General features: G+C 46.4%; 51 protein-coding genes (2 of these 51 only partly in view). 29 read left to right on the forward strand and 22 right to left on the reverse strand.

Features of this window, described 5'->3' with window-relative positions:
* The 3 genes from AACS00_RS13820 to AACS00_RS13830 all read left to right on the forward strand — a co-directional run.
* Positions 1-3, forward strand: partial view of a response regulator gene (locus AACS00_RS13820; RefSeq protein ID WP_110167740.1) — the 3' end only. Its footprint begins 684 nt before the window's first position; only the last 3 of its 687 coding nucleotides appear in the window; its start codon lies beyond the left edge, outside the window; its stop codon occupies positions 1-3.
* On the forward strand, positions 3-1,382 hold the full coding sequence (gene cpxA, locus AACS00_RS13825; protein WP_072670506.1) for an envelope stress sensor histidine kinase CpxA: 1,380 nt from the start codon (positions 3-5) through the stop codon (positions 1,380-1,382). Before AACS00_RS13820 ends, cpxA begins: the two co-directional genes overlap by 1 nt.
* 83 nt (positions 1,383-1,465) lie before the next feature.
* Entirely contained in the window at positions 1,466-1,939 is a 474-nt protein-coding gene (locus AACS00_RS13830) for a tRNA (cytidine(34)-2'-O)-methyltransferase (RefSeq protein ID WP_072670507.1), read from the forward strand.
* A gap of 193 nt (positions 1,940-2,132) precedes the next feature.
* Here AACS00_RS13830 and AACS00_RS13835 read toward each other — a convergent pair whose 3' ends face one another.
* Together AACS00_RS13835 and AACS00_RS13840 are read right to left on the reverse strand one after the other, a co-directional pair.
* The gene (locus tag AACS00_RS13835) at positions 2,133-2,345 is read right to left on the reverse strand and encodes a cold-shock protein (RefSeq protein ID WP_072670508.1); all 213 of its coding nucleotides are present in this window, start codon (positions 2,343-2,345) and stop codon (positions 2,133-2,135) included.
* A 264-nt stretch (positions 2,346-2,609) separates the two neighbouring features.
* A complete protein-coding gene (locus AACS00_RS13840) occupies positions 2,610-3,104 on the reverse strand; it encodes an FxsA family protein (RefSeq protein ID WP_072670509.1) in 495 nt (164 codons plus the stop codon).
* Between the two features lie 533 nt (positions 3,105-3,637).
* On the opposite strand from AACS00_RS13840, the gene aspA reads away from it, so the two are divergent.
* The 10 genes from aspA (at position 3,638) to AACS00_RS13890 (ending at position 19,986) form a co-directional block, all read left to right on the forward strand.
* The gene (gene aspA, locus AACS00_RS13845) at positions 3,638-5,086 is read left to right on the forward strand and encodes an aspartate ammonia-lyase (RefSeq protein ID WP_110167741.1); all 1,449 of its coding nucleotides are present in this window, start codon (positions 3,638-3,640) and stop codon (positions 5,084-5,086) included.
* Positions 5,087-5,305: 219 nt separating this feature from the next.
* Positions 5,306-6,619 (forward strand): anaerobic C4-dicarboxylate transporter family protein, encoded by a 1,314-nt coding sequence (locus AACS00_RS13850; protein ID WP_072670556.1) that lies wholly within the window; start codon positions 5,306-5,308, stop codon positions 6,617-6,619.
* A gap of 517 nt (positions 6,620-7,136) precedes the next feature.
* Complete coding sequence (locus tag AACS00_RS13855; protein WP_072670557.1) at positions 7,137-8,582, forward strand: YfcC family protein; 1,446 nt, start codon at positions 7,137-7,139, stop codon at positions 8,580-8,582.
* A 705-nt stretch (positions 8,583-9,287) separates the two neighbouring features.
* Positions 9,288-10,508 carry an arginine deiminase gene (gene arcA / locus AACS00_RS13860; RefSeq protein WP_110167742.1) on the forward strand — a complete coding sequence of 407 codons (1,221 nt, stop codon included), beginning with the start codon at positions 9,288-9,290 and terminating at the stop codon, positions 10,506-10,508.
* Positions 10,509-10,568: 60 nt separating this feature from the next.
* Positions 10,569-11,483 (forward strand): carbamate kinase, encoded by a 915-nt coding sequence (gene arcC, locus AACS00_RS13865; RefSeq protein WP_110167743.1) that lies wholly within the window; start codon positions 10,569-10,571, stop codon positions 11,481-11,483.
* Positions 11,484-11,614: 131 nt separating this feature from the next.
* On the forward strand, positions 11,615-12,625 hold the full coding sequence (locus AACS00_RS13870) for an ornithine carbamoyltransferase (RefSeq protein ID WP_072670560.1): 1,011 nt from the start codon (positions 11,615-11,617) through the stop codon (positions 12,623-12,625).
* Positions 12,626-12,827: 202 nt separating this feature from the next.
* On the forward strand, positions 12,828-13,307 hold the full coding sequence (locus AACS00_RS13875) for an arginine repressor (protein ID WP_110167744.1): 480 nt from the start codon (positions 12,828-12,830) through the stop codon (positions 13,305-13,307).
* A 76-nt stretch (positions 13,308-13,383) separates the two neighbouring features.
* Positions 13,384-15,189 carry a protein-disulfide reductase DsbD gene (locus AACS00_RS13880; protein WP_375152958.1) on the forward strand — a complete coding sequence of 602 codons (1,806 nt, stop codon included), beginning with the start codon at positions 13,384-13,386 and terminating at the stop codon, positions 15,187-15,189.
* A 415-nt stretch (positions 15,190-15,604) separates the two neighbouring features.
* Complete coding sequence (gene pulA, locus AACS00_RS13885; protein WP_181397583.1) at positions 15,605-19,171, forward strand: pullulanase-type alpha-1,6-glucosidase; 3,567 nt, start codon at positions 15,605-15,607, stop codon at positions 19,169-19,171.
* A 185-nt stretch (positions 19,172-19,356) separates the two neighbouring features.
* Positions 19,357-19,986: a response regulator transcription factor gene (locus tag AACS00_RS13890; RefSeq protein WP_110167746.1), complete on the forward strand. Its 630-nt coding sequence runs from the start codon at positions 19,357-19,359 to the stop codon at positions 19,984-19,986.
* A 62-nt stretch (positions 19,987-20,048) separates the two neighbouring features.
* On the opposite strand, the gene AACS00_RS13895 is transcribed toward AACS00_RS13890, so the two are convergent.
* A complete protein-coding gene (locus AACS00_RS13895) occupies positions 20,049-21,788 on the reverse strand; it encodes a potassium/proton antiporter (protein ID WP_072670564.1) in 1,740 nt (579 codons plus the stop codon).
* Between the two features lie 567 nt (positions 21,789-22,355).
* Between AACS00_RS13895 and AACS00_RS13900 the strand changes: the two genes are divergently transcribed.
* The 3 genes from AACS00_RS13900 (at position 22,356) to AACS00_RS13910 (ending at position 25,036) form a co-directional block, all read left to right on the forward strand.
* Positions 22,356-22,616, forward strand: a complete 261-nt coding sequence (locus AACS00_RS13900; protein WP_072670565.1) for a DUF4212 domain-containing protein — start codon at positions 22,356-22,358, stop codon at positions 22,614-22,616.
* A gap of 5 nt (positions 22,617-22,621) precedes the next feature.
* Positions 22,622-24,403: a sodium:solute symporter family protein gene (locus AACS00_RS13905; protein WP_110167747.1), complete on the forward strand. Its 1,782-nt coding sequence runs from the start codon at positions 22,622-22,624 to the stop codon at positions 24,401-24,403.
* A gap of 111 nt (positions 24,404-24,514) precedes the next feature.
* Positions 24,515-25,036 (forward strand): hypothetical protein, encoded by a 522-nt coding sequence (locus tag AACS00_RS13910; RefSeq protein ID WP_110167748.1) that lies wholly within the window; start codon positions 24,515-24,517, stop codon positions 25,034-25,036.
* 126 nt (positions 25,037-25,162) lie between these two features.
* Here AACS00_RS13910 and AACS00_RS13915 read toward each other — a convergent pair whose 3' ends face one another.
* Positions 25,163-25,834, reverse strand: coding sequence for a 7-cyano-7-deazaguanine/7-aminomethyl-7-deazaguanine transporter (locus AACS00_RS13915; RefSeq protein ID WP_072670568.1), 672 nt, complete (start codon positions 25,832-25,834; stop codon positions 25,163-25,165).
* Positions 25,835-26,229: 395 nt separating this feature from the next.
* Between AACS00_RS13915 and gmk the strand changes: the two genes are divergently transcribed.
* The 6 genes from gmk (at position 26,230) to AACS00_RS13945 (ending at position 34,063) form a co-directional block, all read left to right on the forward strand.
* Positions 26,230-26,853 carry a guanylate kinase gene (gene gmk / locus AACS00_RS13920; RefSeq protein ID WP_110167749.1) on the forward strand — a complete coding sequence of 208 codons (624 nt, stop codon included), beginning with the start codon at positions 26,230-26,232 and terminating at the stop codon, positions 26,851-26,853.
* Between the two features lie 157 nt (positions 26,854-27,010).
* On the forward strand, positions 27,011-27,283 hold the full coding sequence (rpoZ, locus tag AACS00_RS13925; protein ID WP_004394406.1) for a DNA-directed RNA polymerase subunit omega: 273 nt from the start codon (positions 27,011-27,013) through the stop codon (positions 27,281-27,283).
* A 38-nt stretch (positions 27,284-27,321) separates the two neighbouring features.
* Positions 27,322-29,442, forward strand: a complete 2,121-nt coding sequence (gene spoT / locus AACS00_RS13930; RefSeq protein WP_110167750.1) for a bifunctional GTP diphosphokinase/guanosine-3',5'-bis pyrophosphate 3'-pyrophosphohydrolase — start codon at positions 27,322-27,324, stop codon at positions 29,440-29,442.
* 100 nt (positions 29,443-29,542) lie between these two features.
* A complete protein-coding gene (trmH, locus tag AACS00_RS13935) occupies positions 29,543-30,229 on the forward strand; it encodes a tRNA (guanosine(18)-2'-O)-methyltransferase TrmH (RefSeq protein ID WP_110167751.1) in 687 nt (228 codons plus the stop codon).
* 69 nt (positions 30,230-30,298) lie between these two features.
* Positions 30,299-32,380 carry an ATP-dependent DNA helicase RecG gene (recG, locus tag AACS00_RS13940; RefSeq protein WP_110167752.1) on the forward strand — a complete coding sequence of 694 codons (2,082 nt, stop codon included), beginning with the start codon at positions 30,299-30,301 and terminating at the stop codon, positions 32,378-32,380.
* 288 nt (positions 32,381-32,668) lie between these two features.
* Positions 32,669-34,063 (forward strand): uracil-xanthine permease family protein, encoded by a 1,395-nt coding sequence (locus AACS00_RS13945; RefSeq protein WP_110167753.1) that lies wholly within the window; start codon positions 32,669-32,671, stop codon positions 34,061-34,063.
* Positions 34,064-34,133: 70 nt separating this feature from the next.
* On the opposite strand, the gene envZ is transcribed toward AACS00_RS13945, so the two are convergent.
* From envZ to AACS00_RS13965, 4 genes are all read right to left on the reverse strand, one after another.
* On the reverse strand, positions 34,134-35,435 hold the full coding sequence (gene envZ, locus AACS00_RS13950) for a two-component system sensor histidine kinase EnvZ (RefSeq protein ID WP_110167754.1): 1,302 nt from the start codon (positions 35,433-35,435) through the stop codon (positions 34,134-34,136).
* An 84-nt stretch (positions 35,436-35,519) separates the two neighbouring features.
* The gene (gene ompR / locus AACS00_RS13955; RefSeq protein WP_110167755.1) at positions 35,520-36,242 is read right to left on the reverse strand and encodes an osmolarity response regulator transcription factor OmpR; all 723 of its coding nucleotides are present in this window, start codon (positions 36,240-36,242) and stop codon (positions 35,520-35,522) included.
* A 264-nt stretch (positions 36,243-36,506) separates the two neighbouring features.
* Positions 36,507-37,112, reverse strand: coding sequence for a bifunctional 4-hydroxy-2-oxoglutarate aldolase/2-dehydro-3-deoxy-phosphogluconate aldolase (locus AACS00_RS13960; protein WP_181397587.1), 606 nt, complete (start codon positions 37,110-37,112; stop codon positions 36,507-36,509).
* A 12-nt stretch (positions 37,113-37,124) separates the two neighbouring features.
* A complete protein-coding gene (locus AACS00_RS13965; protein ID WP_072670577.1) occupies positions 37,125-38,498 on the reverse strand; it encodes a GntP family permease in 1,374 nt (457 codons plus the stop codon).
* 158 nt (positions 38,499-38,656) lie between these two features.
* Between AACS00_RS13965 and AACS00_RS13970 the strand changes: the two genes are divergently transcribed.
* Both AACS00_RS13970 and edd read left to right on the forward strand, forming a co-directional pair.
* Positions 38,657-39,172, forward strand: a complete 516-nt coding sequence (locus tag AACS00_RS13970) for a gluconokinase (protein ID WP_110167757.1) — start codon at positions 38,657-38,659, stop codon at positions 39,170-39,172.
* Positions 39,173-39,174: 2 nt separating this feature from the next.
* Positions 39,175-40,977 carry a phosphogluconate dehydratase gene (gene edd, locus AACS00_RS13975; protein WP_110167758.1) on the forward strand — a complete coding sequence of 601 codons (1,803 nt, stop codon included), beginning with the start codon at positions 39,175-39,177 and terminating at the stop codon, positions 40,975-40,977.
* A 20-nt stretch (positions 40,978-40,997) separates the two neighbouring features.
* Here edd and AACS00_RS13980 read toward each other — a convergent pair whose 3' ends face one another.
* Positions 40,998-41,996: a LacI family DNA-binding transcriptional regulator gene (locus tag AACS00_RS13980; RefSeq protein ID WP_110167759.1), complete on the reverse strand. Its 999-nt coding sequence runs from the start codon at positions 41,994-41,996 to the stop codon at positions 40,998-41,000.
* 32 nt (positions 41,997-42,028) lie between these two features.
* Complete coding sequence (gene greB, locus AACS00_RS13985) at positions 42,029-42,505, reverse strand: transcription elongation factor GreB (protein ID WP_072670581.1); 477 nt, start codon at positions 42,503-42,505, stop codon at positions 42,029-42,031.
* Positions 42,506-42,734: 229 nt separating this feature from the next.
* Here greB and AACS00_RS13990 point away from each other — a divergent pair, with 229 nt between their 5' ends.
* The gene (locus AACS00_RS13990; RefSeq protein ID WP_110167760.1) at positions 42,735-45,062 is read left to right on the forward strand and encodes a Tex family protein; all 2,328 of its coding nucleotides are present in this window, start codon (positions 42,735-42,737) and stop codon (positions 45,060-45,062) included.
* Positions 45,063-45,285: 223 nt separating this feature from the next.
* Here the strand turns inward: AACS00_RS13990 and AACS00_RS13995 are convergent, their stop codons facing one another.
* Positions 45,286-45,756 carry an ATP-dependent Lon protease gene (locus AACS00_RS13995; RefSeq protein WP_072670583.1) on the reverse strand — a complete coding sequence of 157 codons (471 nt, stop codon included), beginning with the start codon at positions 45,754-45,756 and terminating at the stop codon, positions 45,286-45,288.
* A 121-nt stretch (positions 45,757-45,877) separates the two neighbouring features.
* A complete protein-coding gene (bioH, locus tag AACS00_RS14000; protein ID WP_110167761.1) occupies positions 45,878-46,654 on the reverse strand; it encodes a pimeloyl-ACP methyl ester esterase BioH in 777 nt (258 codons plus the stop codon).
* A gap of 93 nt (positions 46,655-46,747) precedes the next feature.
* On the opposite strand from bioH, the gene AACS00_RS14005 reads away from it, so the two are divergent.
* From AACS00_RS14005 to cysQ, 4 genes are all read left to right on the forward strand, one after another.
* Positions 46,748-47,467: a ComF family protein gene (locus tag AACS00_RS14005; RefSeq protein WP_110167762.1), complete on the forward strand. Its 720-nt coding sequence runs from the start codon at positions 46,748-46,750 to the stop codon at positions 47,465-47,467.
* Positions 47,468-47,550: 83 nt separating this feature from the next.
* Positions 47,551-48,141, forward strand: coding sequence for a Fe-S biogenesis protein NfuA (gene nfuA, locus AACS00_RS14010; RefSeq protein ID WP_072670586.1), 591 nt, complete (start codon positions 47,551-47,553; stop codon positions 48,139-48,141).
* A 190-nt stretch (positions 48,142-48,331) separates the two neighbouring features.
* Positions 48,332-48,892 carry an ADP compounds hydrolase NudE gene (gene nudE / locus AACS00_RS14015; protein WP_072670587.1) on the forward strand — a complete coding sequence of 187 codons (561 nt, stop codon included), beginning with the start codon at positions 48,332-48,334 and terminating at the stop codon, positions 48,890-48,892.
* 9 nt (positions 48,893-48,901) lie between these two features.
* A complete protein-coding gene (gene cysQ / locus AACS00_RS14020; RefSeq protein WP_004394385.1) occupies positions 48,902-49,729 on the forward strand; it encodes a 3'(2'),5'-bisphosphate nucleotidase CysQ in 828 nt (275 codons plus the stop codon).
* Between the two features lie 50 nt (positions 49,730-49,779).
* On the opposite strand, the gene AACS00_RS14025 is transcribed toward cysQ, so the two are convergent.
* The 10 genes in view from AACS00_RS14025 to gspE are tightly spaced (at most 52 nt apart) and all read right to left on the reverse strand, a layout consistent with a single transcriptional unit that may run on beyond the window.
* On the reverse strand, positions 49,780-50,538 hold the full coding sequence (locus AACS00_RS14025; RefSeq protein WP_110167763.1) for a type II secretion system protein N: 759 nt from the start codon (positions 50,536-50,538) through the stop codon (positions 49,780-49,782).
* Between the two features lies 1 nt (position 50,539).
* Positions 50,540-51,034: a type II secretion system protein M gene (locus AACS00_RS14030; RefSeq protein WP_110167764.1), complete on the reverse strand. Its 495-nt coding sequence runs from the start codon at positions 51,032-51,034 to the stop codon at positions 50,540-50,542.
* On the reverse strand, positions 51,031-52,260 hold the full coding sequence (gspL, locus tag AACS00_RS14035) for a type II secretion system protein GspL (RefSeq protein WP_181397585.1): 1,230 nt from the start codon (positions 52,258-52,260) through the stop codon (positions 51,031-51,033). Before gspL ends, AACS00_RS14030 begins: the two co-directional genes overlap by 4 nt.
* The gene (gene gspK, locus AACS00_RS14040) at positions 52,229-53,242 is read right to left on the reverse strand and encodes a type II secretion system minor pseudopilin GspK (RefSeq protein ID WP_110167766.1); all 1,014 of its coding nucleotides are present in this window, start codon (positions 53,240-53,242) and stop codon (positions 52,229-52,231) included. Before gspK ends, gspL begins: the two co-directional genes overlap by 32 nt.
* A complete protein-coding gene (gene gspJ / locus AACS00_RS14045; RefSeq protein WP_110167767.1) occupies positions 53,229-53,861 on the reverse strand; it encodes a type II secretion system minor pseudopilin GspJ in 633 nt (210 codons plus the stop codon). The genes gspK and gspJ overlap by 14 nt, the downstream gene beginning before the upstream one ends.
* The gene (gene gspI / locus AACS00_RS14050; RefSeq protein ID WP_072670593.1) at positions 53,848-54,204 is read right to left on the reverse strand and encodes a type II secretion system minor pseudopilin GspI; all 357 of its coding nucleotides are present in this window, start codon (positions 54,202-54,204) and stop codon (positions 53,848-53,850) included. Before gspI ends, gspJ begins: the two co-directional genes overlap by 14 nt.
* Positions 54,197-54,772 carry a type II secretion system minor pseudopilin GspH gene (gene gspH, locus AACS00_RS14055; RefSeq protein WP_072670594.1) on the reverse strand — a complete coding sequence of 192 codons (576 nt, stop codon included), beginning with the start codon at positions 54,770-54,772 and terminating at the stop codon, positions 54,197-54,199. The genes gspI and gspH overlap by 8 nt, the downstream gene beginning before the upstream one ends.
* 52 nt (positions 54,773-54,824) lie before the next feature.
* Positions 54,825-55,268 carry a type II secretion system major pseudopilin GspG gene (gspG, locus tag AACS00_RS14060; protein WP_072670595.1) on the reverse strand — a complete coding sequence of 148 codons (444 nt, stop codon included), beginning with the start codon at positions 55,266-55,268 and terminating at the stop codon, positions 54,825-54,827.
* A gap of 35 nt (positions 55,269-55,303) precedes the next feature.
* On the reverse strand, positions 55,304-56,524 hold the full coding sequence (gene gspF, locus AACS00_RS14065; protein ID WP_072670596.1) for a type II secretion system inner membrane protein GspF: 1,221 nt from the start codon (positions 56,522-56,524) through the stop codon (positions 55,304-55,306).
* Positions 56,525-57,671 carry the 3' portion of a type II secretion system ATPase GspE gene (gene gspE / locus AACS00_RS14070; RefSeq protein ID WP_110167768.1) on the reverse strand. Its footprint extends 365 nt past the window's final position, so only the last 1,147 of its 1,512 coding nucleotides appear in the window; its start codon lies beyond the right edge, outside the window; it ends in the stop codon at positions 56,525-56,527.

Here is a 57,671-nt window from a genome sequence, read left to right on the forward strand (position 1 = left end):
TAATGCGCTTACCCAAACTCAATAGTCTTTATGGCCGTATCTTTGCCATTTTCTGGCTAACCATGTTATTGGTGGTGATCGCGGTGTTATCTTTACCGCATCTTGATCCGCGTAAATCACGAGATATTCCTTCCGAAAGTTTACAACGGATGCGCGAATATCAGCAAATCTTGGAAAAACGCTTTATCCGACAGGATGACCTTTCGCGGATCATTACCGAACTAGAATCAGGCAGTCACCATAGTTCGCGACCGCGCTTTTTTGTTACCGATCAAGACGGTAATATCCTCACCACAAAACGGCATGAAAATTTTCAATTAAAGGCATTAAAAAACTTTACCACCAGTATTGAGTCTGTAGATAAACCGCAACAACGTTTGTATGGTCGCTATATGATCGCTGGCCCAGTCGCTATTCAATTAGCAGAGCAGAATCTATTACTGTATATGGGGATGCGTTGGGATCAACCTCCGCCATTTCTACTAAGACTATTTGATAAACCGCTGCATCTGCTGTTGTCGGTTATGCTCGTCAGTACTCCTCTACTACTTTGGCTCGCTTGGGCATTAAGTCAACCAGCCCAAAGACTCGCACTCGCCGCTCAGCGTGTTGCTCGAGGTGAATTTGTCGTGGACCCCGCTCTGGAAAAAGGCACCACAGAATTTCGTCAAGCCGGGCGCAGTTTCAATCGAATGGTGCAAGCCGTTAACCAAATGATTTCCGGTCAACAGCGCTTGCTATCCGATATCTCCCATGAGTTACGTTCACCGCTAACTCGTCTAAGAATGGCCAATGCTTTAGCCAGTCGTAAACAAGGAAACAGTAAAGAGCTAGAAAGAATCGATACTGAAGCGCAACGTTTAGAACGCATGATCGGTGAACTACTTGAGCTGTCTCGCATGCAGACCAATAGTCATTTAAGTCGCGAGATACAACCGTTGTCTAGCTTATGGGAAGCGTTACTCGATGATGCACAGTTTGAGGCCGAGCAAATGCAAAAACAGCTGCTCCTCGACCCGATTCCTGATCAATACATTTCAGGTAATCCACAATTATTGATGAGTGCATTAGAAAATGTCGTCCGCAATGCGATTAACTACAGTCAAGATCGGATTCAAGTTAGCTTTCGTTGTGTGGCACAACAAATCATCATCACCATTGAAGATAACGGACCAGGCGTCCCAGATAATGAACTGAGTGAAATTTTTCGACCATTTTATCGTGTATCGACCGCAAGAGACAGAGACAGCGGAGGGACAGGGCTAGGGTTAGCGATAACGGAGAGTGCAATCCGTCAACATAGTGGTCAGGTTAACGCAAGCCGAAGCGATCTTGGCGGATTAAAAGTGCAAATCACCCTACCGCTTCACCGTGATCAATAAGCGATAGAGCGAATCGATAAGATCAACATCTGACGTTCGGTACAGTATACTAGCGGGCTCTATTAATAAGGAAAAGCTCAACCATGTTTGACATCGCCCTCTATGAACCTGAAATCGCCCCTAATACGGGAAACATTATTCGCTTATCCGCTAATTGTGGTGCGCACTTACACCTCATAGAACCGTTAGGATTTGATTTTGAAGAAAAGAAGTTACGTCGAGCGGGGTTAGATTATCATGACCTTACTCGAGTCACCCGCCACCAAAATTATCAAGCGTTTCTCGATTACTTAACGGCTCGTGGTGAATTTCGACTGTTCGCCTGTACCACAAAAACCACAGGTCATCACGTTGATGCTCGGTTTCAAGCTGGGGATGTATTGTTGTTTGGCCCAGAAACTCGTGGTTTACCCGCCGAGCTCATTCAAAGCTTACCGATGAGCCAACGCATTCGGATCCCAATGATGCCAGATGCCCGAAGCCTCAACTTATCCAATGCCGTCGCCATCATCGCTTTTGAAGCATGGCGCCAATTGGGCTTTTCTGGCGCTCAATAGGCGGGTCACGGCTAACTTGCGACAAAACGATCATCGTTAACGAATTTCCCTTACGTAGCTTGATACGACTCATTCGGCTCAAGCTTCAATAATACGATAAGAGAAAAACTGAATACGCTTAGAAGACAATAATGACAGACAGCAAAAAGGCCGCCTAGGCGACCTTTGTATAATCTGATTAAGTATCAGTTAATTATAGAGTTACAACTTGAGCAGCTTGTAAACCTTTTTGACCGTTTTCAACGATGAATGATACTTTTTGGCCTTCAGTCAAAGTTTTGAAACCTTCAGAAGCGATTGCGTTGAAATGTACGAATACATCAGCGCCGCCGTTGTCTTGAGATAGGAAACCAAAACCTTTAGTTTCGTTGAACCACTTTACTGTACCAGTTGCTTTGTTAGACATAATTTGTCCCTTATATAGAAATTCATAGGATTGCTGCGCACTTGCGCAAGGTGCTAAAGCATGAATTATTTAATGTAGCTAATCATGTAAGGGAAATATTAGGATAACAACTTTTACGATGGGATTCTAAGAATTTACTTTTACTTTTGATTTTCATTAATAACTCTTAACTATAGAGCCGGATAACTATAAGGCTTTCACTCTTATTAAGCAAACGTTTTATTCAAAAATAACCAAATAAACTCAAATCTCCGAATAGAACAATCAATTGAGTCGATTCGAGTCGTCCCGCCGATGCTCCTTTTGCTCTTCTTTATACTCATACTCACCATCAAACGTCTCACCCTCAGTATTAGGTCGAGATTGTGATGATTGATGAGAGAACGAGTCAGGACCACTCATGGTATTCACAACCAAATACCCCATTAGGTAATGAGCCAAACGCGCCCTTGGAATAGGCAGCAAAACGAGCATGCCGATTCCATCAGTAATGAATCCAGGTGTCAGTAATAAAACACCAGCGACGGCCAACAACATACCTTCGATGATTTGCTGTGCCGGCACTTCACCGCGTTGCAAACGCTGCTGGACCGACAGGAACGTCAATACACCTTGACTACGCACCAGTATCGCCCCAACCAAAGCGGTAAATAGGATTAAACCAAGCGTTGGCCATAACCCTAAAAAACCACCGAGCTGAATCAGCACCGCAATCTCAATAATTGGCAGGGCAATAAATAAACATAATAAAATAAGCAAGCTAGCTTCTCCTTAATTTAGCCTTACCTGACACACCGTCTGGAAACCTAACACCTCCACCATGTGTTGACGAGTCTATGGCAACGACCATCCACCATCCACCATCCACATTTTTCAAATTAACGTGATGCCCACGTAACTGCAACTTTGTTACGTCATCAGTCTGTCATTTATCGTCATCGACCAGACTCTCCCAACCAATCTATTCAGCTCAATCATACGGTTGCAATTACCCTTCAACTCAGAGTGAGATTACGCTGATAAATATTCTATAAAATAATTCTTATTTTCAATATGTTAACTTTCCATTAAACGAATTCGCTCAAACCATGAGATCTTAGCTAAAGATCCCGAATCTCTACGCGGCTATGCACCGGAAAGGTGATCCAGTTCCTATTTTTTATCTACTGGTCAAGTATGATTAGCCAAGAAGTCAGGACAGATTTTCCCAGCCAACCATTCTGGTGAACGGATTCTTAAGACAGAGATGGCTAAGTGTGACTAATCAGAACAATTATCTTAAGGATCCTGTGATGGCTACCCTATCTGAAACCCCTATTACGAACCAAGCAACCCGTATCGAAGAAGACCTACTCGGCGAACGCCATGTTCCTGCCGATGCTTATTATGGTATCCATACCCTGCGGGCGATAGAAAACTTCAATATTTCTAATGTTACGATCTCAGATGTCCCTGAATTTGTTCGTGGCATGGTCATGACCAAAAAAGCGGCCACACTCGCCAATAAAGAACAAGGCGTGATCCCGAAAGATGTCGCTAACTACATCATTCAAGCCTGTGATCTGATTTTGGAAACCGGTAAGTGTATGGATCAATTCCCTTCCGACGTTTTCCAAGGTGGCGCAGGTACTTCAGTGAATATGAATACCAATGAAGTGATTGCCAACGTTGCTCTTGAGCTGATGGGTAAACAAAAAGGCGAGTACCAGTTCATTAACCCTAATGACCATGTCAACAAGAGCCAATCGACCAACTGTGCTTATCCAACCGGATTCCGGATTGCAGTTTATAACAGCATCCTAAAACTGATTGAATCGATTGAATACATCAAAGCTGCTTTTGAGCTTAAAGCCGTTGAGTTTAAACAAATTCTCAAAATGGGTCGTACTCAGCTCCAAGACGCCGTACCTATGACGGTTGGTCAGGAGTTTCATGCTTGGGCTGTGACGCTGAATGAAGAGATCCGCGCTCTACAATATACCTCTAAGTTATTATTAGAAGTTAACCTTGGTGCGACGGCCATTGGTACTGGTTTGAACACTGCACCAGGTTATCAAGCGTTGGCAATCAAATATTTAGGTGAAGTCACTGGCCTAGAAGTAGTGCCCGCGGAAGATTTAATTGAAGCGACGTCCGACTGTGGCGCTTATGTTATGACTCATGGTGCGCTGAAACGTTTAGCGATGAAGCTATCAAAAATCTGTAACGATTTGCGCTTGCTCTCTTCTGGCCCTCGTGCAGGTTTCAATGAACTGAACTTGCCTGAATTACAAGCGGGTTCATCGATCATGCCGGCCAAAGTTAACCCCGTCATTCCTGAAGTGGTTAACCAAGTGTGCTTTAAAGTCTTCGGTAATGACAACACCATTACTTACGCCGCAGAAGCGGGACAATTGCAGCTTAACGTTATGGAACCTGTGATTGCGCAAGCGATGTTCGAGTCTATCTCCTTACTTTCTAACGCTTGTGTTAACTTACGTGATAAGTGTGTCGATGGCATTACGGTAAACAAAGAGATCTGTGAAGGTTATGTATTTAACTCGATCGGTATCGTCACTTACCTTAACCCTTACATCGGCCACCATGAAGGTGACATCGTGGGTAAAATCTGTGCCGAAACGGGCAAAAGTGTCCGTGAGGTCGTGCTGGAGCGTGGCTTGCTCACCGAAGAAGAGTTGGATGATATTTTCTCAGTCGACAACTTGATGTACCCTAAATACAAGGCAAAACGTTACGAGTAATTAAATTTACTCCACAAGAAGGCTCTGATTCAGAGCCTTCTTGGTTTTTGCCAAATGGAAAGTCGCTAAAACTTATTCTAAATCATGGTAATTCATCAAAAGTATTGGCTGCCTTCCATTGCGACTAAAAAATAAGATAAACCTATGAATTCACAGCCTCGCGTTAAGATAACACTGGGCGATAAAGCGGATTTTCCCATAATCTTTTAGGAGTATAAGATGTTCATAATTGAGTTCCTTATCGTATTAGGATGTATCCTAATCGGTGCAAGGATTGGTGGTATCGGACTAGGTGTCATGGGGGGGATTGGTCTTGCCATTCTCAGTTTTGTGTTTGGTATGCGTCCAACCAGTCCCCCGATTGATGTCATGTTGATGATCATGGCAGTGGTAGCGGCCGCTGCCTCGATGCAAGCCGCTGGAGGTTTGGATTACTTAATCAAAATCGCCAGTAACATCTTGCGTAAAAATCCTCGCCATATCACTTTCATCGCCCCATTAGTTACCTACTTTTTTACCATGATGGCTGGAACTGGACACGTAGCCTACTCGGTATTACCCGTGATCGCAGAAGTCAGTCGCCGCAGCGGCATTCGCCCAGAGCGTCCGCTTGGTATGGCAGTTATCGCGTCACAATTTGCGATTGTGGCTAGCCCCATTGCGGCCGCCGTGGTTGCATTAGTTGCTTTCTTGGAACCACAAGGCATTACTTTAGGTAACGTACTGATCGTCACCATCCCAAGTACTTTCCTCGGTCTTGCCTGCGCTTGTATTTTTGTCAATAAAATCGGTAAAGAGCTGAAAGACGACCCGGAATATCAGCGTCGTCTGCAAGACCCAGAATTCCGTGCAGAAATGGAGCAAGAGGTTAAAGTCGACGAGATTCAAATCACGCCGCAAGCAAAAACATCGGTTTCTCTATTCCTATTTGGTGCCATTATTGTGGTCTTTATGGGCGCGATTCCTAGCTTGCGTCCGCACTTTGATGGCTCACCGATGGGCATGGCGCATACGATTGAAATCGTGATGTTATCGATCGCAGCTCTGATCATCCTAATTTGTAAACCAGACGGCAATACTATTACGCAAGGCTCTGTGTTCCACGCTGGGATGCGCGCAATCGTAGCCATTTTCGGTATCGCTTGGCTGGGTGACACTTTCATCGCGGGTCACGGCGATATGGTGAAAGAAGCCGTATCGGGATTAGTAGAAGTTGCGCCATGGACCTTTGCTTTTGCCCTATTTGGACTATCAGTGATGGTCAATAGCCAAGGAGCCACCACAGCAGTATTGGTACCCGTTGCGATTACCTTAGGCTTACCACCAGCAGTGATCATTGCCGTATTCGTCGCGGTTAACGGATATTTCTTTATTCCGAACTACGGCCCGATCATTGCGTCGATTGATTTTGACCGCACGGGGACAACGCGGATCGGTAAGTACATCTTTAACCATAGCTTTATGCTACCTGGTTTATTGAGCATGATCTTCAGTATCGGCTTTGGTTTAGTCTTAGCGAATATTTTCCTCTGATCATCAGATCAACGAGTGTCAAAGGGAGCAATAGCTCCCTTTTTATTTTTGATATAAATCAAACAAGCAGCGATTAATTCAACCTTTCGTGCTGACTATCAAAACTGCATAATATTTCTTTTTATTTTACTAAAAAGTAAATACTGCCCTACCTTGTTATCACCAGCCTACTGTTTAGGTATAACTAACCCAGACGTTCCAAGAGCGACGTTACACGTAAAGCATATTATTTCATTATTAATAAAAAAATACCCTAAAATAAATAGTCACAACTTTCTCAGAATTTACATCTGAGAATATTCTGTGAAGCAAGGCTAAGATAATTAAGCTTACTATCTTTAAAATAAAATCCATTAAGGTCTATGAATAAACCTTCACTCGACATTGTTAATATCATTACATTCATCTTATTGCTGATTAATAAGAGAAATACTCTTGAATTAAAAATTGACCATGAATCCAAATATTAGCCACCAAGCACATTTAGTCCAGATCATCTAAATGTAAGGAGAACGCTATGACAAGCCAAACTTTACCCACCGATCATAAGAAAGGCTTTTTTGCCAACTTAAAGTTTCCCTCTGCCTATACGATTTTATTTTTATTAATTGCCTTTGTAGCCTTATTAACTTGGATAGTCCCCGCGGGTCAGTACGAACGAACCATCAACGAAGAACTCGGTAAAGAAGTCCCCATTGCTGGCACCTATGCTCCTACAGAAGGTAACCCACAAGGTATTCTTGATGTCCTCCTTGCTCCCATTGACGGATTTTATGACCATAATACCTATGAAGCGGCAGCCATTGATGTATCGCTATTTATTTTGATTATTGGCGGCTTTCTTGGTTTGGTGACCAAAACGGGAGCCATAGATGCGGGTATTGAACGAGTCACCTCGCGTTTACAAGGGCGAGAAGAATTAATGATCCCCATCTTGATGGCCCTCTTTGCCGCAGGTGGCACTATTTATGGCATGGCAGAAGAGTCACTCCCCTTCTATACCCTATTGGTGCCAGTGATGATGGCAGCTCGTTTTGACCCCGTCGTCGCAGCGGCTACTGTTCTATTGGGCGCTGGTATAGGAACGTTGGGCTCTACCATTAACCCTTTCGCGACCGTGATTGCTGCCAATGCGGCAGGGATCCCCTTTACCGATGGTATTTTCCTGCGTCTTGCGATTTTATTAGTGGGCTGGATCATCTGTGTCATGTACGTCATGCGTTATGCGAAAATGGTTCGCGCTGATCAAAGTAAGTCGATTGTTTATGATAAGTATGAAGAAAACCAAGCGCATTTTTTAGGTAACCGTAGCGGAGAAAACTTAGTTTTCACCACCACTCGTAAAATTATTTTAGCCATCTTTGCACTCTCATTTGCCGTGATGATTTATGGCGTATCCGTTGCCGGCTGGTGGATGGCTGAGATCTCAGCGATGTTCTTGGGTTCAACGATTCTGATTGGTCTTGTGGCCAGAATGAGCGAAGAAGAATTTACCAGTAGCTTTATTGATGGTGCACGTGATTTACTTGGCGTCGCGTTAATCATCGGTATTGCGCGGGGTATTGTCGTGGTCATGGACCGAGGCATGATCACTGATACGATTCTGAATTCAGCTGAACATATCGTTACTGGATTATCGTCAGTGATGTTTATTAACGTCATGTACTGGCTAGAGATTTTATTATCATTCTTGGTTCCATCGTCTTCTGGTCTGGCTGTATTAACCATGCCGATTATGGCACCACTGGCAGACTTTGCTGGCGTTAGTCGCGATCTGGTGGTCACGGCATACCAATCTGCATCTGGAATAGTCAACCTAGTCACTCCAACGTCAGCGGTAGTCATGGGCGGCTTAGCCATTGCTCGTGTCCCTTATGTCCGCTGGATTAAGTGGGTCGCGCCATTACTGGGTATTTTGTGTGTGTTTATTATGATTATGCTCAGTATTGGTGTGTTACTTTAAAGCTTCATATGAACGCAGCGTAATCAACGCCATCTGAGCCATAACAAAACCATAAAATCACATTACTTGATAATATTCTTATTCTACAAAGCCGCACGCTATCGGGTGCGGCTTTTTGCTTTTCTATTATCCACTATCGTAACGTTGCCAAAAACGATCTGCATTGCGATTAATTAGTTTTATTTATCAAACCATGAATTAAATTCACCTGTTAATTCAAATACCAGTAAATCACCAGCATTTTATAATTGTTCTAGATCAATCTTTCCTCGCTTATTTTGTTAACATTAGAACAAATCAAACCAGAAAAACCGTTATCTAATCTCGAATAATGAATAAATTCGCCACCTTAAGCCTATCTGATACTTTCACTATTTGCATAATATTTCCAAATCAAATGCTATCAGGCTGAAAATCGGCCAATGAGCAATAATCAAAAGCATTTTATTCCATAAAAAACCATTAAAAAACCGCCGATTTAAACCTTATCAAATGAATAATATTTGTTAATAAGTCATTCCAAATAGCAAATTAATATAAAAAGTAAACTGTGAGCCATATCCAAGAAAGAACACAAGTACAGGGTAATATTAAATACAGAACAAAGAGATGAATTTAAATATAAATTTCAATCTCCCTCAAACACCCTACAGAATAATTATACCTTTAGTTAATTAAGGTATACAAAATAAGAGAGATACGATTATGAGTAAGTTATACGTAGGTTCTGAAGTAGGTCAATTACGCCGTGTTTTAATTCATCGTCCACGACGTGCATTAACTCATTTAACCCCCTCTAACTGTCACGACTTATTATTTGATGATGTGTTAGATATTGAACGCGCAGGTAAAGAGCACGATATTTTTGCCCAAACCCTCCGTGATCAAGGAGTGGAGGTTTTGCTGTTAACAAATTTGCTCGCCGAAACCCTCGATGTGAGTGAAGCCAAAGAGTGGTTGTTACATACACAAATCTCAGATAATCGTTTTGGACCAACGTTTGCCAACGATGTTCGCTGCTTCCTTAATGATTTACCACATATTGAATTAGCCAAAATCCTAACCGGTGGCCTGTCTTATGGCCAATTCCCGATGCAATCATCGTCTCTTTTGCAATCGATGCATAAAGCGGATGACTTTATTATCAAACCATTGCCAAACCATCTGTTTACTCGTGATACCTCCTGCTGGGTATACGGTGGCGTCTCCATTAACCCAATGGCTAAAGTGGCTCGTCAACGCGAAACCAACCATCTAAGAGCGATTTATCGCTGGCACCCAACCTTCGCTGGTCAAGACTTCATCAAATACTTCGGTGATGAAGAACGCAATTATGACAAATCGACCATCGAAGGCGGTGATGTTTTAGTCATCGGATGCGGCGCGGTATTAATCGGCATGTCTGAGCGCACCACACCACAAGGGGTAGAACAACTGGCTTCAGCGCTGTTTAAACATGGTCAAGCCAAACAAGTGATTGCCCTTGAGTTACCCAAAGATCGCTCTTGTATGCATCTCGACACAGTAATGACTCACATGCGCGAAGATACCTTCTCTGTCTACCCGAATGTGATTCCAGATGATGTGAATTGTTGGAGCTTAACCGGCGATGCTTCTGGCAAAGTTAAGGCTACACAACAAGCCTCTTATATCCATACTATCGAGCGTGCACTCGGTGTCGACAAGCTACAGATGATCACCACAGGTGGCGATAGCTTTGAAGCAGAACGTGAGCAATGGAACGACGCTAACAACGTACTCACGGTTCGTCCAGGGGTGGTCATTGGCTATGAACGCAATACTTATACCAATGAAAAATACGACAAAGCTGGCATTACCGTACTGCCTATCCCAGGTGATGAACTCGGCCGTGGCCGTGGTGGTGCTCGCTGCATGAGCTGCCCCATTGAACGTGATGATATCTAAATTAGGGCGAGTGAAATGGGAGAACAACACTTCTCCCATTGACCAACGAGAGAAATGACTATGACAAAACAAACTGTTGTCGTCGCCTTAGGAGGCAATGCCTTACTTCGTCGCGGCGAGCCATTAGAAGCGGATGTTCAACGCCACAACATTCAGATTGCCGCACAAGCCATCGCGAAAGTTGCCGAGCATTACAATGTGGTACTGGTACACGGTAATGGTCCACAAGTCGGATTATTAGCACTACAAGGGCTGGAATACAAAAAAGTTAACCCATACCCACTCGATGTATTAGGTAGCGAAACCCAAGGCATGATTGGTTATATGCTGATGCAAGAGTTCAAAAATCTACTTCCTGAGCGCAACGTCACTTGTATGTTGACTCAAATGACCGTTGATGCCAATGACCCTGCGTTTGCTAATCCAACCAAACCGATTGGCCCGGTTTATCAAGCCGAAGAAGCGCGAGCTTTAGCTGAGAAATACCATTGGACAGTAAAACCTGATGGCCAGTATTTCCGTCGCGTAGTACCCAGCCCGCTACCTACTGGCATTGTCGAACATCAAGCCATCAATACCCTAATTGCGGATGGTCATTTAGTGATTTGTACTGGCGGTGGTGGTATTCCGGTGAAATATCAGCATGGCAAGCTGGTTGGTGTGGAAGCCGTGATCGATAAAGACATGTCAGCCGCCTTTCTCGCCAAACAAATTGGCGCCGATGCACTGCTTATTTTAACCGATGCCGATGCAGTTTATCTCGACTGGGGCACGCCCACTCAACACGCTTTGCGTAGTACAACGCCTAGCGAGCTGGCTAACTATCAATTTGATGAAGGCTCAATGGGACCAAAGATTCAAGCATCTTGTGAGTTTATTAAACAAGGGGGCAGCGTGGTCGGTATTGGAGCCTTGGATGATGCTTTAGCCATTTTAGAAGGCAAAGCAGGTACTAACATTACTCGCGACCAATAACGAGACTAACCCTGAGATAATTTTCAACGTGTTTATGCCATCCAGAATTCGCATTGCACGCGTACGTCACATCAGCAGACTATTCGGCGCTAGCCCGAACAATAGCAGCGCTCTTTAACGAGGATAAGATCATGGCTTTTAACTTACGTAACCGTAACTTCCTAAAATTACTCGATTTCACGCCAAGAGAGATCCAGCATTTATTAGATTTATCGATTGAGCTAAAGAAAGCCAAATACAATGGCTATGAACAACCTCGCCTAAAAGGTAAAAATATTGCCTTAATTTTCGAAAAAACCTCCACTCGCACTCGCTGCGCGTTTGAAGTCGCGGCTTTTGATCAAGGGGCTCAAGTTTCTTACCTTGGTCCTTCTGGCTCGCAAATCGGCCACAAAGAGTCAATGAAAGATACCGCTCGCGTTTTAGGGCGGATGTACGATGGGATTGAGTACCGCGGTTTTGGCCAAGAGATTGTCGAAGAACTCGGCCAGTATGCCGGTGTGCCTGTATGGAATGGACTGACCGATGAATTCCACCCAACACAAATTCTCGCTGACTTTATGACCATGCTCGAACACGGCCGAGGTAAAGCACTGCATCAAATCAAGTTTGCTTATTTAGGTGATGCACGCAACAACATGGGCAACTCATTAATGGTCGGCGCAGCAAAAATGGGCATGGACATTCGCCTCGTAGCACCAAAAGCATTCTGGCCAACAGAATCACTGGTTGCCACTTGCCGCGCAATTGCTGAAGAAACGGGAGCAAAAATCACCCTAACTGAAGATGTGCAAGAAGGCGTCATGGGTTGTGATTTCCTTTATACCGATGTTTGGGTTTCGATGGGTGAAGCCAAAGAAGCATGGGCTGAGCGCATCCAATTAATGCTGCCGTATCAAGTGAATATGGATATGATTAAAGCCACGGGCAATCCACATGTGAAATTCATGCACTGCTTGCCCGCATTCCATGGTGAAGATACCACCGTCGGCAAAGAGTTGGCCCAAGCTTACCCAGAACTAAAACAAGGGGTTGAAGTCACTAATGAAGTCATCGAATCTGAACATTCGATCGTATTCGATGAAGCGGAGAACCGCATGCATACCATCAAAGCGGTCATGGTAGCGACACTGGGCGATTGATTGATATTTCTGCTGATTTACTCACGAGTCGGAGTCCGGCTCGTGAGTATCATCACTTACCTCACTCATTAATCTAAATGACTAGCTTATCATCATAATACAGTCTTTTATTTGGTGATCTTCCGCAATAAGCCGTTAATCAATAAGTGATATGCTCAGTTACAGAATGATATTTGCTTAACCATTGAACGAGGGCTCGACCGTGAACCGAACCATACCAGACATTGATGCTGATGAACGCTCATTAACTGCGGCTTGCAAACGACTGTTGCAACAACAAAGTTTCGCCAATCAACATGAATTACGTGAACGCCTCGTTGAGCTCGGTTTTGAAGGCGTTAGCCAATCCACCGTGTCACGCTTACTTTCTCAGCTCGGCGTGGTCAAAGTCCGTAATGCTTGTGGCAAAAAAGTGTATTGCATCACGGTAGAAACCGCGCCAGTACGCGTTGAATCTTCGATTGCTTCGCAAATTGAATTTATTACTCACAACCAATCCGTGGTTGTGGTCAAAACTCATCCGGGTAGCGCTCAGTTAGTGGCTCGTTTGGTTGATATCGATCCGCACAGCGAAATCATTGGTACCGTGGGCGGTAATGATACCGTACTCGTGATTCCGCGCGACGCCAATCGTGTCGAAGCCTGTGAGCGAATTGTCAAAAGTCGGTTAGGGGTGGCCTAACCCCAGCGCTGCACTGTATCTTCCAACCCATTGTCTATATAGTAAAGCCAATCGTGTTTTGGATGTTGTAGTGATGATGCGTCTATTTATTTCTCTTTTACTGCTGCTTAGTACAGCAATCAGTACGCCAGCATTGGCCACATTGACCGTAAATCCTTCGTTTGATTTAAACGGGTCCTCGCGCTTCGCTTCGGTCGAACAAGCCTTTCCGCTGTCTTTTTTCCAACAAGCTGATCAGCTATTTTTAGATTGGCAAGTCAAGCCGGGGTACTACTTATATCAAAGTAGCCTAACGATTGAAGCTCACGACGCCCAATTGGGCGATTACGTGTTACCGCAAGCGCAGCCATATCACGATGAATTTTTTGGCGATGTGATGATTTATGACACCCCACTGTCGATAAACGTATCACTGAAAAATGCCCAATCTGGTGCTACATTGACCGTGCGCTACCAAGGCTGCGCAGCGGCAGGCTTTTGTTATCCACCTGAAACTCGGGTTATTGATCTTGAACCCATAATCGGCCAAACATCCAGCGAACCTATCTCTAGCTCAACCGTTATATCCGCAACGTCGTCAGCGGTGCAGAACAGTGCGGCCGTTAACGAAGCTAACCATCCAGCTTCACAACAAGATTCTTTAGCGAATCGATTAGCGCACAGCGCTTGGACTCCACTGCTGTTTTTATTACTCGGTATTGGCTTGGCGTTCACTCCCTGTGTACTGCCGATGTATCCGATTTTAACCAGCATCGTACTTGGTGGCGGAGCTATCTCACAACGTCGAGCGTTGTTATTGAGCGTGATCTATGTACAAGGGATGGCGCTAACCTACACATTGTTAGGTTTAGTGGTGGCCTCGGCCGGATTGCAATTTCAAGCCGCGTTACAACACCCTTATGTGTTAATCACACTCAGCGTCTTGTTTGTTGCCTTAGCGTTATCAATGTTTGGTTTATATAGCTTACAACTGCCGAGTAGCCTACAAACTTGGTTAAGTGGCCTCAGTCAGCGCCAACAAGGTGGGCGCCTTGGCGGGGTATTTATGATGGGGGCGATTTCAGGCTTAGTCTGCTCACCTTGTACTACCGCGCCACTGTCCGGAGCTTTGCTTTATGTGGCACAAAGTGGCGATTTAGTTACCGGAGGCGTAGCGCTTTATGCATTAGCATTAGGTATGGGAATCCCCTTAATTGTTGTCGCCGTGTTCGGTAATCAGTTACTGCCGAAAGCCGGCGACTGGATGAATCGCATTAAGGTGTTGTTTGGTTTTGTGCTTCTCGCGGCGCCGATTTTCCTACTGGAGAGAATTATCCCTAGCTTATGGAGCACGATATTATGGTCGGCGTTAGGATTAAGCGCATTCGGTTGGCTATACCATGCAAAAAATAGCTTACCTTTTGCGGGTTGGAAGCAAAGCCTAATTGGTATTATTGCCATCCTCGGTCTGTTATTCTCCGCTCAACCACTGCTAAGTTATTGGCTGAATCCCAATCATTACAGTACTCAACAAGCCAGCATTCAGTTTCAACCAATTAAAACTGTCGAGCAGCTTAACCAAGCTTTGCTCGACGCTAAAGCAGCCGGAAAACCGGTAATGCTCGATTTTTACGCTGACTGGTGTGTGGCCTGTAAAGAGTTTGAGCGCTATACCTTTCATCAGCCCGCCGTTGAAGAACAGTTAGAAAACTTTGTGTTACTGCAAGTAGATGTTACCCGTAGTGAGCCAGAAGATTTTGAACTCTTACAACATCTGCAAGTACTTGGTTTGCCGACCATCGATTTCTGGGATGGACAAGGAAACCGACTACCTCAAGCGCGTATCACTGGCTTTATGGCCGAGCATCCGTTTCTTTCTCATTTAGAAAAATTCCAACTCTAATCAGTTTGGCAGATAAATCCCCATCGATTTATCTGCCATCTTTATTTCACTGATTAAATATCTCTCCCTTTTTTGTGATACCACACGCTGTTTACGGTAAATATAAAAATCAATAACATTGACTTATTACCCACAGAATCGCAATAAGTAGGACAATGACGACAAACGTCCGCCACTCATCCCCCCTACTCATCCTGCAAAGTGTGCGCTTTTCGAAAGTCAATCACCCTACCAAGCGTGATAATGGTTCGTAGATTGTAATTTTTATCGCTCTAAAAAATCTTTATCGCGATGGCTCACATTTTGTATAGGTTGCTTATCCCTAGCATGTCCAGTGAACTCATAACCTGACTAATTCTATAACGTTGTTAATTAAATATTTTATAGATTAGATAGAAAACTAGGGACTTAGAACGTGAACAAACCTAATTTTTCGGCATTAAGTAAAGCTATGCTGCCCATTTTAGCAGGCAGTTTACTGGTCGGTTGTAACTCGTCATCGGATGATGATATCGCCGCAGAAACACAAACCGTCACCGTTTTTTATAAAGCTGACTCCACATTACGTAGTCAAACTAGCGATAACGATCTTTATCAGGGGCTCACTCTCCACGTATGGAACGATAACCATTGTCGTTCCTATGCAGGAAGCAATACCGAGTGGAATAATGGTCTCGCTCCAAATGGGATTGATGCCACCTTCGGAGCTTACTGGCACCTACCCTACAGGCAAGATGCTTCGCAGTGCATCAATATGATCCCTCACTTTGGTAACGATAAACCACTGGGTGAACTTGATACGAAAATTGACTTAACCCAACTAGGGAAAAATGCCAGCGTCTATACTCAACAAGGAGTAGCCGCCGTTTACCCTGAGTTAATTGCTAGAAGTGAGTTAAGACAAGATACATTACGTATTTACCTTAATAGCCAAGATGGTGACGAAAGCGATTTTACACTGCATGTTTGGAACGATAAAAATGGTGAATGCAGCAGTTACGATGCCGAAGAAACAAGTTGGCCTGGACTCCGCCCGAGTGGATTGAGTAAAACCTATGGTGCTTATTGGGACTTACCCATAAACAACAATGGTGATTGTATAAACCTTATCGCCAACACTAACGGCAATGGCGATTACCAAACCGACAACTTGAAGTTTGAGTTTGCTCAACAAGGGGTCATTGGAGCGATTGGGATGCTATTTAAAGGCACCAATAAAGTCTTTTATCAACCATTAGCACGCTTGCCACAAGGCCAAGTGGATATCATCGGTGCCAGTGCTATATTTGCTGACGCTAAGACGGTATTAGTCGGCAATAAAGAGGCGACCTCAGTGACACTCTATCACTCAGCGCAAGGTGAGCTTCGTTTTGATTCCGCCAGCAAATCGGTGACTGGTTTTGATAGCCAGTTCACCTCTAAGCTTAAAGCCGCCAATGATTGGACATCAGAAAAACCCCATCTCAAAGATGACTTTGTTGGTTTTAGTTTTGACTATAGCGAAGAACAATTGAAACAATTACTCAAAGGTCAGCTCTGGTTAGTCGCCAGTGATCATCAGGGGGTAATTCAAGCGACAGAAGTGCAACCCGCCAGTGCCTTGGATGCTCTCTATGCCGATGAAGCTGTCAAGTTGCCATACGGCGCACTAACGAATGGTAATACAACCACTTTCCGTCTCTGGGCGCCAACCGCTCAATCCGTCAAGCTGATCCCTTATGGTGCTGATAAAAAAGCCCAAGCTCCTATAGCAATGGAATTTGATGCTAAATCAGGCAGTTGGTCAGTAGAAGAGACGGAGCTAAAACATGGCGATTTTTATCGCTATCAAGTAACGGTTTATCATCCAGCCACGGATAGAGTGGAACGCTATGAAGTTACGGACCCGTATTCACTTAGCTTGGCGATGAACTCAGAATATAGCCAAGTGGTGGATCTCAACCATCCTGATCTTACACCTGCCGGTTGGGAGGACTTAAAAGCGCCTCATTCGCAAACCAACCCTGCTCAGTTTGTGCTTTATGAAGCTCATGTGCGCGATTTCTCCGCTTTAGATGACAGCACACCTAAAGCCCACCGTGGTAAATTTACTGCTTTTGCTCAATCAGATACCGTACCCGTTAAACATCTGCAAAAATTGGCAGAATCAGGAGTCACCCACCTACATCTACTGCCGGTGTTTGATATTGCTACCATTAATGAAGATCCAACCAAAGTAGCCGATATTGATCAGCCATTCAGTAAACTGTGTCAATTACAGCCCGCGGTGCAAAACGATCCCGCTTTTGGTACTTACTGTGCGACTGAGATAACCATTTCGGCCGTATTCCATCAGCTAAAAGGCGATGACCATAAACAAAACCCTGTGGTGCAACGCCTAAATGGCTTTGTGCGCGATGTCGATAGCTTTAACTGGGGGTATGATCCTTTCCACTTTACCGTTCCCGAAGGCTCTTACTCAACCAACCCTGATGGTACAACGCGCATTAAAGAGTTCCGTCAGATGGTGATGGCGGTAAAACAAGAGATTGGTATGAACATGGTTATGGATGTTGCCTATAACCACACCAATGAAGCTGGCGTCTCAGATAAATCGGTACTCGATAAAATTGTCCCTTGGTATTACCAACGCTTGAACGAGTTTTCTGGTCAAGTAGAAACCTCTACCTGCTGCTCGAATACCGCACCAGAAAATCGGATGTTTGCGAAATTGATTGATGATTCGATTTATACCTGGACCAAAGCATACAAAATTGATGCCTTCCGTTGGGATTTAATGGGCCATCACCCACTTGAGCAAATTCTAGGCACTTTCAAAGTAGCGCAACAGGCCAATCCTGAGGTCTACTTCTATGGTGAAGGTTGGAACTTTGGTGAAGTGGCCAATGATCGTCAATTCAAGCAAGCGACACAGCTCAACTTAGCCGGTACGGGGATCGGTTCATTCTCCGATCGCCTACGGGATGCTGTACGTGGCGGCGGCCCCTTTGATAGCCAAGAATTCCTACGTAGTAACCAAGGCTTTGGTAATGGTATCCATGTTCTGCCTAATGATCTAGCTACAGACAATAACCGTGCCACCGCGCTACATTTGGCGGATATTGTGCGAGTTGGTATGGCTGGTAACTTAAAAGATTTTACATTTACCGATAGCGAAGACCAACTAATCAAGGGTTTTGACCTCAAATACAACGGCCAGCCCACAGGCTATGCGCAAGATGCTTGGGAAATACAGAACTACGTTTCCAAACATGATAATCAAACTTTATGGGACAATAACCAATTCAAGATTGCCTATGGTGTTACCACCGATGAGCGCGTGCGCATGCAAGCAGTGAGCTTATCCACAGCGATATTAGGTCAAGGGGTACCGTTTATTCATATGGGTAGCGAGATCTTACGCTCTAAATCGATGCAGCGTGACTCTTACGACTCTGGAGATTGGTATAACCGCGTCGACTTCACCATGGACACTCACAACTGGAATATCGGTTTACCTCGTGAAGATAAAGATGGCGAAAACTGGAAGATAATTGAAGATGTGATAACCGGAGCAGGTACTAACGCTCAACCAGATAAAACCGATATGGAAACCATGCAAGGTTATTTCCATGAGCTTGTTCAATTACGCGCTTCATCCGGCCTGTTCACTCTGGGTAAAGGGGAAACCATTATCGAAAGAGTCAAATTCCACAACACGGGTAGTGAGCAGATTGCAGGTGTGATTGTCATGAGCATTGATAATAGCGGTGAGCGTTTTGATGGTGCGATTGATGCCGAGCGCCAAGGTCTGCTGGTAGTGATTAACGCCTCACCAGAACCTTTAGCACACTTTGCCAACTTTGACGCTACTGGCTATCAGCAGCACAGCATTCAGCAAGCAGCAGGCGCGAACTCGATTGGCGCAGGAGCCAGTGTCAATAACGGTAAGTTATCGGTTCCGGCTTGGTCAGTCGCGGTGTTTGAGAAACCGGCCAGCTAATAAGTTAAAAAGTAGCTCGTAAACGAAGCCTATCATTCAGCGTCAAGTGCTTACCCATTTGACGCTTTTTTCATTGAGCACAATAAAAAGGCGATACAGTTCAGACTTTTAGTTCATCGCCATTGTGACTATCAACAAACAAGACAATAATTTCTGTAACTAAATGTTCAAAAGTAATTAACGTCATGGACTCGACCTACACCATTATTATCGCTGATGATCATCCACTGTTTCGTAATGCGCTATTTCAATCGGTGCATATGGCGATCAGCGGCGCTCATTTGCTTGAAGCAGACTCATTAGACGCCCTATTGAACCTATTAAGCCAGCAAGCGGATGTTGATCTACTGCTGCTCGACCTGAAAATGCCCGGAGCCAATGGCATGTCGGGCTTGATTCAATTGCGCACTCTTTACCCTGAGCTGCCCATCGTGGTTATTTCTGCCAGTGAAGAATCAGCGATAGTCTCTCAAGTCAAACATCATGGTGCGTTTGGCTTTATTCCTAAATCCAGCGATATGCGCAGCTTGATCAGCGCACTTAATCAGGTGCTCAATGGCGAACCTTATTTCCCGGCAGGATTGGTCGACATCCCCAATCAAGGTAATGACTTAGCCGAGAAAATCGCCACGCTCACTCCCCAACAATATAAAGTGTTAGGGATGCTCTCCGACGGTTTATTGAATAAACAAATCGCCTATGAACTCAACGTCTCCGAGGCAACGATTAAGGCCCATATGACGGCAATTTTCCGTAAGTTAAACGTCACCAACCGAACTCAAGCAGTCATTTTGCTCAAACAAATCGAATGGTAGTTGACCCGCAGTGCGCGTCGCTATCAGCGCCCACTGCCGGCTCTCGATATTAGCTATAGGCCTTATTCCGTGGACTCTTCTTCTTCGGCAGGTAAGCGTAAACCGACCTTAGTCACTTGCCAATCGACCACATCCGCGACTACCCACTGCAAACCGTACCATTCAAAATAGTCCCCCAACACAGGGCTGTTACCTAACTGCTCAGCAACCAGCTCTTTCAACGTCAGACTTGCCGATTGCTCACCTAAATCTAAACCATATAACAGCGCAACATCGACCAACTTAGTATTAATGTCCAAGAAAAAATCACCGAAGAAGCGAGCCAACGAGGCTTTTTCTGGCGCTTCGCTGAACAGTTGACTTAAGGCTGGAAGATCATTCTCTTGACCTAAAACACAGAGAATATCCGCCTCTTGCAACTGAGTGCTACCGGATGGGTAAAGCAATTGTTGATCGCGAAACACTGCGACAATTCGAGTCCCTTCCGGCATAAACAAGTTGCGTAGTGGTTCACCGATACACCATTTATCTTCTTTAAGGCGATAGACAAACAACTCCCACTGGCTAGCGGGAAAGGCCTCTACACCAGTACGATAAATTGGCTCAGGTTTGGGCGGCAACTCAACTTTAGCCAAGCTCATCGCTTGAGTTAATGAGCCGCCCTGCACGATCAGCGACACCATAACCACGAAAAAGGCGAGGTTAAAATACAACTGAGCGTCTGGTAATCCGGCCATCATCGGAAACACGGCCAAAATAATCGGCACCGCGCCGCGCAACCCTACCCACGAGACAAACCATTTTTCACGAGCGGTAAAACTTTTAAACGGCAGCAAACTGATCCACACCGACAGAGGCCGCGCAAAGACAATCATCCCAAAAGCCAAGGCCAGTCCTGGCAAAACGATATCCAGCAAATTAGAAGGAGTGACTAATAGCCCGAGCACCAAGAACATACCGATTTGTGCCAACCAAGTCATACCATCCAATACGTTTAAAATTGACTGGCGGCCACGAGTTGGGCGGTTACCGAGCAGTAAACCGACTAAGTAAATCGACAAGATGCCACTACCACCAAGCGCATTGGACAAAGCGAAGATGATTAAGCCGCCACTGACGGTTAGGATTGAGTAAAGTCCTTCAGGAAGCTGAGTATGATTGATCAACTTCCACAGTAGCCAGCCACCACTCAATCCCATCAATGCACCAACACCAAATTGCTGGACAAAACTCAGTGCTAAAAATCCAGCACTTAAATCCAAACCTTGATTACCCAAAACAGCAATCAGAGTCACAGTAAGAAATATCGCCATCGGATCGTTGGTACCCGATTCAATTTCGAGTGTTGCTCCCACCCGCTCATTTAGACTACGGCCTTTCAGTAATGAGAATACCGCCGCCGCATCCGTCGAGCCAACAATCGCGCCGACCAAAATACCTTGCAATAACGTCAGATCAAATAGCCACATGGCCATCAATCCTGTCAGCGTAGTAGTAATCGCCACCCCAAAAGTGGCGAGAGAAATCGAAGGCCACAAAGCAACGCGGAAACTCGCTACCCGAGTGCGCATCCCACCATCAAGCAAAATAATCGCCAACGCCAAATTACCAATTAAATACGCTAAAGGATAATTATCAAAGACAATCCCCCCTAAGCCATCTTCCCCAGCCAACATTCCGACCGCGAGAAAAACCAATAAAATTGGAATGCCTAATTTTGATGATACGGGGCTGAGCAAAACGCTTAATGCAATCAGTAATGCTCCAATCAGAAAAAAACTATTAATGGTAACTGCGTCCACGTATCCTCCTATCATCGATTAATGATATCGCCCTAACCCATTGTCTCTTGGCCTATATTGTGCACTACTTTATGACACAGTAACGAAAAGTTTATGTAAACAAATGACTGTTTGGACAAAAAAATTCAATTTAATCGCCTCTTCATGCAGTGATGATCATTATACCTTTGGCTAATTCCTTCCCTTTATTCAACAATAAAATCTAAGAATAAAAAAATAACACAATAAAAATCAACACATTAAATCCACTCCCATCACGACTAAAGTTGCACAGATCACCCACATAAAGCCTGCTAACCTTCAAAGTAACAATATTTTAACAATGCAAGAAGGAAGATCGCGATGGCGTTCGATGCAAACAAGCGCGCACAAGCTCACTGGAAAGAAAATTGTCAGAATATGACATCTCAATTTACGGTGCCCTGCAACTCAGGGAGTTTATCCTCACTTTGGTTGCTTGCAGCAATTCCGTCATCTTTGACCTTCGACTGAGGTCAGTTGACACCTTGCCTAACTACTACTCACTTAAAGTTACTCGATAATAAATACATGGAAGGGGACATAACTATGGACGATCATAACACGAACGCCGCCGCTTACTGGAGCGCTAACCTACGCTACATCACAATCAGCCTGATCATCTGGGCCTTAGTCTCTTATGGATTTGCCATCTTGCTGCGGCCAATGCTCGCTGGCATTCATATTGGTGGAACCGATCTGGGTTTTTGGTTTGCGCAGCAAGGTTCGATTATTACCTTTATCGCGATCATCTTTATCTACGCTTGGAAGATGAACCAGTTAGATAAAAAATTTGGCGTAGAGGAGTAATTTTCATGAGTCAATTTGCCATTAACTTACTGTTTGTTGGTGCCTCCTTTGCTCTCTACATCGGTATCGCCATTTGGGCTCGCGCAGGGTCAACCAAAGAGTTTTACGTCGCTGGCGGTGGTGTTAACCCGATTACTAATGGCATGGCCACCGCCGCCGACTGGATGTCAGCCGCTTCATTTATCTCGATGGCTGGCTTACTGGCGGCCGGTGGTTATGCCAACTCTTCTTTCCTAATGGGCTGGACAGGTGGCTATGTACTGTTAGCCATGTTGCTAGCTCCCTATTTACGTAAATTCGGTAAATTTACCGTGCCTGATTTTATTGGTGATCGCTTTTACAGCAAAGGCGCTCGTATCACGGCAGTAGTGTGTTTAATTATCATGTCCGTGACCTATGTTATCGGTCAGATGACCGGTGCAGGCGTCGCTTTTTCCCGCTTCCTAGAAGTCAGCTCTTCTACGGGGATCTGGATCGCTGCTGCTGTCGTGTTTATTTACGCCGTATTCGGTGGCATGAAAGGCATCACTTATACTCAGGTTGCTCAATATGTGGTGCTAATCATTGCCTATACCATTCCAGCGGTCTTTATTTCATTACAACTAACTAATAACCCGATTCCGATGTTTGGTATGTTCAGTACCCATACTGAATCAGGCGTACCACTGCTGGTAAAATTAAATGAAATCGTGCGTGAACTTGGTTTCCAAGATTACACCGCTGATGTCAGCAATAAACTCAATATGGTGCTGTTTACCTTATCATTAATGATAGGTACGGCCGGCTTACCACACGTTATTATCCGTTTCTTTACCGTACCGAAAGTTGCGGATGCACGCTGGTCAGCAGGCTGGACCTTAGTGTTTATCGCCTTACTGTATTTAACTGCCCCAGCGGTTGCCTCTATGGCACGTTTAAACCTGTTAACCACCCTTTATCCTGATGGTCCTAGTGCTCCTGCGCTTAATTACGCAGAGCGTCCTGATTGGATTAAAACGTGGGAACAAACGGGTTTAATTCGCTGGGATGATAAAAATAATGATGGCCGGATCCAAATGTACAACGACAGCCCTGCTTTTGCTGAAAAAGCCACCGAGCGTGGTTGGGCGGGTAATGAACTTACCGTTAACAATGATATTCTGGTCTTAGCCAACCCTGAGATTGCCAATTTACCCAGTTGGGTTATCGGCCTAATCGCTGCTGGTGGTATTGCTGCTGCCTTGTCAACCGCTGCTGGCTTGTTACTGGCGATTTCATCCGCCATCAGCCATGACTTAATCAAAAATATTATTAACCCAAGGATCAGTGAAAAAGGGGAAATGTTAGCCGCTAGGCTATCCATGGCCGGCGCTATCTTACTGGCAACCTATCTGGGGTTAAATCCACCCGGCTTTGCCGCGCAAGTGGTGGCGCTTGCCTTCGGTATCGCAGCAGCAACGCTATTCCCAGCATTAATGATGGGCATTTTCTCTAAGCGTATTAATAGCGCAGGAGCCATTGCTGGCATGCTCACCGGTTTAATTGTGACTCTAGTCTACATCTTTACTTATTTGGGTTGGTTCTTTATCCCAGGTACTAATATGCTGCCTAATACGCCGGATAGCTGGCTATTTGGCTCACTGGGTTATGGTATTTCGCCGCTGTCGTTCGGTGCTGTGGGTGCCATGATTAACTTTGCTGTTGCCTTTGCCGTATCCGCGGTGACTGCACCACCGCCAAAAGAAATCCAAGACTTGGTAGAAAGTGTTCGTTATCCGAAAGGCGCTGGTGTTGCAATTGACCACTAATCAATCACAACCAAGGTGACAAGATTAACATTGACTCACTACTGTACACTCGGGCTTTCAACGGAAAGCCCGAATTTTTAGCAAGCCATTAGGTTTAGGTAGGATGACCGTATGTTTTGGGAATTAATTGCCACGTTTTCCGCCGGTTTAGGCGCTGCTGGTATCGCTTTGTTACTGAGAGCGATAACGCTAAAAAAACTGCCCAAGTGGATTATTCCAGTCTTTGCCGGAGCTGGCATGTTGGGTTTTCAAATTTATTCGGAGTACAACTGGTTTAGCCATCAGCGTAGTTTGTTACCCGCTGGCGTTGAAGTGATACGTACGGCTCAAGAAAGTTCAGGCTGGCGACCTTGGAGTTATCTTTACCCGCAAACGCTGCGCTTTGTTGCTGCTGATGTGAACAATGCCAGCGTCAATCAACGCTACCCCGCATTAGTTTTGGTTGACTTGTATTTTTTTGAAAGACGTATGAGTGCGAGGCGCGTACCTCAGGTAGTGGATTGTGAGGCTGGTGCTCGCGCTGATTTTAGCGACGATTTACTGATACCAGCGACAGCAGAAAACATAACTTCAGGTTGGCACAAGCTAGCAACCGATGATCGATTATTGCTTTTATTGTGCCAGCGACACTAAACAAATATTAAAGATAAGATCGGTGAAGGTCAGCGTTTTCCCCCTTGAGAAAAGCATGACCAGTAACGTTAACCTACTCCGTCACTTTACGTAGATTTAGCCCAGTATTCTACTGGGCTAAATGGTTTATATCTTGACGGGTTTACCTGATGTTTCGGGTTTAACCAAGGTCAATTTATGGATTAAATAATTCAGCAGCACCCCATACATCGGAACAAATAAACCTAAGCTGATCAAGAGTTTTAAACCATAATCGACCAAAGCAATCTCAGTCCAATGTTCAGCCATGAACGGATCTGGACTTTGGTAAAAAGCAATCGCAAAAAAGGCCACTGTATCCAGTGCATTACCGAATAGGGTTGACGCGGTTGGCGCTACCCACCACTGCTTCATCTGTCTGAGACGATTAAAGACATGCACATCTAAGATTTGTCCTAGTAGATAAGCCATAAAACTCGCTACCGCAATACGCGCAACAAACAAGTTAAATTCACTGAGTGGCGTAAAACCTTGGAACTGGCCTTCAAAGAAAATTACCGATAACAAATAGGAAACCGCAAGCGCAGGAAGCATCACCCAGAAAATAATTCTACGCGCTAAGCCAGCCCCAAAGATACGTACTGTTAAATCGGTAGCAAGGAAAATAAAAGGAAAAGTGAACGCGCCCCACGTGGTATGAAAACCGAAGAGTGTGAACGGTAGTTGAACAAGGTAATTACTTGACGCGATAATCACCAAATGAAATAACACTAAATACACCAGCGCTTTACGCAACTGGTCAGGAGTAAACCGACTCATATTGAACCTTTTTAGTTTGGTTTGGGGGCGAGGGAACCCAAATGTAAGCCGCAGCTTCAGTTAATAATGTTACTTAATCGAACAACAATTGCTAGATTAAGGGCGGCGATTATACGCAAACAGGATAAGCTCGCAAGGGTTACTTATTAAGCAATCGTTCTCTTCAATAGGAAATTTTTCTGTACACAGATTCGCCTATCGAGATAGCCACAGCTTTTACTTGAGCCGATCCGCTGGATCATGCTACTCTTCGCGTCCATTTTTCTGACCGAAATTGCCACGATCTAAACGGCATTACACTCAGTCAGTGCTAGTCTTAAGATAAAACTAGCGTTAATTTAGCATGATAAAATAGCGTTTCTCTCATCTTCCAACTCAAACGTGGAACCGAATAAATGGGCAAAGGTACTCTGTATATCGTCTCTGCACCTAGTGGCGCAGGAAAATCTAGCCTAATTGCAGGACTATTGGAACGAAACCCAACCTATGCGATGAAGGTTTCCATCTCGCATACCACGCGCGGAATGCGGCCTGGAGAGCAAGATGGCGTGCATTATCACTTTGTGCAAAAAGAACAATTTGAAGCGCTGATTGAGCAAGATGAATTCCTTGAATACGCCGAAGTGTTCGGGAATTACTACGGCACATCACGAGTTTGGATAGAAGATACGTTAGAAAAAGGCATTGATGTTTTCTTAGACATTGATTGGCAAGGCGCGCAGCAAATTCGCCAGCAAATGCCTCACGCCAAAAGCGTGTTTATTCTACCGCCATCCAAGGAAGAGTTGGAGCGTCGATTGAATACACGTGGACAAGATAGCGCAGCGGTGATTGCCAAACGCATGAGCGAGGCTCGTTCTGAGATTTCTCATTATTGTGAATACGACTATGTGATCGTCAACGACGACTTCGATGTAGCCCTAATGGACTTTAAAGCCATCTTACGCGCAGAAAGATTAAAGCAAGATAAACAAGCCGCCAAATATCAATCGATGATCGCGGCTTTATTGGCGGAATAACCTCCGCCTTGTCCACCAACGAAAGTTGCCATCACTAACAGTGCTGACTTACGTTGGATGACGATGTAATTTGGGCATCGCCTGTCGCTAGTATCTGCTAGCGTTAGGTTGTATACTTTACAATCAACCCTATTTTAGTTAACTATTTGGAGTTCTCATGGCACGCGTAACTGTTCAAGACGCTGTTGAAAAAGTTGGCAACCGTTTCGACTTAGTTCTGATTGCGGCTCGCCGCGCTCGTCAAATTCAAACTGGCGGTAAAGACGCTCTAGTGCCGGAAGAGAACGATAAGACCACGGTTATCGCTCTACGCGAAATCGAAGAAGGTCTGATCACGAAAGATGTACTTGATAATCGTGAGCGTCAAGAGCAACAAGAGCAAGAAGCAGCAGAGTTAGCCGCGGTAAGTAGCATCGTTCATAACCGCTAATTCTGTATCAGCAAGGATTCAACCGACAGGCCTGAAATTTGTATCTATTCGATAGCCTCAAAAGTGTTGTCCAAGAATATCTCACAGAGCCTCAAATAGAGGCTCTGCGCCAATCTTACCTAGTGGCAAGAGATGCTCATGAAGGGCAAACCCGCTCGAGCGGGGAACCGTATATTATCCACCCTGTTGCTGTGGCTCGAATCCTAGCGGAAATGCGCTTGGATTTAGAAACGCTGCAAGCGGCCTTGCTGCACGACGTTATTGAAGATACCTCCGCCACTAAAGCTGAGCTAGAAGCCCAGTTTGGGAGCGCTGTCGCCGAACTGGTTGATGGTGTGTCTAAACTGGATAAACTCAAGTTTCGCGATCGTAAAGAAGCCCAAGCGGAAAATTTTCGCAAAATGGTGCTAGCGATGGTGCAAGATATTCGAGTTATCTTGATCAAACTCTCTGACCGCACTCACAATATGCGTACGCTCGGCGCGTTGCGTCCCGATAAAAAGCGTCGTATTGCCCGTGAAACGTTAGAGATCTACGCCCCTCTCGCTCACCGCTTAGGTATCCATAATATTAAAACTGAGCTGGAAGAGCTGGGTTTTGAAGCCTTATATCCGAATCGCTTTCGGGTCCTCAAAGAAGTGGTCAAAGCGGCTCGTGGTAATCGTAAAGAGATGATTCAACGCATCCATAGTGAAATTGAAGATCGCTTACGAGAAGTCAACCTCTCAGCGCGAGTGGTTGGCCGAGAGAAAAATCTTTATTCCATCTATAACAAGATGAAGACTAAAGAACAGCGTTTTCACACCATTATGGATATCTATGCTTTTCGAGTGATTGTCGATTCGGCTGATACCTGTTATCGCGTATTGGGCCAAGTCCATAGCCTTTATAAGCCTCGTCCGGGGCGAGTGAAAGATTACATCGCGGTCCCTAAAGCCAACGGCTATCAATCTTTACATACCTCGATGGTCGGCCCACATGGCGTCCCTGTTGAAGTGCAAATTCGCACCGAAGATATGGATCAAATGGCCGATAAAGGGGTTGCTGCTCATTGGTCTTATAAAGCCAATGGCGAACGAGGAGGCACCACCGCGCAAGTCAAAGCCCAGCGTTGGATGCAAAGTTTACTTGAGTTACAACAAAGTGCGGGTAACTCGTTTGAATTTATTGAAAACGTAAAATCGGATCTCTTCCCCGATGAAATCTACGTCTTTACTCCCAAAGGGCGCATCGTAGAACTACCGATGGGCGCTACCGCGGTCGATTTTGCTTACGCGGTTCATACCGATGTGGGTAATACTTGCGTTGGCTCACGAGTCGATCGCAACCCTTACCCACTGAGTAAACCGCTTAAAAATGGTCAAACCGTCGAGATCATCAGTGCGCCCGGCGCAAGACCAAACGCCGCTTGGCTCAACTATGTGGTGACCTCTCGTGCGCGGACTAAAATTCGTCAGGTACTGAAAACCATGCGCCGCGAAGAGTCCATCACCTTAGGTCGCCGACTGCTCAATCACGCTCTCGGTGAGCGCTCACTGACCGATATTAGTCCAGAAAATCTGAACCATGTCCTAAGCGAACTCAAAATCGCTAATGAGCAAGATTTACTCGCCGCGATTGGTTTGGGTGAACTAATGAGTATCGTCATCGCACGCCGCTTACTGGGTAATGCCGATGAACTCAACGAAACAGAAAACCCTGACGGTTCGGCGAAGAAAAAATTGCCTATCCGTGGCGCAGAAGGCATTTTATTAACCTTCGCTAATTGCTGCCATCCGATCCCCGATGATTCGATCATTGCTCATGTTTCTCCGGGACGAGGCTTGGTTGTACACCGTGAAACCTGTCCAAATGTACGCGGCTATCAACGAGAGCCGGATAAATACATGGCGGTGGAATGGACCAAAGATTACGATCAAGACTTTATCGCTGAACTGACGGTGGATATGCATAATCGCCAAGGTGCACTGGCCGATTTAACCAATGTTATTTCCAATACTGGCTCTAATATCCACGGTCTTTCTACCGAAGAACGTGATGGCCGTTTGTATACAGTAACGGTTCTGTTAAGCACCAAAGACCGAGTCCACTTAGCAGGGATCATGCGAAAAATTCGTGTGATGCCAAACGCCTTAAAAGTGCGGCGCAGAAAGTACTAACCCATCAACGCACAGAAAGCCCTGAATCAGGGCTTTTTTATTAGCAATAAACTGACGAAGAAAAGGTGTGCCGCATTAGCGTGAGCACATAAATAGATTTATGAATTTAGAACGTTATCAACGCATTCAAAATGTGCTTAAAGCCCGTCAAACCGACTTAACCGTCTGTTTGGAAGAAGTCCATAAACCGAATAATGTCTCTGCAGTGATCCGCACCGCCGATGCGGTTGGGTTACACCAGATTCATGCTGTATGGCCAAACGAACAAATGCGTACCTTAAGCCATACATCGGCAGGAGCACGTAACTGGGTTGAAGTCCAGACTCACAACAGCACGCTAGAGGCCGTCAGCCACTTAAAAGAGACTGGCATGCAAATATTGGTGACCAATTTGTCCGAGCACGCTATTGATTTTCGAGCGATTGATTACACCCAACCCACGGCCATCATTTTCGGCAGTGAAAAATCAGGCATCTCGCCACAGGCCTTGCAATTGGCCGATCATGATATTGTTATTCCTATGGTGGGTATGGTTCAATCCTTGAATGTTTCGGTGGCTAGTGCGCTGATCTTATATGAAGCGCAGCGCCAGCGTCAGCAAGCTGGGATGTATGACCGCGAACAAAGCGCCCTATCCCAAGCAACGATTCAGCGTATTTTGTTTGAGCGCGGTCATCCGGTTCTGGCTAAAGTCGCCAAACGTAAAGGACTGGCATACCCATTATTGGACGATCAAGGGCAGATCATCGCTGATGAAAAATGGTGGGACGCGATGCAGCGCGCATAATTTAACTGTACAAATACACAGCCCAATGATTGAATAACACGTACCATTTCTGATTAACTGGTTGATATTATGTCGCAGCTTCTGTCCGCAATACCATTAACATCCCTATCGGGTGTCGGCGCTAAAGTCGCTGAAAAGCTCGCTAAAGTTGGCTTAAGCAATGTACAGGATCTGCTATTTCATCTTCCACTGCGTTATGAAGACCGCTCACGTATCTATCCGATGGTCAAGCTACACCCAGGCTTGTGGGCAGCAGTCCAAGGTAAAATCACCGCCACAGATACCCATTTCGGCCGACGGAAAATGCTCACCGTAAAGATCAGTGATGGTAATGGCTCTCTCACGCTGCGTTTTTTCAATTTTACTGCAGCGATGAAAAATAGCTTCGCGATTGGTAAGGTGATTTATGCGTTTGGCGAGATCAAACCCGGAAATCACGGACTGGAGATCATCCATCCCGATTATCAGCTTTATACTCAGCCACAAGATGCACAACCCGAAGAAGCAACGCTGACCCCCGTTTATCCAACCACGGAAGGCCTAAGGCAAAGTACACTGCGCAGTTTAACCGAACAAGCTCTTGCGCTACTCGACAAAGCCGCGGTACAAGAACTGATGCCTGATGGATTGTACGATAAACAGATCAGCCTTGCTCAAGCGCTGCATATTTTGCATCACCCGCCTACTGATATCGATCTGAGCCAATTTGATGAAGGGCGTCATCCCGCTCAAGTTCGCCTGATCATCGAGGAGTTATTAGCGCAAAACCTCTCTATGCTCGCGGTACGTAGCAAAGGTCAACAAGACGCGGCGCTGCCTCTCATCACTCAAGGTCAACTCAAAAAACAATTTCTTGCCCAGCTGCCTTTTCAACCGACTCAAGCGCAAACGCGAGTCGTAGAAGAGATTGAAACCGATCTCAGCCAAGCCCATCCAATGATGCGCCTAGTGCAAGGGGATGTCGGTTCCGGAAAAACGTTGGTCGCCGCTTTAGCCGCACTCAGAGCCATTGAACACGGTTATCAAGTGGCGCTGATGGCGCCAACCGAATTGCTGGCCGAACAACATGCGGCGAACTTCGCCAACTGGTTTGCTCCGTTAGGTATTCAAGTTGCTTGGCTTGCTGGCAAACTAAAAGGCAAAGCTCGACAAACTGAATTAACGCAGATTGCCATTGGCACCGCAAAAATGATCGTCGGTACCCATGCACTTTTTCAAGAGCAGGTTGAGTTTGATCACCTTGCGTTAGTCATTATCGATGAGCAGCACCGTTTCGGGGTCCATCAACGCTTAGAGCTGCGTGAAAAAGGCGCAAAACAAGGCGCTTATCCACACCAGTTAATTATGACTGCGACCCCGATCCCACGGACTCTTGCCATGACCGCCTATGCGGATTTAGAAACTTCAATTATTGATGAACTGCCTCCCGGACGCACGCCAATCCAAACCGTGGCGATCCCGGATACCAAGCGCAGTGATATCATCGAACGGGTTCGTCATGCTTGCCTGCATGAGCATAAACAAGCTTATTGGGTCTGTACTTTAATTGATGAATCTGAAGTGCTGGAGGCGCAAGCTGCGGCCGATACCGCTGAAGAACTACAGCGCCAGTTGACTGAACTTAAGATTGGCTTGGTCCATGGACGCATGAAACCCGCAGAAAAACAGCAGGTGATGCAAGCCTTTAAAGACAATCAATTGCACCTGTTAGTGGCAACTACCGTCATTGAAGTCGGCGTCGATGTACCGAACGCTAGCTTGATGATCATTGAAAATCCAGAGCGATTAGGTTTAGCACAATTGCATCAATTGCGTGGCCGAGTAGGTCGCGGTTCTGTCGCCAGTCACTGTGTGCTGCTGTACCGTTCACCCTTATCGAAAACCGCGCAAAAACGTTTGGCCGTATTAAGGGAAAGCAACGATGGTTTTGTGATTGCTCAGCGCGATTTAGAAATTCGTGGTCCGGGTGAATTATTGGGCACGAAACAAACCGGATTAGCTGATTTCAAAATTGCCGATCTGGTTCGTGATCAACGCTTAATTCCAGAAGTACAAAGAATAGCGCGGCACATTCATGATCACTACCCCACTCATGCTGATGCGATTATTGAACGCTGGCTCGGTGAGCGCGAAGTCTACGCCAAAGCCTAATATTCACCACATTCTCGTTTTCGTGTTACTTGAACGTACAATGATGTCTGTTACCTCTTATTGATACATTGAAAAGCAAACGTTTGCTTTTTCTGATTAAGGATCTATAATCCCCGCCCAAAATCACCAAGATAACGATGTCTCTACTAGCACTCGACTATAGCAAGCAGAGAATCCGGCTTGGTCAACTCAGAGTTGAGCCTGATTAACAGCAATCACAGGTGATAAAAACTCAACGGTGACGGCCCATTCAGCGCACATCATCGACTGTCATTTTAGGATACCATCATGAGTCACCAACACGATACGCGTCCCTCTGAATTGATCTATCAATTAAATGAGCGCCCGCCTTTGCCCCAAACTTTATTCGCCGCAATCCAGCATTTACTGGCGATGTTCGTTGCCGTCATCACACCGTCGCTGATCATTTGCCAAGCGTTAGGGGTTCCGGCCGATCAAACCAATACCATTATTAGTATGTCGCTGTTTGCCTCTGGTCTTTCATCTTTTATTCAGATCCGAACCTTCGGGCCGATTGGCTCAGGACTGCTCTCGATTCAAGGCACCAGCTTTAACTTTCTTGGGCCAATCATTGGCGCGGGCCTCGCGCTGAAAGCGGGCGGAGCGGATATCGCCACTATGATGGCGGCGATTTTTGGTACCATTTTAGTCGCCTCTTTTGCTGAAATTTTACTATCACGTGTGCTGCAATTTGCCCAGCGGATCATTACCCCTTTAGTTTCTGGTATCGTGGTCACGTTAATCGGTTTGACCTTAGTCCAAGTGGGTTTAGTCTCTATCGGAGGCGGCTACAGCACACTGAGTGATGGTAGCTTTGGTAGCCTTGATAAACTCGCCTTAGCGGGCACCGTATTAGCGCTTATCGTGATCCTTAACCGAGCTCGCAATCCGTATATTCGCGTTGCCTCTATCGTCATCGCCATGCTGGTCGGTTATATCATGGCTTACTTACTCGGCATGGTCGATACTACACAGCGTCCTCAAAGTAGCCTCATCGCCCTGCCTATCCCAATGCAATATGGACTAAGCTTTGATTGGTCTTTATTCATTCCATTAGTGTTGATTTTTTTGATCACGGCGTTAGAAGCGATTGGCGATATCACTGCGACCTCGGAAGTCTCAGGAGAACCGGTCAAAGGCCCCGTCTATATGAAGCGTATCAAAGGAGGCGTACTGGCTGATGGGATTAACTCCGCTCTTGCCGCACTGCTGAACAGTTTCCCTAACTCAACCTTTAGCCAAAATAATGGGGTGATATTATTAACTGGCGTTGCTAGCCGTTATGTCGGTTATTTCATCGCGGCGATGCTGATGTTACTTGGGCTATTTCCCGGTGTAGCAAGCTTTGTCCAGTTAATTCCAGAGCCGGTACTGGGTGGCGCAACGATTGTCATGTTTGGCACGATTGCCGCCGCTGGGGTACGAATCATTTCGCGAGTTGAGCTTGATCGCCGAGCGATTTTAATCATGGCACTGTCTTTCTCGATGGGATTAGGCATTGCGCAAAAACCTGAAATTCTGCAATTTATGCCAGAAATCATCAAAAGTATTTTCTCTTCTGGTGTTGCCGCAGGTGGCATTACCGCGATTCTACTCAATCTCTTATTGCCGGAGCACTCGACTCGCCAAGAGTCAGAAACCACAGTCACAGAGCAAGCATAAGCGAGTTCAAATAATTAAGCCGGTTGGCGATGCGCTAACCGGCTTAATCTCTGACTGACGACTACCTCGCTTACTTGGTTGGAAAACTGAGCTGAATTTTCAAACCACCTTCGCTACGATTATTTAAAACAACCGCGCCATGATGCTGCCCAACGATACGTTTTACGATCGCCAATCCAAGGCCAGTGCCTTCACTGCCTCGCGCAGTATCCCCTCGAATAAAAGGCTCAAAGACTTTTTGTACTTGGCTTGGGTCAATCCCTGGGCCGTTATCTTCGACACAGACCCAAGCCATGCGTTTATCCGCGGTTACCCCAGTACTGATTTTCACCCAACCATTGCCATAACGTAACGCGTTCACCACTAAGTTGCTCACCGCACGTTTAATGGCAATAGGATTGCCAAATACTGGCTCAATCGCGGCTTGAAAAGCTGTTTCAATGTGCAGCTCATAACCACCTTCGGAACTGGCAATGTCTCCAGCAATCTCATTGAGGTCGACCGCTTGAAAAGTTTGTTTATCAACCGGCTTTAAATAGTCCATAAACTGGCTGATGATCTCGTTACACTCCTCGGTATCGCTAATGATCCCTTCAGCGAGATAGCTGTCTTGAGGGGACATCATTTCGGTTGCTAAGCGGATTCGCGTCAATGGCGTTCGCAAATCATGACTGATTCCCGCCATCAATAAGGCTCGGTCTTCTTCCAGCGCTTGAATGCCTTGTGACATTTGATTAAATGCGCGAGTTACCGCGCGAATTTCACTGGCCCCACTCTCGACAATTGGCGGCGGGATCTCCCCTCGTCCGACCGCCAACGCGGCTCTTTCTAACGCAATCAAAGGACGATTTTGCAAACGAATGAATAACCATCCTCCGACCAAGATCAGTACGGCGACAAAAATACTGTTACGAAACAGGGGAGCAAAATCATCTTCCCGTAATTCAGTCAGCGGAATACGTAAGATTTGCTCAGGTAACTGTTCGATTTTCATCCATAGAATATAGCTTTCGGCTCCCACGCCCATGCGAACTTCTGTCGGAGAGCCCAGCTCTTCGCTCATTTTATCACTCATCAAATCGATACTGATCGCGCGTTGAAACTCATCCGCCGCCGGACCATCATCACTAAAGATCTCAACCCCAAGCTTTTCCAACACCCGCAAACGTAGCGATCGATCTAAATTAGGCTCCGCATCGGTAAAGCTATCATCCAACATCAAACTGATTTCATGGCTGAGAATTTTATTGAACTGCTGCAAGCTTGGGATCAGCGCATAATTAATCAGCGCAAAATAGGAGTACGCTTGGCTGGCAACCAAGAGGGTAAAAAACAGCAGAATCGTTTGGGTAAATGAACTACGGATTCGCATAGTGCACCTAAGGTGTGAGAATAATGGAGGGATAAAACGATAACAGCCAGTGGACATCTTGAACACTGGCTGCAGACAATAATCTTAACTGGCGGATTTACCATCTGGCACAAAGACATAACCTAAGCCCCACACCGTTTGAATATAACGCGGTTTGCTTGGGTCAACTTCCAACATACGGCGCAAACGAGAAATTTGCACATCGATAGAACGTTCCATCGCTGAGTATTCTCGACCACGGGCCATATTCATTAATTTGTCACGAGATAAAGGTTCACGAGCATTGGTCACTAAAGCTTTTAATACCGCAAACTCACCAGAAGTCAGTGGCATCGCTTCATCACCACGAAACATTTCTCGCGTGCCCAGATTTAAACGAAACTCACCAAATTCGACAATCGTATCTTCAGCACTCGGCGCGCCGGGTGCTTCGATTACTTGGCGACGTAATACGGCTTTAATCCGCGCCAGTAGTTCGCGGGGATTAAAAGGTTTTGGCAAATAATCATCGGCCCCCACTTCTAAACCCACGATGCGATCAATCTCATCGCCTTTTGCTGTTAGCATTAAAATTGGAATAAGATTATTGGCATTTCTTAAACGGCGACAAATCGATAAGCCATCTTCGCCCGGTAGCATCAGATCGAGCACCATCAAATGGAAAGTTTCACGGGTTAACAGCCGATCCATTTGCTCGCTATTGGCTACGCTACGGACTTGGAAACCTTGTTCAGATAAGTAACGCTCGAGCAATGCACGCAAACGCGCATCATCATCAACCACTAAAATTTTATAGTTTTCTTGCATGTCCACTGATCCCACTAAAAAGAGATGACACCCGCACAGATGAGGGCAAACAAAATGTAACACTGTTGCACGGTGAGCAATTTAAAGAATTGTTAGCATTTATTACCTATTTTCAGCCTACAACTCATCATAACGGATAATCGCGACCAAAAAAGCCTCTTATTTCAATCTTTAACGTTTATATGCATAAAAGAAGATATCGATTGATCAAAAAAGCCAACCATCACGGTTGGCTTAGACATCTCTTCAATAAAGAGAGAAAAGTTACAGCTCACGAACCAATTTGGCTATCGCTGGCCAATCACCTTTATCCATCAGGTCTGTAGGCACCATCCAAGTGCCACCACAAGCCACTACCGATGGTAAATTCAAATAGTGCTGTACATTAGCAGCGCTGATACCGCCCGTGGGCATAAATTTAACCGGATAGACCGCACTGAGCGCTTTGAGCATAGCAACGCCACCAGAGGGTTCGGCAGGGAAGAATTTTAAGGTGCGTAACCCCAGTTCCATCGCTTGCTCGACTAAGCTGGGGTTATTAACCCCAGGAACAATGGCGATACCACGTTGCTGACAATATTTCACTGTGGTGGGATTAAGTCCTGGGCTCACAATGAAATCCGCTCCCGCCTGCTGAGCTTGATCGACTTGCGCTGTGGTCAGTACCGTCCCAGCGCCAATCAACATCTCAGGATACGCTTCGCGCATTAGACGAATAGCCTCTTGCGCCGCCTCAGTTCGAAAAGTAATTTCCGCACACGGAAGTCCATTGTCCATCAATACCTTGGCCAGCGGCAGCGCCTGCTGAGCATGGTTAATCGCAATCACAGGGACAATTTTTATCTGCGCCAAGCGCTGTTCAAGAGTCATCATACCTAAACCTTATAGAAGATAGCTAAGAGTGGCGACAATAATAAACGCAATACTACCCAGTAGCGTTTCCATTACCGTCCACGTTTTGAGCGTGGTTTTTTCATCCATTTCCAGCAAGCGAGAGACGAGCCAAAAACCAGAATCATTAAAGTGAGACAGCACCGTCGCTCCACCAGCAATAGCAATCACGATAAAGCATAAGTCTAACTCTGACAAACCTGTGGTTTGCGCGACAATCGGTGCCATTAACGCGGCGGTAGTGGTCAAGGCCACCGTGGCAGAACCTTGCGCAACCCGCAAACAGGTTGAAATCACAAAAGCAGCAACAATCACTGGCATGCCAGTATGAGCCAAGACATCCGCCAGCGCCTGACCGATACCACTAGAGCGTAATACGCCACCAAACATACCGCCAGCACCCGTCACAAGAATCACGGCACAGATCGGAGCTAACGCATCAGTACACAGTTTTTCTAGCTTGCTCATGCCATATTTACCAGCAAAGGTCGCCAAACACACTAATAAGGTGATCAGTAACGCAATCGGTGTTTTCCCTAGCATGCGTAAAAACTCAACCCAAGGTTGCTGACCATCCAGCATCCCAGCCACGGCTAACGTATTTAATCCAGTATCCAAAAAGATCAACAAGACCGGTAACACTAAGATAAACAGTACGGTAGAAAATTTCGGTAAATCCGCTTTGTCTTTAAACATCACTTCAGCATTTAAAAAGGCTTTAGAGAGCGGCAAGTTAAATTTTTCACCACAATAGAGACCAAACAGATACGAGCCAAGATACCAAGTCGGGATCGCCACCAGCAAACCCACTACTAACAGCAGACCAATATCAGCACCCAGTAGCTCAGCAGCGGCCACCGGACCAGGATGCGGAGGAACAAACGCATGCATCACCGCAAACGCACCGGCCGCAGGCAAAGCGTATTTGAGTGTTGAACCGCCAAAGCGTTTCGCGACACTGAACAAAATCGGCATCATCACAATTAAGCCCGCATCAAAAAAGATCGGAAAGCCAAACAGTAATGAAGCAACACCGAGGGCTAAGGGCGCCCGCTGTTCACCAAAGCGGCCAATCAAGGTATCCGCGAGCACTTTCGCCCCGCCCGTCACTTCTAAAATTTTACCGATCATGGCTCCTAAACCAACCAGTAAAGCAACGGAAGCGAGCGTGCCGCCGAATCCCGACATCATGCTCGGCACCACTTGACCTGCTGGAATACCAGCCGCCAGTGCGGTGCCGAAACTGACTAACGTTAATGAAGCAAAAGCGTGAACTTTTAACTTCATGATCAAAAACAGTAAAGCAACGATCGCCGCAAGGGCGAGCAACAACAGATAGGTAGGGCTATGTGCTATTTGGTCCATTTTGTTCACCTTTATCAAGAATGGGATGTTTGTGTTTCGGTTCACAAATCTATAAGTTACGGGTAACATGTTACCGATAACACGATTAAGATAAAGCCAATTCGTTAGGCAAAGTTCAAAATTGAGATCTCGCTCAGATCTCGGATTAAGGAGTCGATATGACCGGTAAAAGCATTATTGTGATGGGTGTCAGTGGCTGTGGAAAAAGCACCATAGGAGCACGCATAGCTGAACGTCTGCAGGCAAAATTTATCGATGGTGATGATTTACATCCTCGCGCCAATATTGAAAAGATGCGCCAAGGCCAACCGCTTGATGACCACGATCGCGCTCCTTGGTTAGAGCGAATTCGTGACGCTGCTTTTAGCTTAGAAAACAAAAATGAACAAGGCATCATTGTCTGTTCGGCTCTGAAAAAAAGCTATCGTGATCAAATCCGAGATGGTAATCAGCACGTCACCTTTTTGTTTCTTGATGGCGATAAAGCTCTGATCTTAAAACGCATGCAAGCCCGGCAGGGGCACTTTATGAAAACCGGTATGCTCGATAGCCAATTCGCGACGTTAGAGCGCCCCACCGCCGCGGAGCAGGATGTCCTCAGCATCAGTATTGACGGTGACATTGATGAGGTGGTCAATCAAGCGATCCTCGCTCTACAAGCTCGGGAGCAGTAACCATGATTCAGCCACTCATCTTGCAAGTCACCGAACGAATTGCACAGCGTAGCCGTGAACTTCGTCACGCATTCTTAACCAGAACCGCTCAGCAGCTCGCCGCAGGAAAAGGCAAAGCCAGTCTCTCTTGTGGTAATTTGGCCCATGCCATTGCCGCCTCCTGCCAAAGCGAGAAATCGCACATTCTTGACTTAACCAAATCTAACCTTGCGATCATCACCGCTTACAATGACATGCTCAGTGCCCATCAAGTGTATCTTGATTACCCAGCGCGCATTAAAGCCGCATTACAGTCCAGTGGACACACAGCGCAAGTGGCGGGTGGCGTGCCGGCGATGTGCGATGGGGTTACTCAAGGGCAGCCAGGAATGGATATGTCGCTGTTCTCCCGAGACATGATAGCCCAAGCCACCGCGATGTCGCTGAGCCACAATATGTTTGATGGCACTTTACTGCTTGGTATCTGCGATAAAATTGCTCCGGGACAATTGATGGGCGCGCTCAGTTATGCTCACCTACCGACCGCTTTTATTCCCGCCGGCCCAATGGCCACCGGGATCAGCAATGAACAAAAAGTCGAGATTCGCCAGCAATACAGCGCGGGGCAAGTCGGGCGCGAGGCACTGCTCGATATGGAGTGCAATTCTTATCACTCCCCCGGCACATGCACCTTTTACGGCACCGCCAATACCAATCAATTGGTGTTTGAAGCCATGGGGTTGATGTTACCTGGATCCGCTTTTGTGGCACCGAATAGCCCATTACGCCATGCCTTAACCGACTATGCGGCCAACGCCATTGCCGCGATGGCACCCGGTACGCCGAGTTATCGGCCACTGAGTAGCGTCATTAACGAGAAAAGTTTAGTCAATGGTATTGTTGCGTTATTGGCTTCTGGCGGCAGTACCAATCACACCATTCACATGATCGCGGTGGCACGAGCCGCTGGGCTGCTCTTAACTTGGCAGGACATCAGCGACTTGTCGCAAATCGTGCCGTTATTAACCAATATTTATCCCAATGGCAGTGCAGATATCAATGCATTCGAGGCGGCGGGCGGAGTGCCTATGCTGCTTAGCCGACTCCATGAACGCCACCTGCTGCATAGCGACGTAACCCCGGCTTTCGGTCAGTTTGCCGATCAATTAACTCGCCCGATACTGAAACAAGGGCAACTGAGTTGGCAAGATTGTCATGACACGCTCGATGCCAGCGTGATCGCCGCGCGGCATCAGCAATTTCAACCAACCGGCGGAATCAAAGTACTCAAGGGTAATCTTGGTCAAGCGGTGATCAAAATTTCAGCGGTTAAAGCCGCTCATCATGTGATTGAAGCTCCTGCGAAGGTCTTTAATTCACAACACGATGTAGAAAAAGCTTATCAAGATGGTCAGCTCAACCAAGATTGCATTGTGGTGGTTCGTTACAGCGGCCCGGCAGCCAATGGTATGCCTGAACTGCATAAATTGATGCCAATACTCGGTAACGTACAAAAGGCTGGCTTTAAAATCGCATTGGTGACCGATGGTCGCTTATCTGGCGCTTCAGGCAAAATCCCCGCCGCGATCCACGTCTCTCCTGAAGCACTGCGCGGTGGCGCGATAGGCTTACTGCGCGATGGTGATTTACTGAGATTGGATGCCACCAAAGGTGAGCTAACCTGTTTAGCCGATTTAACCCAACGCGTAGCGCAACCAACGCCAAGCGAGCAAGATCAACAAAGCTGGGGACGAGAGCTGTTCACCCTCGCCCGCCAACACGTGACTTCGGCCGATCAGGGTGCGAGCTTTTTATTCACCAGCTAAACATCATTCACGCCAGTGGATTACCAGCTTTCGCCATGAGTTAATCGATAGCCCAAATCATAAACTTTAGGCTCAACAACTTGACCAGAAAGTGCCGCTAGTAATAACTCGGCACTTTTTTTACCAATCGCCAAACGAGGCGTTTCCACGCTGGTTAGACGGGGGATAATCGCCTGCCCAATATCTAACGCATTATACCCCACCACGGCAATCTGCTGTGGCACCGCAATATTGTGGTGATGACAATAGATCATCGCCCCGACTGCTAAATCATCATTGGTACAGAAAATACCATCGAGTTGCGGATACTGTTGTAATGCCTGTTGTAGCAAGATACCGCCCAAGGTAAAACTAGAATGCTCACCGGTGGAGACTTGTATCGGCGCTAAGCCCGCTTCGTGCATGGCTCGCTCATAACCTTGCCGACGCAATTGAGTTCGTGTGTCGAGTCGCGCGCCAAGATAAACAATCTGCTGCCGGCCACGGGCAATCATCTGCTGCACCACTTGATACGAGATCTGTTCGTGATCTAACCCAACAGCCATATCAATCGGTTGGGTGGGGATTTCCATCGTTTCAACCACCGGAATTCCAGCAGACTTAAGCATTTGCCGACTGCGCTCGCTATGGTTAGTTTCGGTTAAAATTAGGCCATCAACTCGATAAGAAAGAAACGCGGCGATTTTATCTTCTTCAACTTGAGGGTTATAACCGGTATGAGCAATTAACGTGTCATAGCCAGCCGCTTGAGTCACTTCTTCGATGCCTTGAACCAAGTTAGCAAATACTTGGTTAGAGAGCGAAGGCAAAATGATGCCAATGGCCCGACTAGACGATTTAGACATGATCGCTGGCACACGGTTATGAATATAACCAAGCTGCTCAACCACCGCGGCGATTTTTTGTTGGGTAACTTGCGCCACAGAATTAGGATCACGCATATAGCGAGAAACGGTCATTTTAGTAATGCCGACTTGATCAGCAATATCTTGCAGAGTCGGTCTGGTTTTTTTTTGCATATGGTTCTAGCTCAACTGAGCCTGTGAAGGCACTATTTTTGGTAACGAATGGCATTAATAAACCAGAGTTTATCACCGGTTGGCGTTTTTACTGTCACTTCTTCATCCACTTGCTTTTTCAGCAAGGCGCGCGCCATCGGAGAGTCAATGGAAATGTAGTCTTTGGCATCACCATAAATCTCTTCTGGACCGACAATACGTAAGGTTTTCGTCTCGCCCGCTTCATTTTCAATTTCGACCCAAGCGCCAAAAAACACTTTGCCCTCTTGCTGTGGCGAGTAGTCGACGATTTTCAACTCAGGCAACAACTTGCGTAAGTAGCGCACGCGACGATCGATTTGGCGCAACAAGCGTTTGTTAAAGGTGTAATCGGCGTTTTCAGAGCGGTCACCTAAGCTGGCAGCCCAAGTGACAATCTTGGTAATTTCCGGGCGTTTTTCATGCCATAGATGATCATGCTCTTGCTTAAGCTTGTCATACCCTGCCCGTGTAATCAGTTTGGTTTTCACCTACTACCTCAATCATCATTACAGAACCTATTGGTTATCTTACCTAATCCACCACACTGGGCATAGCGCTCATCTTCTTCTCTCCACATTCGCTACGCTGAGCGCGTCAGTTTTCAGTGTGAGGAAAGTCAAAAATCATGGTGAATCATGCGACGTCAACACAAAGCCATTGCAGCTCACTCTGGACTACGTACAATCGCTGCATGATTGTTTAAGAGAGAGACCACGGATGAGCCACGCTATCTGCCTACAGATTGCCAATGAATTGAATGTCAACCCGAATCAAGTCAACGCTGCAGTCACCCTGATTGATGAAGGTAACACTGTCCCCTTTATTGCACGCTACCGCAAAGAGGTGACCGGAGGATTAGATGACTCGCAACTGCGTCATTTAGATACCCGCCTGAGCTACTTACGAGAGATGGAGGATCGCCGCCAGACGATTCTTAAATCGATTCAAGAACAAGGTAAACTTACCCCAGAACTGGAACAAGCGATTCTCGCTGCCGATAGCAAAACTCGCTTAGAAGATCTCTATCTCCCCTATAAACCGAAACGGCGCACCAAAGGGCAAATTGCGATTGAAGCTGGACTTGAACCGTTAGCCGATCGTTTATGGCAACACGCTGACCTCGATCCAGAGCAAGCGGCCCTCGCCTACATCGACGCCGATAAAGGCATTGCCGATAGTAAAGCGGCGCTCGATGGCGCTCGAGCGATTATCATGGAGCGGATTGCAGAAGATGCCGACCTACTGGCTAAGCTGCGCGACTATTTGACTCGCCACGCTGAAATTGTCTCTCAAGTGATTGCCGGTAAAGAACAGGCGGGAGAAAAGTTCAAAGACTATTTTGATCATCGCGAACTGATTGCTAAAACCCCTTCCCACCGCGCTCTCGCCATGCTACGTGGCCGTAACGAAGGTTTTTTAACCCTAAGCTTAAATGCCGACCCTCAGCAAGAAGAAACCCTACGCCATTCGTATTGTGAAACCTTAATCGCACAACATTATCAATTGCACCTCAGTCAAGCCCCCGCGGATCAATGGCGTCAGCAAGTGATCAGTTGGGCATGGCGCATCAAAGTGTCCATGCATATGGAAACTGAACTGATGTCGGCAATGAAAGAGCGCGCGGAAATTGAAGCGATTGACGTCTTCGCGAGTAACTTAAAAGACTTGCTCATGGCGGCACCGGCCGGACCACGGGCGACATTAGGCCTCGACCCTGGGCTAAGAACCGGCTGTAAAGTCGCGGTGGTTGATGCCACCGGCAAGGTACTGGCGACCGATACCATTTATCCTCATGTACCACAAAACCAATATGAACGAGCCATGCAAACCGTCGCGGCACTGGTCAGTAAACATAATGTCGATCTGATTGCCATCGGCAACGGTACCGCCTCACGTGAAACGGACAATTTTGTCGCCGAGTTAATTAAGCGTGGCAATCTTAAGGTACAAAAAATTATTGTCAGTGAAGCGGGCGCATCGGTTTATTCCGCATCTGAGTTAGCAGCCAAAGAGTTCCCGAACATGGACGTATCACTGCGTGGCGCGGTGTCCATTGCTCGCCGCTTGCAAGACCCCTTAGCAGAGCTGGTAAAAATTGATCCTAAATCGATTGGTGTGGGTCAATACCAACACGATGTTAGCCAAACCTTACTCGCCAAACGTCTTGATGCGGTGGTCGAAGACTGCGTAAACGCCGTCGGAGTGGATGTTAACACCGCCTCGGCGGCGCTGTTAACTCGCGTTGCTGGCTTATCGGCCGCCTTGGCACAAAATATTGTTCAGTATCGTGATGAGCATGGCCGCTTTACCGGTCGCGCAACATTGAAAAAAGTACCACGCCTTGGTCCTAAAGCTTTTGAGCAGTGCGCTGGTTTCTTACGGATCATGGATGGCAAGAACCCTCTCGATGCGTCTGCAGTTCACCCTGAAGCCTATCCAGTGGTAAAAGCCATTGCTGAGAAAAACCAACAAGATATTAAATCATTGATTGGTAATAGTGAGTTTCTGCGTTCGCTGCGCGCGGTTGACTATACCGATGAAAATTTTGGCCTCCCCACCATTACCGACATCATTAAAGAGCTGGATAAACCGGGGCGCGATCCTCGCCCTGAGTTCAAAACCGCGACCTTTGCTGATGGCGTGAATGACATCAAAGATCTCGAACTTGGGATGATTTTAGAGGGTGTGGTGTCTAACGTGGCGAATTTTGGCGCTTTTGTCGATATTGGTGTTCATCAAGATGGTTTAGTGCATATCTCGGCGCTCACTGACCGTTTCATTGCTGACCCAAGAGACGTGGTAAAAGCGGGTGATATTGTTAAAGTGAAAGTGATGGAAGTGGACGCACAGCGCAAACGCATTGCCCTTTCGATGCGTTTAAACGACGAGCCAGGACAAGAGAATCGCGGACAAAAGCCAGCCTCTCACAGCCAAGGACGCCAACACAATCCACCACATGCTCGTCGCCACGAGCGGGAAGAAGCCCCCTCTAATGGTGCGATGGGCGGAGCGTTTGCCGCTGCGTTTGCGAAAGCGAAAAAATAACGCCAGGCATCCCCAACCCACTTGGCTTGGCAGCGAGGCGACCAATGAGTAAGTCCCCATAAGCATAGACAAACGATGCGATTGGGGGCTCGAAGGTACTTCAAGTAAGGAAAGAGGGATGAGCACATCGTGATGCTCTACTTGATAAAAAACAAATCCCCGCAGCCTCGGCTGTGGGGATTTTTTTATTCACCTTATCATTGCAGCTTATGCTCAATGATAACTACAGGATCGCTATCACTTCTGATGGCGTATTCGGCGCAATCGCATGGCCATAGTGAAATTGAATCACTGTCCGTCGTTTCGCCATTTTGCCTTCAGTTATTGCCGCATCAATGATCCGCTTTGGCAACCGAAAACGCATTGTATAGCCTTTACCTTGCTCCTCACTGTAAGAAGACAGTGCTAATAAATCAAACAACCTGTCCAGCTCACTGCGTAGTGCGGCACGCTGTCGTTGTTTAGACTCTTGATCACTCTCTTGCTCATAGTTAGGGTGCTCGGCAGGATCCCAAGCGGATTGTTTACGCCGCTTATCCTCTGCTTTGGTTTTACGCTCAGCTTGGCTTTTGGTGAGCTCTACCGGTGCCGTAACAGGCGCACGTATCCGATTATCTCGTGACGCTTGCTCTGTTTGCACGTTCACTGACGGGGCGATAAGTGGCACGCTAACATTAGTCGGTGACACGATCATAACCGAGTCCTCCTCAGTGTCGCACCCCCTTCGATTAAGCTACCGTTAGGGATAACTTATGTATCGACCAATCGTGGCGGTTTTTTAGCGCTTATTCACTAATCGGCAACAAAATTTACCGTTATTTTGCAAAGTTGAGCAATTGCTGACAAAAGGCATCTTGCTCAGTCATAAATGGGGCATGCGAAGAGGCTTGAAAAATAGACGTCTGGCTATTGGTTTGCAGTTGACGCACAGCCTCAGCTACACGCAGTGGGACTAATCCATCCAATCGACCATACATTCGCAGTACTGGCATGGTTAACTGAGTCAGTTGCTGACGCATATCGGTTTTTGAAAGCAGGTTTAACCCGGTTAATAATGCTTGGTGAGTGGGCATTGGTCGTGCTAATACCGCTTGCTTGAGTGCTTTAATTTCTTGGCGGGCACTTGGGCTCCCCATCGCTTGTAAGGCGATAAACCGCTCAATCATCAAAGGCAAATCCGTTAATAATTGGTCGGTAAAGGTATCCAATACCTGTGGTTTGATTCCTCGCCATACTGGCGTCTCTTGCTCACTGGCGGTAAATTTAGGTGACGAAGCAACCGTGACTAACTGGCTAACTCGTTGCGGGTAATGCAGCGCGATATGGGTAGCAATTACCCCCCCTAAAGACCAGCCGACCCACACCGCCTGCGACGGTGCTTGGTTCAATATGACTTGAGCAATCTCAGCTAAACTCGCTGCTGACGATTGACCGCTATAACCATAACCGGGCAGATCAAGAATATGAATACGAAACTGCGTTTGTAATCGTTGACAGGTTTGCTGCCATACTGCGCCATTCATTCCCCATCCGTGAATCAGTACCAGATCAGGCCCATCGCCGATGACTTGCCAGTACAGTTTTTCGGTCATATTCACATTTTCTCCTACTAAAATCCGCCTCTTCAGACGAATATCCTCGCCATACTTTACCTCAATTCACACCAAAATCATCCGAGGTTTATTATGTCAATGTGGCGTGAGCAGGTATCGGCTGTCACCCATGCTTGGCTTACGCCAAGCTGCACCTTATGTCACCTACCTTTAGAGCAGCAAGCACAACATGGTACTTGTCATGCCTGCCAAGCTTGGTATGCGCCAATACCTCGCTGCCAACGCTGTGGTTTACCTTGTCTCACTATTACCCCACAATGTGGACAATGCTTACGTAGCCCTCCCCCTTGGCAACGACTATTTTGTATTGGTGACTATCACTTTCCATTGAGTCACGCCATTCATCAACTTAAATATCAACGCCAATTTTGGCAAGCACGCCACTTAGCCGCTCGACTAGCAGAATGCATTGCTGAGCCAGCCCCGCTGATCACTTGTGTTCCATTACACTGGCGCAGACAGTGGCAACGAGGGTTTAATCAAAGCGAATGCATTGCTCGTCCCCTTGCTAAGCATCTGGGTCGTCAATTTGATCCGCATCTGTTTACTCGCAAAAGATCCACTCCAGCTCAGCAGCAATTAACCAAATCACAACGTGAGAAAAACTTAGTCGGGGCCTTTCAACGGCAATCTATTCCTCTAGTCAATCATGTGGCTATCGTCGACGATGTCGTAACAACCGGTAGCACTATTCGACAATTATGTGATTTACTGCTTGAAGTTGGCATCGAAAGGATTGATATTTATTGCTTATGCCGTACTCCTGAGCCGAGTGATGCATGTCCGACATAATCAGAGCAAAAAGGGCTGGATCATCGGCGTGACTGGAGTAGAATGGTCAGCAAATAACCTACAAAATTACTCAGGTATTCGTCGTGTCAACTACTACTATTGTTATTACTGAATCCGCTCAGTCTCATTTTGCCAAACTCTTGGCTCAGCAACCAGAAGGAACGAACATTCGGGTGTTTGTGGTTAATCCAGGAACACAAAATGCCGAGTGTGGCGTCTCTTATTGTCCACCAGAAGCCGTAGAGAGCACCGATACCGTGATCCCTTTCACTGGCTTCTCTGCTTATATCGATGAACTCAGCTTGCCATTTCTCGAGAGCGCAGAAATTGATTTTGTGACCGATAAAATGGGCTCGCAACTTACCCTTAAAGCACCAAACGCAAAAATGCGCAAAGTCGACGATGATGCACCATTAATGGCACGCGTCGAGTATGCGATTCAAACCCAAGTCAACCCTCAACTTGCTGGCCATGGCGGCCATGTCAGTTTAGTTAACATTACTGATGAGGGCGTCGCTTTATTGCAATTCGGTGGTGGCTGTAATGGCTGCTCGATGGTCGACGTCACCCTAAAAGAAGGCATTGAAAAAGAGTTATTGGCCCAGTTTGCAGGCGAGCTAACCGCGGTACGTGATGCCACCGAACATGATCGAGGCGATCACTCTTACTACTAAACCAAAAACAAACAGCGCAGGCGTGACTTACGCTGTTTGTTGTATTCCCATTCTGCAGTTAAAACATTCAGCGGTGATGGATGGTGTGAGGTTAGCCTATGCGCTGAGTAGTGAAGTCCAAAGGGAGATATTTCCCCACCTCTCATTTTCTTATATAGTAAGAATAGTTTTCCTGCCAAGGAGTTAGCGGATGCCCTCGAAAACAGCACCAGAAATTTTAGCGCAACGCGCCGTCGCCCAATCAAAACTGTTTACGATTGAAGCTCTCGACCTCCGTTTCTCGAATGGCGAACAGCGTACTTATGAGCGAATGAAACCGAGTGGACGCAATGCGGTCATGATGGTGCCGATCACCTCGCAAGGGGATTTATTGCTGGTTCGGGAATACGCGGCAGGCACTGAACGCTATGAACTCGGCTTTCCCAAAGGTTTGATCGATGCTGGAGAATCAGCAGAGCAAGCTGCCGTTCGCGAATTAAAAGAAGAGATTGGTATGGGGGCTGATCGTTTAATAGCACTTAAAGAAGTCGTACTTGCCCCCTCTTACTTTTCCAGTCGAATGACACTTTTTATCGCACAAGATCTATACTCAGATCAGTTAATCGGAGATGAACCGGAGCCACTCGAAGTCATACGCTGGCCTTTAGCACAAGCCGAAGAGTTATTAACCCATCTTGATTTTAGTGAAGCTCGCAGTATTACCGCTTTATTGCTCGCTCTTCGTCACTTGTCTATTGCCGCAAACGAATAGGAAGTATTCATGCCTACAGCCAAAGATCTCTCTCATCTTTTACCTGATGTGATCAGCATTGCCCGCTCTGCAGGCCAACTGATTCTTGATATTTATGAGAATAAATCTTACGAATCGTTTGTGAAAAGTGACGAAACCCCGGTCACCAGCGCTGACCTTGCCGCCCACAAATTAGTCACTGAACGGTTAATGGAACTCACCCCAGACATTCCCGTTCTTTCCGAAGAAGCGGCGAATATTGGTTTAGAAACTCGCGAAACGTGGCAACGCTACTGGCTGGTTGACCCTCTCGATGGTACCCAAGAGTTTATTGCGCGCAGCGGAGACTTCGCGACGGTGATTGCCTTGGTTGAACATAACCGACCAGTAATGGGCGTAGTGTATGGACCGGTTTCTGGCGTCACCTATTATGCCTATCAAGGTAAAGGGGCTTGGAAAATTCCCGATATGTCAGAAAGTCTACGTATTTATAGCCATAAACATGAGTTAGCTGGTCAATCCATAGCTATTGCTATCAGTCGCCGACAGGATATTAATCGCATCACTCAGCGTTTAAGCCATCAATGGAATTACGATTTAATCCCACTGGGTTCCGCGGCGCTCAAAGCATGTTTAGTCGCCGAAGGGGCGGTTGATTGCTATCTACGTTTAGGGCCAACCGGAGAGTGGGATACCGCCGCGACACAATGCATTGTCGAAGAAGCGGGAGGTCGGATCTTAAATACTCAACTCGACCCCTTGTCTTATAATGAGCGAGATACTTTAGAGAATCCCAATTTCATCGTATTAGGCGATGCCGATTTGCCTTGGGATGAAATATTAAAGATAAAAGATTAGCAACGTGCAGGGCATCCCCTGCACGCCCATCTTACCCCTTTATAACCACTTTACAGACGTCCCTGTTGATTAAATGAGTAACGACCTTGGCTATCTGGACTGGGTAAATAATCTAACTGCTGAGCCAGTGATGCTGGAAATTGTGCGCCCGGCTTAAACCAAGCTTGAGCAGCAAAGCTTCGATCTGCCTGAAGTCGTAACGAAAACTCACTGCTTACTTGCTCCGTCTGTTGCCCACCGGTTATTTCAAACACACTCTGCTGACAAGTAAAATCCGCAACCACCGATCCTAACGCTAGCTCACCAAGTGGCGAGCCAACTTGACCTTGATCCCAAGTTACCGCACCTTGCGCTGTATCACACCAAGGAGCACGGTAGCGATAATCACGTAAAGTCAGCTCCACTTGTCCTTCAAGGGTCAGAGGAATAGGTAAAGTTAAATAAGGCTGGAGCTGCTTAGCTGGTAAGGAGATCACCAGACGCTCGGCAAATGGACCGGACCAACCATAACCGACCACGCCGCGTCCTTGCCACTGTACATCACTACCCCGTCCAAAACGCACCGCTAGCCGTGCTCGAGCTTTTAACAGCGCCGACCATTGCCACTGCCATTGAATCGCCCCCGCATTCTGTTGTTGCCAACGAACTTGACTCGCACTACCGTTCCAAATCGTTCCTTGAATACCTTGCAATACTAACCCTGAGGGTAATGGAAGGTGCTTGATAACGAAATGAGCGGGAAGGTGAAGTAACGTACTCACAAAAGCAACCGAGAGAAATAGACTCAAATACCCAATAATACGCTTCATGTTATCCGACTCGCTTAAACTGTAGACGTCTGACTTCTACCATGCCTGAGACTTTACCGCGTTCGAGATCCATAAACTCAACTTCAATCCCTTGTCGCTCTTTTAAGTGCGCTAGCCAAGCAACCAGCTGAGTGAATGGCACAGGTTGAATCCATACTTGCATGCGATCAGCACGCGGCTGCACTCGAACCAACTCAATATTAAATTGACCGGTCGATGCCGCAATCACTTGGTTTAGCGGCTGAGATGAACGAACCACACCGCCTTGCTGACGTAGAGCGCTAATTTGATCGGCTGTATTTTCAACCCATTGTAATAATTGGCGTTCACTTTGAATGCGAGTTTTGGCATCCTGACTGCGTTGATTGAGCGGTGCAATTCCTCCCCAATAGACTAACCCAAGCACCAAACAAAGCACTGCGACCGATAATAAGCGTTGCTCACGCTGACTAATGCTTTGCCACCAAAGATAAAGCGGCGTTAATTTGTCTTTCATTGCCCACCCCCTTCCTTAGGTCTCAAAACAAACGATCCCGATACCCGTTGCTCATTACGGCTGAGTTGACCTTGCTCAACAGAAAAGTACTCCGCTAACTTCACTCTCGCTTGTTCAAACGATTGGAAATCGCTGCTAGTAACATCAAGACGCACTTCACTGCGATTACCGTCAAAACGCAAACTTTGCACTTGCATATCAGTCACGCTGCCAATCGTCTCTGGTAATCGACTGAACCAAGTTAGGACATCTTCACCTTGCGCTGAACCAGAAAGCGCATTTAATTCATCCGTCATCTGTCGTCTCAAATAGCTGACGGTCGGAATACGCTGCTTATCAGGAAAAATGATTCTAAAAATACGTTCACTTTCATCACGATAGCTTTGTGCAAGCTGTGTATCTTTATGAACTTGTAAACCATAACTGGTCATCAAGACCACCAGCAAAAACAAACTGGCGATAACGGCCTTACGCCAAATCAACCAATATTTATTCCAAGAGGATTTGGGTTTAAAAGGTCCAGTCAGTAGATTTATTTTATGAGTAAGTACTTGCTCAGTAAGCAGTACTAATAACGATGGACAAGCCATCGACTGCCAGGATTGCTGCTCATCCAAAGGGAGATCGGGTAACGGAGTATAAGCTGTGAGAGGTAAATACTCGGTCTGATTTTTAACCCAGTCGGTAGTACAAAACCAAGTTAACCAATCCTTATCAATCGATAATCCGCTGTATTCGCCTTTACGTACCAGCCATTGATCACCCATTTGACCGGCGCTTAATCCCTCATCATGCACTGGCAAAGCTAACACATCGGGGACCACGCGCTTAACATCGAGTCCTAGCGTATGTAACTGCTCCAGCATGGCTTGTAACCAAGTACGATCAACGCCAGCGACAAAGGCTTGATCACCTTGTTTGCCTAATACACTAAAATGCAGTTCATCAACATCTTGTGCGATCTCCTCTTCCAAGAGATACGGAAGCATGGCGTTAAACTGCCGACTGCCACCTGCTGGAATCGTTACTTGAGTTAACAGTAAGTCACTGGTTGATAACAAAACAACCGTTGAACGCTGAACTGCGTGCGGAGCCAGTTGTTCAAGTTGTTGCCAATCACTTAACTCCCCACAGGCAAGCACTTGTTGCTGAGTCGATGACCAGACTAACCAAGGGATAACTGTATTTTGTTGACTACTCAGCCGAACGATCAAGCTTTCGCTCACTGACTCCTCCATAGCGCCGGCTCACCACCGTCGCATCCTTTTTATTACTGCTATAAAACAGACTACGAACACGCACTCTAGACGTATCTACCATCACCTGTGCATCCAATTCAAAATAGTGACTATCGACACTTAAATACGCTCTTGCTTCTTCACGACGTGCATTATCGACAGCGGCAATCGCTGGCTCGGCGAGAAAACTCGCCACGCTATCCCAGCCATCAAAAGGGCGGGATTCTAGCACAGACTTGGCATTGGCCTCATTTAAATACGGGCTAAACATAGCCACCAATAAAGGGGCTTTCTCTGGCGGTAACGTATTGATATTTAAACGCCAATCTTGTGTTGGTAGCGCGCAAACATAAGGTGATAGCTGATGCATTGCTTCGCCACTCACTTGATAAACCGCTCGTAATTCACTGGCATCGGCCAATAAACCATTTGGCGGTAAATACGCTGGTGTCATCGATTCATACAAACTATCTTCTGCACCATTGGAACGATTAACCCGATCATCGGCATCAATAAAATCCCATGTCGCATCGGCAATCGTCTCAGCTTGAAAATTATCAATCTCTACTTCATCTAACAACGCCCGCCATACTCGATAGAGATAAGGTGGCGTTGGCTCATTGCTCGGCAGCAAACCGGCAAATGCATTGAGATTAAAACAAGCTTGGGCGTCGACTAGACTGCCCGTTACCACGCCATAATCTAGCGGGTAAGTTTGATGTTGTTGAGACCAAGGCTGATTCAAACTGATCACATCACTGTCTTGATAACTCTGTTCAATCGCTGCTTTGGCTAACGCTTCGACGCCAAGTGTATACCAATACGCTTGCTGATAACCCAGTTGATGGTTAGCACGTTGAAACTGACTAAACATTCGCTGCGACATCGTCGCAGCAATCGAAACCATCACTGCCAGCAGCAGCAGCACAACGATTAACGCGACACCGCGCTGGGCATTAGGACGCACCATCGGCTTCTCCTAATGAAGCACCGGTTAAGACGTAGACTCGCTCAATTTCACCGTAATCTTTCAGTGTTAAACGTACGCTCACCGCTTCAGGCAACCGACGTTCCGACTCCCATTGCTCTGACCATTCTCCACGTTGATAAAAGCGCATCGACCAGCTTTCAACCTCGCTCAGCACAGGCGCAATGACTGGCTCTTGTGCAACGGGGGTATCAGGATAACGCCACCACACTCTTTCTAAGACATGATCTTTTAAACGATAACCGACTTTAAGCACCTCACCACGTGGAAACTGTTGCTGAGGGTTGTGCCAACCTAAGCGGGTAAATAACACACCTTTTTCATCTGAATCGAGCAAATAATCTCGCCACTGAATAAGTTGTCCGGTCGGTGCCTCTCCATTGGTACGAAAGGCACGTGCCGCCATTTGTCGAAAATCGGCGTCCATCATCACCATTGCGCGCTGTAGCTCACTCAATCGAGCTTCACGTTGCGCAGAGACTTGATTACTCAGTTGTACCTGATAAAGCACCTGATAAGCAGCAATACTTAAACTGGCAAAAATCGCTATCGCTACCAAGACTTCGATTAAAGTAAATCCACGCGCTTTATTTGCTAACATAGCTTCTTACCGTGACCAAAGGTTGGCCTTTTTCGGCACTAGCAACGCTGACATCAAAGGCAGATAGCACTGGTGCAGTGGTTGCAATCGGTGCAATACGCCAGTACCAAGTGCGGCCGGCAAGCTCATCTTTGCCCTCTTTGGCAGCCAACGACGTCGGGTTTAGCATGACTTTAGCCATCTGGTTATCGGCTACCATTGCCGCAAACATTTTATCTTCCAGATAACCAATGGTATTAACGTGCTGAGTCACCGTTCGAATCACACTGATTGCCGCGGTAGCAAAAATCGCTAACGCGACCAAGACTTCCAGTAGTGTGAAACCACGCTTCACTTTACTCATCGCTCTCTCCTGGGGCGAATAGACGAATATGTCCATTATCTTCGACCACGACTTGCCATGCTTGTTCGGCACTTTGCTGATCGGGGTAAAGTAATAAACGGAACGGGGTGATTTCACCACTGGAGAGAATAAACACTTGTGGTGCAGGTTCGGTTTGCTGCTCTTTATACTCAGCAAATCTCTCTTCATCAAACAAAGAGCCTGGAGTGAAGAGTCGATTTTTATCCTGCCAAACACCGCTACCGAGAGTAAAATCGAGATTGAGTGAATCCGCTAAGCTAAGTTGAGCAGCAAAACCGATTTTATCGATCTTCTGCCAGCCTTTCTCGGTCAGTTGTACAAAAGTAAAACGTTTATTGGGTTCATCAATCCGTAAGCCAAAATCAAAACCACTGAGCAGTGCCTCTTCATTGAGTAACTGTAAACGCTGAAACAAGCTCTGCGCGGCCACATTAGCTTGATCATTTTGTCGAGCTGGTAATGTCGCGATCACTGCAACGGCACTGACCGAAATCAACACCAGCACCAGCATGATCTCAAGTAGCGTAAAGCCTCGGGTAAATTTCATTACTGATGACTGCTCAATGGGTTATCGGTAAGCAACAGGAATGTCTCGGGATTTATTGAAAATCCTGCAAATTCCAGTTACCAATCACGGCGTTCGAACCTTCGCCACCTTCTTGACCATCCGCCCCTAAAGTAAAAACATCAATCCGACCATGATCGCCTGGGCTTAAGTATTGATAATCATTGCCCCAAGGATCTTTCGGTAGACGACGAATGTATCCACCTTCACGATAATTACGCGGCTCCGGATTCGATGGCTTGGTCACCAATGCCTCTAAGCCTTGATCTGTGGTTGGGTAAACATTGTTATCTAAACGATACATATCCAAGGCATTTTCTAAGGCAACAATATCGGTAATGGCTTTTTGTTGATCGGCCTTTTCTTTGTTACCCAATAAATTAGGCACTACGAAACTGGCCAAAATGCCTAAAATCACCACCACCACCATCACTTCCAGTAAGGTAAAACCTGACTGTTTACTTGCTCTTCTATTCATAGTTACTCCATTTCGATCCAAGCATCGTACACCGATTAACGGCTCATTAAGTTATTCATTTCTAAAATCGGCATCAAGGTTGCCATAACAATAAACAGCACCAATCCAGCCATTAACGCGATTAACGCAGGGGTAAAAATCCCTAGTGCAATATTCACCGTCGATTCGAAGTTAGCATCCTGATTATCGGCAGCACGAGTCAGCATACTCTCTAACTCGCCACTTTGTTCACCACTGGCAATCATATGTAACATCATTGGCGGGAATAACTTGGTTTGAGACAACGCTTTACGCAAACTCGAACCTTCACGCACGTTATCAGCGGCCAGTAAAACCTGCTGCTTAACGTATTGATTGGTCATCACATCCACTGCTACACGCATGCCATCGAGGATCGGAATGGCACTGGAAGTACAAATGGATAACGTGCGGGCAAAACGTGACGTATTCAGTCCTTTGGCAATTTTGCCAACCATCGGCATAAACAGCAGCTTTTTATGCCAGTACAGACGAACGTTAGGTTTACGTAGTAGCCATTTGATAAAGTAAATACCCACTAACACACTGGCTAATAAGCTTAATCCCCACTGCTGAACAAAATCACTTGAAGAGAGTAAAAATTGGGTTGATGCAGGGAGCGCCTGCCCCATCTGTACAAATTGACCGACAATTTTTGGTACCACCGCAGCAAGTAGAAAAGCCACGATTCCCACAGCAAACACCACTAAGACAATCGGATACAACAAAGCTTGCATCAACTTAGATCGCATCTTTTGCCGATTTTCAGCGTAATCCGCTAATCGCTCTAAAATCGCATCCAAATGCCCGGATTTTTCACCTGCGGCGACCATTGAACGAAACAGATCATCAAAGATATGTGGGTAGTCGGCCAAGCTATCGGCTAACGTATAACCTTCGGTGACTTTAGCTCGCACTGCGGCGAGCATATTCCGAATCCGAGGTTTTTCCGATTGCTCTGATACCGCACGTAAACACTCTTCTAACGGCATCCCTGACTGAACCAACGTCGACAGCTGACGAGTCAATAAAGCCAGATCTGGTGTACTAATTCCACGCGGTTTAACCCAACTGCTTTGCTGAGCTTTAGCCGCTTTGGCTTGTGTCTCAACCACTTCAATTGGCAGTAAGCCTTGTTCTTTTAAGCGTTGACGGACTTGACGAGCATTATCACCTTCGATAATGCCTTTTTTTTGTCGACCTTTGGCATCTAATGCTCGATATTCAAACGCAGCCATTTATGACTCCTTGGTCACGCGCAACACCTCTTCAAGTGAAGTGATCCCTTGGCGGACTTTATCCAAACCATCATCACGAATACTTGGTGTTTGTTCACGAATCGCTTGTTCTATCGCTTGCTCCCCCGCTTCGCGATGAATAAGTGCTTGAACTTTATCATCCACTAACATCAGTTCATGAATCCCCGTTCGTCCACGGTACCCCTTAAAATTGCATTTCTCACAACCTGCAGCGCGATAGAGGGTTAATGGCTCTTTTTTACTGACCGAAAACAGCTTACGCTGCTCTTTATCCGCCTCGTATGGCTGCTTACAATCTGGGCATAAAGTACGTACCAAACGCTGTGCCAGCACGCCCAACAACGAAGAGGAAATTAAAAAAGGTTCGATCCCCATGTCACGTAAACGAGTAATCGCACCAATCGCGGTATTGGTATGCAACGTTGACATCACTAAGTGACCAGTCAAAGAAGCTTGCACCGCTATTTGCGCCGTTTCCAAATCACGAATTTCTCCGACCATCACCACATCCGGATCTTGACGTAAAATCGCCCTTAGACCACGAGCAAAAGTCATATCCACTTTCGGGTTAACTTGCGTCTGGCCAATACCGTCAATATCAAATTCAATTGGGTCTTCTACCGTGAGGATATTCCGTTCACTGCTATTCAGTTCTTGTAATCCGGCATATAAGGTGGTCGATTTCCCCGACCCCGTCGGTCCAGTGACCAATAAAATACCGTGTGGCCGAGCAATTAAATTACGGAAATTATCGTGATTCGCTTTGGTCATGCCTAAGCTGTATAAATCTAACCGAGTGGCATTTTTATCCAACAAACGCATGACCACCCGCTCACCATGAGAAGAAGGCATAGTAGAAACACGCACGTCGACTGCCCGCCCGCCGATACGCAGAGAAATACGCCCATCTTGAGGAACGCGTTTCTCGGCAATATCGAGTTTAGCCATCACCTTTACCCGTGAAATAAGCAGGGGCGATAATTTACGGCTCGGTGATAGCACCTCACGCAGGACACCATCGACACGAAAACGGATCGATAACACTTTCTCAAACGTTTCAATATGAATATCCGATGCGCCTTCTTTGATCGCCTCACCTAGCATGGCATTGATCAATTTAATGATC

Source organism: Vibrio sp. 11986-1-5, assembly GCF_963878025.1.
Taxonomy (GTDB): Bacteria; Pseudomonadota; Gammaproteobacteria; order Enterobacterales; family Vibrionaceae; genus Vibrio; species Vibrio injensis.

Bases quoted from the DNA above. Each gene is read 5' to 3' on its own strand.
- gmk (WP_110167749.1), top strand. From the start codon at position 26,230: ATGGGCAAAGGTACTCTGTATATCGTCTCTGCACCTAGTGGCGCAGGA.
- AACS00_RS13905 (WP_110167747.1), top strand. From the start codon at position 22,622: ATGAGTCAATTTGCCATTAACTTACTGTTTGTTGGTGCCTCCTTTGCT.
- bioH (WP_110167761.1), bottom strand. From the start codon at position 46,654: ATGACCGAAAAACTGTACTGGCAAGTCATCGGCGATGGGCCTGATCTG.
- AACS00_RS13915 (WP_072670568.1), bottom strand. From the start codon at position 25,834: ATGAGTCGGTTTACTCCTGACCAGTTGCGTAAAGCGCTGGTGTATTTA.
- gspI (WP_072670593.1), bottom strand. From the start codon at position 54,204: ATGAGTAAAGTGAAGCGTGGTTTCACACTACTGGAAGTCTTGGTCGCG.
- AACS00_RS13990 (WP_110167760.1), top strand. From the start codon at position 42,735: ATGAGCCACGCTATCTGCCTACAGATTGCCAATGAATTGAATGTCAAC.
- nudE (WP_072670587.1), top strand. From the start codon at position 48,332: ATGCCCTCGAAAACAGCACCAGAAATTTTAGCGCAACGCGCCGTCGCC.
- AACS00_RS13850 (WP_072670556.1), top strand. From the start codon at position 5,306: ATGTTCATAATTGAGTTCCTTATCGTATTAGGATGTATCCTAATCGGT.
- AACS00_RS13910 (WP_110167748.1), top strand. From the start codon at position 24,515: ATGTTTTGGGAATTAATTGCCACGTTTTCCGCCGGTTTAGGCGCTGCT.
- arcC (WP_110167743.1), top strand. From the start codon at position 10,569: ATGACAAAACAAACTGTTGTCGTCGCCTTAGGAGGCAATGCCTTACTT.
- gspJ (WP_110167767.1), bottom strand. From the start codon at position 53,861: ATGTTAGCAAATAAAGCGCGTGGATTTACTTTAATCGAAGTCTTGGTA.
- gspK (WP_110167766.1), bottom strand. From the start codon at position 53,242: ATGGTGCGTCCTAATGCCCAGCGCGGTGTCGCGTTAATCGTTGTGCTG.
- arcA (WP_110167742.1), top strand. From the start codon at position 9,288: ATGAGTAAGTTATACGTAGGTTCTGAAGTAGGTCAATTACGCCGTGTT.
- AACS00_RS14005 (WP_110167762.1), top strand. From the start codon at position 46,748: ATGTCAATGTGGCGTGAGCAGGTATCGGCTGTCACCCATGCTTGGCTT.
- envZ (WP_110167754.1), bottom strand. From the start codon at position 35,435: ATGCGAATCCGTAGTTCATTTACCCAAACGATTCTGCTGTTTTTTACC.
- cpxA (WP_072670506.1), top strand. From the start codon at position 3: ATGCGCTTACCCAAACTCAATAGTCTTTATGGCCGTATCTTTGCCATT.
- AACS00_RS13960 (WP_181397587.1), bottom strand. From the start codon at position 37,112: ATGACTCTTGAACAGCGCTTGGCGCAGATAAAAATTGTCCCTGTGATT.
- rpoZ (WP_004394406.1), top strand. From the start codon at position 27,011: ATGGCACGCGTAACTGTTCAAGACGCTGTTGAAAAAGTTGGCAACCGT.
- AACS00_RS13855 (WP_072670557.1), top strand. From the start codon at position 7,137: ATGACAAGCCAAACTTTACCCACCGATCATAAGAAAGGCTTTTTTGCC.
- cysQ (WP_004394385.1), top strand. From the start codon at position 48,902: ATGCCTACAGCCAAAGATCTCTCTCATCTTTTACCTGATGTGATCAGC.
- AACS00_RS13995 (WP_072670583.1), bottom strand. From the start codon at position 45,756: ATGATCGTGTCACCGACTAATGTTAGCGTGCCACTTATCGCCCCGTCA.
- AACS00_RS14030 (WP_110167764.1), bottom strand. From the start codon at position 51,034: ATGAAAGACAAATTAACGCCGCTTTATCTTTGGTGGCAAAGCATTAGT.
- gspG (WP_072670595.1), bottom strand. From the start codon at position 55,268: ATGAATAGAAGAGCAAGTAAACAGTCAGGTTTTACCTTACTGGAAGTG.
- gspH (WP_072670594.1), bottom strand. From the start codon at position 54,772: ATGAAATTTACCCGAGGCTTTACGCTACTTGAGATCATGCTGGTGCTG.
- AACS00_RS13970 (WP_110167757.1), top strand. From the start codon at position 38,657: ATGACCGGTAAAAGCATTATTGTGATGGGTGTCAGTGGCTGTGGAAAA.
- edd (WP_110167758.1), top strand. From the start codon at position 39,175: ATGATTCAGCCACTCATCTTGCAAGTCACCGAACGAATTGCACAGCGT.
- ompR (WP_110167755.1), bottom strand. From the start codon at position 36,242: ATGCAAGAAAACTATAAAATTTTAGTGGTTGATGATGATGCGCGTTTG.
- AACS00_RS13870 (WP_072670560.1), top strand. From the start codon at position 11,615: ATGGCTTTTAACTTACGTAACCGTAACTTCCTAAAATTACTCGATTTC.
- aspA (WP_110167741.1), top strand. From the start codon at position 3,638: ATGGCTACCCTATCTGAAACCCCTATTACGAACCAAGCAACCCGTATC.
- AACS00_RS13835 (WP_072670508.1), bottom strand. From the start codon at position 2,345: ATGTCTAACAAAGCAACTGGTACAGTAAAGTGGTTCAACGAAACTAAA.
- trmH (WP_110167751.1), top strand. From the start codon at position 29,543: ATGAATTTAGAACGTTATCAACGCATTCAAAATGTGCTTAAAGCCCGT.
- recG (WP_110167752.1), top strand. From the start codon at position 30,299: ATGTCGCAGCTTCTGTCCGCAATACCATTAACATCCCTATCGGGTGTC.
- AACS00_RS13980 (WP_110167759.1), bottom strand. From the start codon at position 41,996: ATGCAAAAAAAAACCAGACCGACTCTGCAAGATATTGCTGATCAAGTC.
- AACS00_RS13830 (WP_072670507.1), top strand. From the start codon at position 1,466: ATGTTTGACATCGCCCTCTATGAACCTGAAATCGCCCCTAATACGGGA.
- AACS00_RS13880 (WP_375152958.1), top strand. From the start codon at position 13,384: ATGCGTCTATTTATTTCTCTTTTACTGCTGCTTAGTACAGCAATCAGT.
- gspF (WP_072670596.1), bottom strand. From the start codon at position 56,524: ATGGCTGCGTTTGAATATCGAGCATTAGATGCCAAAGGTCGACAAAAA.
- AACS00_RS14025 (WP_110167763.1), bottom strand. From the start codon at position 50,538: ATGAAGCGTATTATTGGGTATTTGAGTCTATTTCTCTCGGTTGCTTTT.
- AACS00_RS13965 (WP_072670577.1), bottom strand. From the start codon at position 38,498: ATGGACCAAATAGCACATAGCCCTACCTATCTGTTGTTGCTCGCCCTT.
- AACS00_RS13890 (WP_110167746.1), top strand. From the start codon at position 19,357: ATGGACTCGACCTACACCATTATTATCGCTGATGATCATCCACTGTTT.
- AACS00_RS13945 (WP_110167753.1), top strand. From the start codon at position 32,669: ATGAGTCACCAACACGATACGCGTCCCTCTGAATTGATCTATCAATTA.
- AACS00_RS13900 (WP_072670565.1), top strand. From the start codon at position 22,356: ATGGACGATCATAACACGAACGCCGCCGCTTACTGGAGCGCTAACCTA.